Origin of the sequence: Micromonospora sp. NPDC000207, from assembly GCF_040300925.1 — a bacterium.
GTDB lineage: Bacteria > Actinomycetota > Actinomycetes > Mycobacteriales > Micromonosporaceae > Micromonospora.
In genome coordinates this window covers 1-56,143 of sequence record NZ_JBEPEQ010000004.1, presented here as the reverse complement: position 1 = coordinate 56,143, position 56,143 = coordinate 1, and the positions used below count along the sequence as shown (strand labels likewise).

Genomic DNA, 56,143 nt, shown 5'->3' with positions numbered 1-56,143 from the left:
ATGCGTTGCAGCTTCCCCCATAGATCGGGTCGACCTGGAGAAAACGACCCAGGGCCGGGTTGTACAGGCGCACACCCATCAGGATGATGTTGCCCAGCGCCTCGCTGGAACGCTGCTTACCTCCCAGCCACCCGTAGCGCTGATTGGATTGCGCCGCCGTCGGCATGCCGAACTCGTCGTAATCGAACAACTCCGGTTCGGCCATGGCCACATCTATGGTAACCGCCACATCGCCGTGCAGGTTCGTCAACTGGAGGATGACATCGCCGGTTGCTGATGTCGTCGCAGCGAGATCACCGTCCGGGCCGCACACGTTACGAGTGATGCTACCGGTTGAGCCATCGCCGACCCACGCCACCTCGTCTGAGTCATCACCGTAGTGGTTCACCTTGTTCATCGCGTCACCCCACTCGTCGTCCACCAGCATTTCCGTGGTTGACGACCGGAAGCGAAGCGCAGGGTCCAGAGTCCACGTTTGGCGCGAGTCACCGAACTGCTGCCGCTGCGCCAAGTCGTTGGCAAAGTAGGAGTTACTCAGCCCTCCTGGCACGCCTCTGGTACGGCCGAAGGCATCATAGACGTATCCAGAGTCGGTCACGCGGTCGGCAGTGTCGTAGTCGGCCTCCACGTGCTCGGCGGCGGTGTCCTCTTGGCACTCGCCGCCCTCACCCGGGGAGTAGGACCACACGTCGCTCCGGTTGTAGCGGTCGTCGTAGCGATAGGTGCGGGTGACGCATCCCTCGGTCAGGGCGGTGTCGTGTTGCGTGCGGGTCAGGCGACCCAGTCGGTCGTACCGATGGTGTTTACTACCGCCGGTGTACGTATGGTTCACCCACTGGCTTGCAGTGTTCTCCACCACCGATTCAGAGTAGATGACTTCGCCGTCGGAGTCGCGGGTGTAGGTCCGCTCCACCGGCTGCAGATTCGCATCCAACCGATCTCTACGGGTCAATCCGCCGGGGTAGGTCGCCTCGGTCAACTGTCCGTCTGGCGAGTACCTGGCGGTGAAGGCTCCAGCAACACTATCGGTGACGCTGGTCAGCAGGCCGCGCGGCTCGATCGCCCTGTCGTAGGCGTAGGTCTTGTGCCCGGTGGGGTCAGATACCTTCACCTGGTTGCCGAAGCGGTCGAACTCCGTCACCGTCGTCGCACCGTCTGCATCGGTGTACGACACTGACCGGCCGAGGTTGTCGTACTGCTGGCTGATGGTGCCGGTTCCCATGGTGGTGCTGTTGACCTGGCCGTTCTCCGGGTCGTAGGTGGTCGTGATCGCGCCGACCGCTGCTCCTTCGTCGGAGACGATCGCGTTGCTGGTCATCCGGCCGGCCGTGTCGTGGGCGGTGGTGGTGGTTCGGGTTTTGCCGGCCGCGGTTTCGGTCACGACGGCTTCCTGCGCGTAGCGGTTGTAGGCGGTGACCCGACGGACCGGCAACCGGGTGGCCATCCTGGCCGGATCGTGCCCGGTGACCGCCCCTGCTGCCTGAGTGAGGCATGGCTGCCCAGCCCACTCCGGCCGGTTGCCACAGGCACTGTCCGTACCGTTCGCCCCTGCCGTGTAGTAGATGGTCTCTCGTGCCTTCGCGTCGCTTCCCGTCGAGCCGACCTCCAGCAGCTTGATCACCCGCCCCGCGGCATCGTGCACAGTGTGGGAGGTGAGGTTCCCACCGCCGGTGACGGCGTCAACCGTCTGACTGGTGGCCTTCTTCAGCGTCCATCCGGACACTCCGCCGTACTCGGCGTCGTAGCCGGTCTTGTTGACCCGCACATCGGTGTCGGGGTAGCCATCTACCTGCACGCCCTTGGCCTCCCGGGTCAGCAGGTGGTAGGCGGCACCGTCGGGCTTGCCCTCATCGTAGGCCTTGACAGTTCGTGCTCGGCCGATGACCGTGGCGCCGGCGGGGACGGCTTCCAGCGGCCCGCTGTCGTCCGGATCGTCGAGGGGATTCTCCAGCACCAGGGTCGAGGTCGGCCCGACGGTTTCGAGTAGGTCGATGCCGTTGGTGCTGTAGGTGTTGACGGTGGACAGGGCAAGTGCCCGACTGGCTGTGTCGGATCCCGCCAGGCCCAGCTCGGCGAGATGGGTGTCGGCGTCGGGCAGGGTACCGAGCGCCAGTGCCCGGTCGGTCGCCTCCAGCCTACGAACGACGTTGCCGAAGCGGTCGTACTCCTGGGTGTCGATGTGGCCGCCGGCGGTGGCGGTGTTGACCTCCTTGCCACCGGCCGAAAGGTAGTGGACGGTGGCGTACCGGTAGCCGTTGGTGCCAGGTGCCGCCGGGGTGGCGCTGTTGCGGCCGGGGTCGTCCTCCGGGCCGAACACCGCCGTGGCATCGGTGGGCAGGTCGACCTGGCCCCAGGCGGATATGGCGGTGTGGTTGAGGTTGTAGGGGCCGCCGGTCAGCTGGGTGAGTGGGACGTTGTAGACGACGTTGGTGGCGACCTCCCCGTCGGTGTCGGTCTTGGAGCCCTGTTGCAGCGCAGCGCGGCGCACGCGGAGCAGCCGGCCGGCGTTCTCGTCGCCCGCGAGGTCGGTGACCTGGTCGTCGGTGAGGGCCTTGCCGTAGATACGGACGTCGTCGATCTCGCCGTCCCAGATGTTGGCGGCGGCACCGGCCCACTTACCGCGACCGATCACGTAGCCGCCGGTGGCGTTCCAGCCGCCGACCGCGGCGGTGGTGTTCTGCAGGACTCCGTCGACGTAGAGCTTCATCCGGCCACTGGCGGTGTCGTAGACGCCGGTCAGGTGAGTCCACCGGCCGGCCGTTGGTGCGGTGTTGGAGGTTGCCCGGATGGGGCTCGCGCTGTCGCTGTCGGCGCTGACACGGGAGAACGCCCACCGGTCGTCGGCGGCGATGTAGTTGAGGAAGAAGCCGCTGGTACGGGATCCGTCCTTGGACAGGACGGTGCGGTTGGCCGTCTTGGTCTTCAGGCGTACCCGGGCCGAGACGGTGTAGGAGGCGGTGTTGGACAGCGCAGAGCCGGCCACACCCACCTGCTGACCCGACCCGCCAGTGAAGACGGCGGCCCGGTCGGCGGAGTTGTCGGGGTCGTTGCCCTGACCCCAGGTCACGCCACCGGCCATCGTGCCGTTGCGGTCACTCCCGGAGGAGTCGGCCACGGCGGTCCCGGTGCCGGCGTCGAGGTCCCAGCGGAGAGCCGCCGAGTCGACGTCGGGGTTGCCATGGTCGGCGTGCCACGGCAGCTCACCCGCCGGGGTGATTTTGACGACGCGGCCCTCGACGTACTCGTAGGCCGTCTTCAACGCCGGTGCAACGCGCGGGTCCCAGACCTCACGGAGTTGGCCGAGTTCGTCGTAGGCGTAGCGGGCGATGTGGGTGGCGGTCATCGCGGAGGTGTCGGGGTCCCAGGCCCACAGTCTCACGCCGATGACCCGGTCGGTGTGGTCGCCGAAGACGGTCTGGCTCAGCCCCGGGGTGGTCGTGGTGGCGTACTCGTACTCCAACACCTCACAGCCGCGTTTCGGGGTGGCGGTGGCGCAGTTGTCGGTGTCGTCGACGCCAGGCTCGACCGGGTTGATCACCTTCTTGAGGAGCAGCCGGTCGTTGGCGGTGTCGTAGGTGTAGCGAGTCGTGGTGTGTGCTTCCGCCGTCCACGAGGAGCTGGCCGCCCACACGTCGCCCTGCTGGCTGAACTCGGTGATCGTGCCGTCAATGTCCGACAGTCGGTACGCGCTGCTGCCCACCCGACTCAGCACCATGCCCTCCGCACCGGGCTCCGGGGTGAAGGTGGTGCCGTCGGTGTTCTTGGCGAAGGTGATCCAACCGCCGTCCATGGTGTTGACCACGGCCATGGACGGTTCGGGCAGGTCGAGAGTGGTGTAGTCGACGTCCGCCGCTCCACCGGTCGCGCCGCCGGACCATGCCGGGCCGAAGGGAGCCACGATCTCGGTGAAGGACAGGTTGTCCCAGTGGACCCGGCGGCCGGAGCCACCCTGGGCGCCGTTGTACAGGCGGAAGAACGCCTCGGTGGCACCGGCCGGCACGGTCATGGCAACCGACAGTTCCTGCCACCCGTCGGTGTAGGCGGCCATCGGGGAGACGACCTCGGTGTAGGTGCCGCCGACCCGGTGGAAGCCGACGATCCGCAGGCCCCGGTGGGTGTTCTCGGGCACGAGCCCGGTGGTGGCGGGCACGTAGATCCAGCCGGTCATCCGGTACGTCCTGCCGGCGGTCATACCCAGCCGCATCGCCCCTCCGTCGCCGCCGACCGCCACGTAGGTGTCGTTGCTTCCGGTGGCGACCGGGATGATCTCCAGCGAATCGGTCGGCGTCGTCTCGCCCTGACCGCGCGTGGTGGAGCGGACAGCCGAGGAGGTGCCCGGCACGGTGAAGCCTGTCAGGTTGGTGGAGATCTGCTGCTGGTTCGGCGTCAGCCGCTGACCCATCGGAAGGTAGCCGCCGTTGCGGTCACGTGACGACGACGTGCGGGACACCGACAGGCCCAGATCGTCGGCGTCGGTGGCGGACAGCGAGTAATCGCCGTTGAGCAGGTTCACCGAACCGGGACCGACCTCGTCACTGGCAGCATCGGCCCCATTGGAGTCGACGCGCACCTGTACCCACGGGATGGTGTACGTCGGCGTGGTGCCGCTGGTGGTGTAAAGGCGGGCCCGTACTTCCACCACGCCGCCGGTCAGGCCGAGGGTGTCGGTGGCGTTCCAGATCGCGTACCCGTCCAACGACGAAAGGGTGACCGGAGTGGCCGCGGTGGCGGTGACCGGGGCCCCGGTGGCGGAGGTCAGGTTCGCCGACGGGATCGGCAGCACCGCGCCGCCCGGTCCACGCCGATACTCGAAGTACGTCCGGGTGTAGCCGGCTACCGGGGTGGTGATCTCCAGCTTGGTGCGCTTGACGACGGTGGCGCCGGGCAGTGGTTGTGCCAACGCCGCGTTACCGGCGCTGAAAACGTAGAGGTTCGGGTCGGACAGGTTGCCCGCGGAGTCCTTCGCCTGCACAGTCAGCGTCCGTTGGCCGTCGCGCGGGCGCAGCGTCACCGACTTTGCGGCGGTGGCAGCGACCGTCGTCGCGCTCGCCTCGTAGTCGAGCTTGTACACGAAGGCGGAGAGGTCGTTCGTGCCACTCGCCGGGGTGAAGGTGAAGGTGTCCGGCTGTTCCGCACCGCCGTGCGGCTGTCCGTCGTTGAGGTAGATCGCCGCCGACACGAACGGCACGCCCGGCTTGGTGGTGTCCACGGTCAGCGTGGTCCACCCGGTCCAGGCCCCATAGGTGTGCGGGTCCTTGCCGCGGACCCGCCACTCGTACGCCGTGCCGTTGGCAAGGTTGACCGGCACCTGCCAGGAGGCGGTAGATCCATTGGTCCACGCCGGGCTACCCGACCGGAGGCCCGAGGTGGAGACAATCGCCTGGGTGCTCTTGTTGCGCACCTCGAACTCGGCCTGCAACGTCTGTCCCGCGTTGGCGTCGGTCAGTTTCGCCGACAGCGTCGGACGCAACGACGCGGTCCGTGCCCCCGCCGTACACGCGGTGTAGCAGGGGGCGACGGCTAGTGCGGACGGCGTCGCCGGGGTGCTGTTGTAGGTGATCGTCACCAGCGGCGGACGGCCGCCCTCGGCCGAGTCGAACTTCTTCCATCCCGCCGTGGCCGACTCGGAGGTGGCGCGCAGCATCACGCTCGCGCTGGACAGGTTGTTGTCGGCGCTGTGCTGCAGCGCTCCGCCGACCTCGATGTAGACGTAGCCGTCGTTGCAGCCCGAGTTGTAACCCTTGGTCTCGGTCGATGTACCGACCCTTGCCCGTGCAGTCGGCTGGTTCGTCCACCGCACCGTCGAGGTCACGGAGTCGGTGCGCCACGCCTCCCACGAGGCAGCCGTGCAGGACCAGGAATGAAAGTTCCACAGCCGCAACTTCGCCGTGATGATCCGGCTTCCGGCGAAACCGGTGGTGTTGAACCGCAGGTACGAGCGGGCGGTGAACGAGCCGCCGTCGTTGGAGTGACCAAGCCGCAGCTCGCTGGCTCCGGACTGGTCGCTGGAGAAGCTGTTTTGCACGAACGCGTCGAATGCCGGCGACAGCGAGGTCGGCGGGTCGATCGTCACCGGGAACGCCAGGTCCTCGCGGGCCAGGAAATCCGCGTCGGGCGTCAGCTCCAGGAGCGTGCGCCCCTTACCCCCGGGCTTCGTCCGTAGTGCGACCGGCGCGAGATTGAGATGCTGACCGGAGTTCGGAGACAGCTTCGCGTCCCACATCATCGGCGTTTGCGCCTGACCGACCCGCCGGCCGCGGGAGTTCTTGAGGACCAGACCACCCATACCGTCGCCTGTCGCGGTGAGCTTGCCGGTGTTCATCCGCAACGTCAGCTTGCGCACCTGCGCCAAGCCGGCGCGGTCCTTCACCACGAAGTGCTGTTCGAAGCCGCTCGCATGTGCGTGAAACACCAGGTCGACGCCGGGACGCACGTCGGGATAGGTAATCGTCCGTCCGTCGAGGACCGGCTCCGGCAGCGGACCGGACCAGGCAAGTCCGGTCTGCTCGGCACCCCGACCCAGCGAGACGACCTCGTGCTCGCCCTGGGCTTGGGCGGCACCGGCGAAACTCAGGTCACGGGCGTGCGCCTTCGGTACCACCGTCCCGTCGGTGCGACGCCTTAAGGTCAGGTCCACCGGCACCCAGGTGTTGTCACCGCGTTGCACCCGGACCGGGGCGAGGGCCTGCTCCTGGGTGAGGGTGCCGTCCGGGTTCGCGAACACCTGCACGGTCTCCGACCGCCGGTTCGCCACCTCGACCCGTTCACCGCACAAGCGCGCCGCCACCGCCGCCGACACCTCGTCCGAGCGATCCACCGGACACGACGGCGTGACCTCGGGGACCGTGACCGGCTTCGGCGCAGCCGCAGCCGGGCGACCAATTCGATCCGGGACATCCGACAGGGTAACGGCCAACGACACCGTCACCGTCAGCACTACGGCCCGTCTTAACCATCGAACGATCCCGTCGCCTGTCAACGTGACGAACACGCCACCCCGTATCCACGGTTCCTGCACGGTCAGCCTCCCTCAAGCCGGTACACACCAAAATTCAGCGCAGCCTAGAAGGATCATGAGAAAGTGATCAACGTCTTGACGAGCGACGTTGCAGCCGATAAATCCGCTGCCCATATGGGGTTCCTGACCGGCATAAGGTCGCTGACTAAACAAATGGGACGGAAGCCGCCCTCGCCGCCGACAAGATCACCCTCGGCAACGGGATCCCATCCCTCCCGCCAGCCGAGACACGGAGTTCTCCGCAGAGGATCAGGGCTGCTCACGGGGCGCGGCGGCACCGCCTGCGGGCAGCCGGACAGGATCCCCCCGACCGACCTCGCTCGTTACACTAAGCATCCGCACAGTCGCCTTAGGTGCATGGAGTTCATTTTCGGTCAAGGTTTGACAGGCATGAAAATGATCACCCGGCAGCCTGCGATCACAGGTACGTGCCGATACCGCCTCCGCCACCCCCGACGCCCGCCCAGTTGCCCACACACTGCCGGGGCAGGCCGTTCGATCCCGACCGGACTTCGACTCCTTCTGGCGCAAGGGACTGCACGCGCTGTCGCACCTCGACCAGCAGCAGCCCGCAGAGTGGATCACCGAGCAGTCGGACTCGCCATGACCGCTTACGATCAGCAGGGAGTGCTGTCCGCAGGTCAGCGCGGACCACCTCCTCCACGTCCACCCTGACTTGTGTGCCGATGGTCCCGGCGTCCGCTCTGCTGCCGTGGCCGGCGCACTCGCGTGCCACCCCGCACCCGGACGAGCCCGTGGAGATGCATGGATCTTGTGGAAGCCCCGACCGGTCTATCTCTGGCGGAATGGACGGACCGATGTCACGGATATCGGACACATCGTTCCCCACCCTGGGGGGAGGTCAGGTCAGTTCTCCAGCTGATCCGGCGCGCCAGCAGTGCGACCTACAGTCAATGCTCGCTCGCACCGTCATCACAAAGGAACGCGCATGACGTCACAAGTGGACACCGCCGCTACTGAGCAGTCCGTACCGATCGATTACGTGCCTGGGTGCCGCGGTCACGGTGTCCTCGCCGTAGGCCGTGACAACGACGGTGTCGAAGCCCTGGCGATCTGGCGGCTCAGTCCAACTGGGCTCGCCGGTGGCGCGTGGGTCGTACGCTTCAAAGATCTTGAGGGCGACCCCGATCAGCTGCGGCGAATCATGTGGACGCTGAAGGACAGATGCCTGGTCGACTGGACCGATGATGCGCCGACAAACCTTCTCGACAGGATCAGTGACCTGCTACCCACCCCCCTGGTCGCCGCGCTGCGGAACAACATTCTCACGATTCCTGAACTTCTGAACGAGATCAGCGAGCACCGGAACAGCTACGCCGAGGCGGTTGAACGGCACCGCACGGTGACGAAGACGAAGCTCGCCCCGCTCGTCTGGGCGACGGAGATGCCGGACCCGGAGGTACTCAGACAGCGGGCAGACGAACGCACTGTGGCCGCGTCGCCGGTCACTGCGGCCGCCCTGGCGCTGACCTCGGCTGTCGCCACGACGGCGCAGCTATGGCAAGACACCGAGCAGGCGCGATTTCGCCGCACCTATCTCCGGTCGCTGGGTGAGCTGCAACCGCTGCCACCGCGATGGCTGGCGCGACTGCGTGCTTGCGTCGGCAGCGTCGACATGGCACAGGTGTAGGGGGCGTCATGTACGCAGTCATCGACCTCGAAACCACCGGTCTGCGTACCAGCTGGCACGACCGCATCGTCGAGGTTGCCGTCGTGCACGTCGACGAGGCCGGTGAGATCACCGACGAATGGTGCAGCCTCGTCAACCCGGACCGAGACCTCGGCCCGCAGGTCATCCATGGCATTTCCGCCACCGAGGCGAGACGGGCGCCCCGGTTCGAGCAGCTTGCCGGCCACCTTGCCGGGTTGCTTCGCGGCCGGGTTTTGACCGCACACAACCTGCACTTCGATGTCTCTTTCCTACTCTCCGAGTACCAACGCGTAGGGATCCAGGTGCCGCTCGACCCAACGAACGGCCTGTGCACCATGCGGCTGGCTTCGCACTTCTTGCCGTCGGTCGGGCGAAGCCTGTATGACTGTTGCCGCATCGCCGGTCTGCCGCCATATCAGGCGCACTCCGCTTTGCATGACGCCCGCGCTGCCGCCCAACTGCTCGGCCACTACCTCACCGCAACCGGGAACCCACCTCCCTGGGCCCCCGCGCTCGCGGCGGCCACAACGCTCACGTGGCCACCCATACCCGTAGGGCAGGTGGCCCCGGTTCACCGTCGCGCTCCGGGAAGCCGGGAACAGCACTTCCTGGCTCGACTTGTCGATCGGCTACCTCGGCTGAACGAGCCCCAGGGCGATGCGTACCTGGACCTGCTCGACCGAGCCCTACTCGACCGGCACATCTCGGCCACCGAGGCCGACGCTCTCGTCGCCACGGCGGAGACGATCGGGCTCGCTCGCGCCGATGTCGAGCATCTGCACCGCGCTTACCTCGCCGGACTGGCACAGGTCGCCGTCGAAGACGGCATCGTGACCGCCTCCGAGCGCCACGACCTCGACCAGGTAGCCGAGCTGCTCGGTCTACAACGTTGCGACGTCGACAATGCCCTGGCGGCCGCATGCACAGGCGGCATCCCCCAGCAACGCCGCCGAGTCGACACATGGAAATTTCAGCCCGGGGACACTGTCGTCTTCACCGGCGCGATGCAGCCACCACGGTGGGAATGGGAAGAGGAAGCCAGAGCAGCAGGGCTACAGGTCGGTGACAACATCACGAAGAAGACCCGCCTCCTCGTGGCCGCCGACCCCGACACCATGTCGGGAAAAGCCAAGAAGGCTCACCAGTACGGCATTCCGATCGTGCACCCTGCCGCCTACAAACGGATGCTTTTCAACCTCGGGACACCCACCACAGCCTCATGATGGCTGGATCCTGTAGAGCGCTCGATCTCGCCAGGGTGCCGGTGCCGGTGGGCTGACCGGCGCCGGCCGAGTCAGCTCACCGGCTCGACACGCAGGTCGACCGAAAGTGCCGTACGCCGTAGAGACCGGTGGTGTAGTAGCCGGGGCGGCGGACGAACGTACTGCTGGTCGAGGGTCCCCTGCGGAGTTCGGTGAACGTGCTCTCGCTCAGACGGCGCAGTGCGGCGACCCGTGCGTCGCGCCGGGCTCCGGGGATCCCGACCGGGGACTGCGGGACGTGCATGTGCAGCCGTGGCGAGGAGTCCTGCTTGCGTCGGGGCGAGACCGGGGCCGTGGAGGCCCCCCAGGCGTTGCGGGCCTGCGTCCTCTCGTGCCGTAGTCCCATCGGTCGGCGGTACGGTTCGACAGGGATCGACGACAGGGTGTCCTGGAAGGAGACGCGGATGCGGTTGCTCGCGGGACTCTCCGCCCATCTGCTTGACGTGCCGGACGCGGTGCGGGTCGGCGACGAGACGCTGTCCGGGGAACGGCTGCTGGCCTGCGCCCGCGCCGTCGCCGACGACGTCTCCGGCACCGGGGTGGTGGCCGTGCACGCCGCTCCCACAGCGGAGACCATGGTGGCGATGGTCGGGGCGCTGCTCGCGGGCGTCGCGGTCGTGCCGCTGCCCCCCGACTCCGGCAACGCCGAGGTCGCGCACATTCTCGGCGACTCCCGGGCGTCGGTGGTCCTCGCGGCGCGCGGGACGGCGCTGCCGACGACGGTGCCGGTCGTGCCCGTCGACCTCCTCCGCCGGTCGGACACCGGACACCCCGCTCCGGCACCCGACGACCCCGCGCTGATCATGTACACGAGCGGCACGACCGGCGCGCCGAAGGGCGTACTGCTGTCGCACGCGGCGGTCGAGGCGGGCCTGGACGGCCTGGTCGACGCCTGGCAGTGGAGCCCGGACGACCATCTCGTGCAGGGGCTGCCGCTGTTCCACGTACACGGTCTGGTCCTCGGGGTGCTGGGCGTCCTGCGGGTCGGCTGCCGCCTGACCCACACCGTCCGTCCCCGGCCCGAGGCGTACGCGGCGGCCGGGGGAAGCATGTACTTCGGGGTACCGACGGTCTGGTCGCGGATCTGCGCCGACCCTGGATCAGCAGGCGCGCTGGCGGGCAGCCGCCTGCTGGTCTCCGGCAGCGCCGCGCTGCCGGTGCCGGTCTTCCACCGACTGCACGAGCTGACCGGTCACCGCCCGGTCGAGCGCTACGGGATGACGGAAACCCTGATCACGTTGAGCAGCCGCGCCGACGGCGACCGCCGACCCGGGCAGGTCGGCCTGCCGCTGCCCGGGGTCGACACCCGGGTTCTCGACGACGATGGCCGGCAGGTCACCGCCGACGGCGAGGCGGTCGGCGACCTGTGGGTACGCGGCCCGATGCTCTTCGACGGCTACCTGCACCGGCCGCAGGACACCGCCGCCCAGCGCGACGGCGACTGGTTCCGTACCGGCGATCTGGCAGCGGTCTACCCGGACGGCTGGCATCGCATCGCCGGGCGCCGCTCCACCGACCTGATCAAGAGCGGCGGTTACCGCATCGGCGCCGGCGAGGTGGAGAACGCCCTGCTCGCGCACCCTGCGGTCCGGGAGGCCGCGGTGGTCGGCACCCCGCACGACGACCTCGGTCAACAGATCACGGCGTACGTGGTGGCGGACACCGTCGACGCCGCCGATCTGATCGACTTCGTGGCACGGACCCTGTCGGCCCACAAACGTCCCCGGGAGGTCCGCTTCGTGACCGAACTCCCTCGCAATGCCATGGGAAAGGTCCAGAAGGCGCTGCTCCACTGAACCCACAGCGCGTACACCTGGTCGGGGTCACGGACCGAGCTGCCGTTCGCTGTCGATGGCGGCGGCGACCGCAGTGCCGATGCGGCGCAACGCGGCGAGTTCGTGGCCGTCGAGTTCGTCGATCAGGTACTCACGGACCGCGGTGACGTGCCCGGGTGCCGCCGCCACGACCACCCGGTGACCGGCCTCGGTCAGGATCGCGACGGTACGTCTGCCGGAGCCGGGGATCCGGGACCGCCGGAGCAGTTCACGTTTCTCCAGCCGTCCGACGACGTGCGAGAGCCGCGACAGTGACGCCGACGTCCGTGCGGCCAGTTCGCTCATCTGCAGCGTGCGTTCCGGCTCCTCGGACAGGACCGAGAGCACCATGTACTCGAAGAAGGTCAGGTCCGCCTCGCGCTGCATCCGCGCGTCCAGGGCGGCGGGCAGCCTGATCATGATCGCGGAGTTCGCCAGCCACGCTGCCAGCTCGTCGGGGTTCAGCCAGCGGGTTCCGGTATCCGGTCCGGCATCGCCCGCCGATGCGCTCGTCGTCATACCCCCACCCTAGCGCCAGTTGTTGACGTTTCAAGTTCAGGTGTGGTCAGATGTTGAAGCATCAAGTTCATGGCTTGTCGACGCCTCCCGGCCGGGCGACGCGGCGCAGGTAGTCGATCCAGGGAAGGACCACACATGAGAACCGCACGTCTGGGCAGCCTCACCGTCTCGCGCATCGGCCTCGGGGCCATGGGGATGTCGGCGTTCTACACCGGCGCGGGCCGCGACGAGGATGGATCGATACGCACCATCCAGCGCGCGTTGGACCTCGGTGCCACCCATCTGGACACCGCCGAGGTGTACGGGCCCCACGTCAACGAGGAGCTGGTGGGTAGGGCGATCCGGACCCGTCGGGACGAGGTGGTCCTGGCCACCAAGTTCGGCCTCGTCTCCCACACCGGCCGACCAGGCCCGGACAGCACACCCGCCACCGTCCGGGCAGCTGTCGACGGCTCCCTGCGGCGCCTCGGCACCGACCACATCGAGCTGTACTACCAGCACCGGGTCGACCCCGACACACCGATCGAGGAGACGGTGGGAGCACTGGGCGAACTGGTGGCCGCCGGCAAGGTACGCCACATCGGGCTGTCCGAGGCCTCCGCCACCACGATCCGCCGGGCCCACGCCGTCCACCCCCTGGCCGCCGTCCAGAGCGAGTACTCACTGTGGACCCGCGATCCCGAGGCCGAGGTCCTGCCCACCCTGCGGGAGCTGGGGATCGGCCTCGTCCCCTACTCACCGCTCGGGCACGGCTTCCTCACCGGTGACATCCGCTCGCTCGACGGCCTGGACGCCGACGACTGGCGTCGTGGCAACCCCCGGTTCACCGGCGGCAACCTCACCCGGAACCTGCGCATCGTCGACGAGGTCCGCGAGGTCGCCGACGAGGCCGGGGCGACACCCGGCCAGGTCGCGCTGGCCTGGCTCCTCGCCCAGGGCGACGACATCGCGCCCATCCCCGGCACCCGGCGCGTCCACCGGATCGAGGAGAACAGCGCCGCCGACCGCATCCGGCTCACCCCCGACCAGATCACCCGGCTGGACAACCTGACACCGGCGTCCGGCGACCGCCACGCCGAGGCCGACATGGCTGCCCTGAACCGCTGACCACGCGCCGGTCGACCCCGGCGCCCCGACCTCTTCGGCGCACAGTGGCGTAGCGAGGCACCACGATCACGGGGTTTCCAACCGAAGAGTCGGGTGGCGAACACGACTGGCTGTGACCCGTCTCCGGGTACACCGGCCCAGCGTCCCGGCCTGTTCGCGTACCGGCGGGTGGGGTGGAGGGTCAGCGGGCCCCGGCGGGGGCTCGCAGCAACCGCTCGACCACGTCGGTCAGGGTGGCCACCGCCGGGCCGTTCGCGGTGGAGACCACCACGAGGTGGTGGCGGGTGCTCCGCATGGTGGCCAGGGCCTCGTAGGCGAGCGTCGAGCCGTCGAGCACGAGGACGTCGCGCATCACCTCGTCGACTGTCTGGTCGTCAGGCTGGTCCATGGTGTCGCGGACGTGGACCACACCGACGGCCGCGCCGTCGTGCAGGACGACCACCCGCAGGTGACCGGTGTCGCGGGCCACCGCGCGGACCGTCAGCACCGTGTCGGCCGTCCCCACCGCGGTCAGCTCACGTTCCGGGCCGGTGAGGTCGGCCAGGGTGAGTTGGTCGAGGTCGAGGGCCTCGGTGAGTTGCGCGGAGTACGACGCGTCGAGCGCGCCGACGTTGGCCGAGTGTTCGACCAGGTGGCGCAGATCGGCGGCGTTCTGGCCGGTGGCGATGGTGTCCCGGGGTTCCACGCCGACCCGGCGCAGACACCAGTTGGCGCTAGAGTTGAGGACACGCAGCATCGGGCGGGTGAACCACATGAAGGCACGCATCGGCAGCGCCAGGGCGATTGCGGTCTTCTCCGGATGGGCGATGGCGTAAGACTTGGGAGCCATCTCCCCGATGACCAGGTGCAGGAAGGTCACGACCAGCAACGCCAGTGCGAAACCGGTCGCGTCGGCCGTCCAGCCGGGTGCGCCCCAGGACAGGAAGATCGGAGTCAACGCGTAATTGACTGCCGGTTTGGTCACCGCGCCGAGCCCGAGCGCACAGGCGGTGATACCGAGCTGACAGCCGGCCAGCAGCACCGTCAGCTCGTCGAAGCTGCGCACGGCGGCGCGGGCCGACCGGCTGTGCTCGGAACGCACGTCGAGGCGGTGCCGGCGGGCCGCCAGCAACGCGAACTCGGCGGCCACGAAGAAGGCGCTGAGCACGATCAGCACCACCGTGACAGTCACCACCACCCACGGGTTACCCATCAGCGGTTCTCCTCCGTCCGCAGCAGGACCAGCGACGGGACGTGCCGCTCCAACTCCACGACCTCGAGGGTCAGGGCGACCTCGTCGAGGGTCAGCCGGGCCACGGCGCCGAGGGCGGGCAACTCGCCGACCAGCTCGATGACCAGGCCGGCGAGGGTCTCGCTGTCCGATTCGGGCAGGTCATGCCCGATGGCGCGCTCGACCTCGTCCAGCGGCAGCGTGCCGGCCAGTTCCCAGGTGCCGTCCGTCGCGGCCAGCCCGGCCGGCGACGTGGGCGCGGTGGCGTCGTCGTGCTCATCCTCGATCTCCCCCACCAGTTCCTCGGCAAGGTCTTCCACTGTCACCACGCCGGCCAGCCCGCCGTGCTCGTCGAGCACACAGGCGAGCTGGTCTTTCCGCTCGGCGAGGGTCTGCACGACCCGGGGCAGTGGCATCGAGGTCGGGACCAGCACCGGCGGCCGCATGATGTCGGCCACCGTGCCGGCACTGTCGCGGTCGACGGCGAGGAGGTCGGTGAGGTGCACCACCCCGATCACGCCGTCGCGGTCGTCGAGCACCGGATAGCGCGAGTGACCGCCGGCGATCTTGGTCCAGAGTTCCTTGGTGGTCAGGCCGGGCTCCACGACATCCACCCGGGTCCGGGGGACCATCGCGTGGGCGGCGTCGCGGTCGGGGAAGTCGAGCACCCGGTCGAGCAGCACCCACAGCTCGGCGGGCAGGTCGCCGGAGTCGCGGGAGTCGCTGACGATGTATTCGAGGTCGTGACGGCTGGCGGCGTGTTCGACGTCGTGCACCGGTTCCAGGCCGAACAGGCGCAGCAGGGCGTTCGAGGACCTATCGAAGAAGGCGATCAGCCACCCGAACACCCGCAGGTAGACCTGGGTGGATCTGGCCAGCCAGATGGCCACCGGCTCGGGCCGCGAGATGGCGAGGTTCTTGGCGAACAGCTCGCCGAACAGCATCTGCACGAAGGTCGAGAGCAGCAGCGCGGCCACCGTCCCGACGGCGACGCCGACGGCGGTCGGGACGCCGACCCCGCCGAGGGCGGTGCCGACCGACTCACCGATCAGCGGTTCGGCGACGTAGCCGACCAACAGGGCGGTCACGGTGATCCCGAGCTGGGCGCCGGACAGCATGAACGAGGTCCGGCGGGTCACGTCCAGCGCTCGTCCGGCAGCGGCGTCACCCGCTGCGGCGCGGGCCTTGAGCCGCGACCGGTCGACGGCCATGTACGCGAATTCCTGCGCCACGAAGTAGCCGGTGGCCGCGGTGATCGCCAACACCACCAACAGCCCCAGGAGGAGACTCAACACCCACACGGTGCCACGCTCCTGACGCGGGTACCGCCGCATGAATCAGGCCCGCAGCAGCGGGCCGAGGGTCTCGGACGTTTACCGTCGCCCATCGGGTCGTACTCCTCCTCGTGTCAGCAGTGGTCGCAGCGTGGCACGGGTACCTGTTAGAAACCTGACAGTCCCGCGCCTGCTTGACTCCTGCCCTTGATGCAGCACCTGCACGCCCTTGTGCGCGCCGCGCTGAACCTGGCCGTCCGGGAGGGCGCGATCGCCGTCGTCGCCGGCGTGATCAGTTGCGTTCTCGGCTTCGTCCGCAGCGCCAGGGATCTCCATCGACTCAACGCCGACGTCGGAGACTGCGTGACCGGGGAGGCGAAAGCGGACGTACGCATCGTCGACTGCGGGGATCCGGCCGCCCTCAGGGCGGGTCGTGGACGTTACGACAGCACCGAGCCCTCGCCGAGTTGAAGACACTCACCGACCCCTGTCCCGAGCCGCTCGCCACAGCGCTCGTCGCCCAGTACGGATGGGAGTCGCAGTTCGCCCTCGACACCGCGGCCACCGCAGCCGGTCGAGGCGACGTCGCCGGCTACTCCTACCGGGCGGTCGCCTGCCTCAGCCAGGTGTTGTTCGCCGCCGCCGACCGCTACCCCTGTACGAGAAGGGCGCGGTGACGCAGGCGGCATCCCTCCCGTCGCCCCCTCCCGGGTTCCGCGCCGGCGTCGAGGAGGCGTTTGCCGCGTTGTCCACCGACCCAACCGACCTGAAACGCTCCCTGGCCCGGCTGGCCGCCGTGCGGGCGGACGTCATGACCGGCGTCCGAACCTGAGCACCCCTCCCGAGGGCTGGACGGCCCTGCTCGACGTGCGTGACCAGTGCCTCCCGGCACGGTCCTTCCTCGACCCGGGTCACCTCGACACCAGACCTCCACGCGTACGACGCCGCAGTGGCCGCCCGGCTCACCGCTGCCGGATGGCGACTCGGCCCGACCTTCTTTGCAGGCCACACCAACCTGCGAACAGTCGAGACCCTGACCGCCACGGAGGACGGCTGGATGTTGCCCTTCGACAACTCCTACCGCTCCCTGGAACCGGCCGACGGGGGATCGTTCGACGTCCCAGTACGCCGGCCCGGCGACCGGCGCCCGAGGTCATTGGCTTCGGCCCTTGGCCTGGGGCGCCGAGTGCGTGCTCGATCCAGACGCTGGGTGGTGACTGCCGGCTCCTGAACCGCTGTAGCTCGAATGCCGCAGCTGCGCGGCATCCACCCGGTCAGCCTCGGAAGTCTCCGCCCGCCGGGCGCCTGCAGCTGCCAGGCCGACGTGTCGGCTCAGCTGCTTCTCTGCTGCAGCCTTCAGAGCCTTCGCCTCATCGAGCGTCTCCTTGCTGGCCTTCCCGGCGACCACCAGCTCCCTCCACGCATGGTCGGCCTCGCCGGTCTTCTTCAGATGGTCACGGACCTCTCTGTTGTCGGCGACGCGGTCCCTCTGATCATCCGAGAGTGCGCCCCACACCGCGTACTGCCTGTCGGACAGGTAGGCAGCCATGGCATCATCCAACGCCTCCCCGGACATCCACTCTCCTCCAAATACTTGGTTCACGGGCTTGCCGCAGCACCGAGATACAGTGCTCGCCGACGCAGCCTCCTCGTGCTTGACGAGAGGAGTACCCGGCAGGTTCAGAACACCGGATGTGACGACTGCCGCAGCTCAACCGGCCGATGTCAGGAAGGTCGCGTTGTCTCTGGCGACCCGGCAGTGCTCACCACTGTCAACAGCGCCAATCCTCATCGATAGCCTCATCCCCCACCAGGCTGTGCGTGAGCCGCTGCGCTGCGATCTGCCGAGGTGAGTTCACTGGGCGATGCCCTACGTCTCCCCGACTCCGGCGACTCTGTACGTACGCTCGCCTGCCGCAACGGAGGAAGTTCCGTGGACACAGCATCCGCGGTACGAAACTGGTGCAGATGGTCGTCGGACTCCGGGGTCGACGTGCAGAACTCCAGCGCGCCTCGGCGGCCGCCGCAGTGGCCGGTCGGCGTACGGCAAAGGGTCTGAACTGCCCGGTTCGACAGTTCAGACCCCTTGCTCTGCTTGACGCCGGTCCTAGTTGGACAGGTTTTCCCGGAGATCCTGGACCTGGCTCTCCAGGCGGTTCACGGCGCTCTGGTTGTTGATGACCGTGGTGACGCCGGCAGCGGCTACCAGGGCCAGCACGACCGCCAGGACGCTGAGTACCAGGCCACCCACGGCGACACCGCGACCGGTGACGCCGGGGCGTCGGGTCATCCGCAGTCCGACGACGCCGAGGACGACGCCGACGATCCCGAGGACCAACCCGACGACGGACAGAACGGCGGTCAGCACGCAGATCAGCGCCGCCACTCCGAACACCAGGGCGAAGGTGGAGGCCGCGCTGGTCTTCGCAGCGGTGCCGGTTCGGGCACGACGGGCACGGACCGGATGATCCGGGGCACCCGCCGGCGGGTTCATCGAGCTCAGTTCTCTCCTTCCGCGCAGTCGCCTCAGTCCGACCCGGGGCATTCCCGTGTCGACCGGCGTTACGCCTTCGGTACCGGCGGAGGGCCGGGGTGGAAGACGAATGCTGCTGGGCGGCGCCGGGTAGCCGGGTGACGAAGGAGAGGAGAAGGAGATGAAGCTGACTACGGAGCAGGTCAACTCGTTGTACGGCAGGGACGTCCAGGACGACTCGGGTGGCCGGATCGGCAGCGTCGCCCAGGTGTGGGCCGACGCGGCGGGCACCCCGACCTGGGTCAGTGTTCAGGTCGACAAGCGGCGGGAGGCGATGGCCCCGCTCGGTGCCGCCAGCATGATGGACGGGAAGCTGAGGGTCGGCTACGACAAGGCGACGGTCAGCAGCGCCCCGAGCGTCCCGGCCGGTTCGGACGCCCCGCTGGACGCCGAGCAGACCACCCAGCTGTACCGGCACTACCGGATGCAGCCGGGGCAGGAGCCGCAGCGCGCGCCGCAGGGCCGCGAGGATCTGATCCGTTCCGAGGAACGGCTGCGGGTCGGCACCGAGAGCGAGCCGGCCGGCACGGCGGTGCTGCGCAAGTACGTGGTGACCGAGAACGTGCACACGACCGTGCCGGTCGAGCACGACGAGGTCCGCGTCGAGCGGGAGCCGGTCACCGCAGCCGACGCGGGTGACCTGCGTGCCGACATCGGCGAGGCGCAGCAGGAGATGCCGCTGCGGGCCGAGCGTCCGGTGGTGGCCAAGGACCGGGTACCTGTCGAGCGGGTCCACCTGGCCAAGGACGAGGTCGTCGAGGAGCGCCCGATCGACGAGCAGGTCCGCCACGAGGAGATGGAGTCGGACATCCCGGAGCCGGCCCGGCGCCGCCGGTGACGACCGGAGGTCGCTGAGCGACCGGGAGGCGGGGCGGACGGGTGCACACCACCCGTCCGCCCCCACCGGCCGCGACGGTCACCCCGGGAGTGGCAATGTAACTGCTGCTACATTCTTGCCTGTGACGGAGCAGGGCGGGACGCAGCGGTGGTTGCTGCTGGTGTTGAAGGTGCCGGCGGTGCCCTCGAAACACCGGGTGGCGGTCTGGCGGGAGCTGCGCCGCATCGGCGCGGTCCCGCTCGGCCAGGGGGTGTGGGCGGTACCGGACGTGCCGGTCTTCGACGAGGGCGTCGCCCGCGCCGTCGACCTCACCGAACGGGCCGGCGGTCAGGCCATCTCGCTGACCGCGACCGGGCGTGGCGCGCAGGACGCCGCCCGCTTCCAGGCGCTGTTCACCGCCGCCCGGTCGGCGGACTGGGTGGAGTTCCTGGCCGACTGCGGCAAGTTCGAGGCGGAGATCGCCAAGGAGGTCCGGAACGCCAAGTTCACCCTGGCCGAGCTGGAGGAGGAGGAACAGTCCCTGGAGCGGTTGCGGCGCTGGCACCGTGACCTCACCGCCCGGGACGTGTTCGGCGCACCCGAGGCCACCGAGGCGGCCCACCGCCTCCGGCAGTGCGCGCAGGTGTGCGAGGAGTACGCCGAGCGGGTCTTCGCCGTCCTGCACGAGGCCGTCGAGGATGGCCGGTGACCGCGACGGCGGCAGCGGCCCCGGCCCGGCAGATGTGGCCCCTCTACGCGGCCGGCTTCACCACAGCCTTCGGCGCCCACGGCATCGCCGCCAACCTCGGGGGCTTCTCCGACGACGCGGTCACCTCACTGCTGGTGCTCGGCGGGCTGCTGGCCCTCTACGACGGCGCGGAGGTCCTCCTCAAACCCCTGTTCGGTAGCCTCGCCGACCGGATCGGTGCCCGCCCGGTGCTGCTCGGCGGCCTGGTCGCCTTCGCGGCGGCCTCCCTGGTGTACGTCGTCGCCGACAGTCAGAGCTGGCTGTGGGCCGCCCGGCTCGGGCAGGGGGCCGCCGCCTCGGCCTTCTCACCCTCGGCCGCCGCGCTGGTCTCCCGGCTCAACCCGGCCACCCGGCAGGGCCGGGCCTTCGGGTCGTACGGCTTCTACAAGTCCATCGGCTACACCCTCGGCCCGCTGCTCGGCGGCCTGCTGGCCTGGGTCGGGGGCCTCCGACTGGTCTTCGTGGTGCTCGCGCTGCTCGGCGCGGCCGTCGCGATCTGGGCGCTGGTAGCCGTACCGGTGGTCGCGCCGCTGCCGAAGACCCGGCAGACGGTGCTGGACCTGGCCCGCCGACTGGCCGACCCCGCCTTCCTCGCCCCGACCGGGGCGCTGGCCGCCGCGACCGCAGCCCTCTCGGTCGGGGTCGGTTTCCTTCCCGTGACCGGCCGGGCGGTGGGGCTCGGCACGATCGCCACCGGCGCCGCCGTCTCCCTGCTCGCCGCCTGCGCCGCCGTCGTCCAACCCGTCACCGGGCGGGCCCTCGACGAGGGACGTCTGAGCACCAGGACCGGGCTGACCGTCGGGCTGGCGGTCACCGCCGCCGGACTCGCCGCCGCCGCCCTACCCGGACTCGCCGGGGTCCTCGCCGGTGCCGTGCTGATCGGCGTCGGCACCGGCCTGATCACCCCGCTGGGTTTCGCCGCCCTGGCCGCGAGCACCCCCACCGAACGCCTCGGCCAGACCATGGGCTCGGCCGAACTCGGCCGGGAACTCGGCGACGCCGGTGGTCCGCTGCTGGTCGCCGCCGTCGCCACCCTGGTCACACTCGCCTGGGGATTCGCCGCCCTGGCCGTCCTGGTCGCGGCGGGCGCGGCCCTGGCCCACCTGCACCGGCCGAGGACTGTCGGGACCCCACCGCCCTGACCCGGGGCAGGCACCGCAACCGTCAACGCCGTCACCCCGGTCGGTCGACAGTTCGGAGTCAGACCCGACGTCCGGGATCACCAGTCGACCGATTCGTACAAGACGAACCGGGGCGGACGTGCCACCGTGGGGGCATGAGCATCGACATCGGCCGGGCGGACTCGTTCCTGGCCGCCCACGGACGCCTCCTGGACCGACGCCGCTTCGCCCTGCTCACCGGCGAGACGACACCGGGGCAACGGGCCGCGGTCCTCGCCGCCGTGCGCGGCTACCGCAACGGCGACGGCGGCTACGGCTGGGGACTCGAACCCGACCTGCGGACGCCGGAGAGCCAGCCGGCCGCTGCCCTGCACGCGCTGGAGGCGATCACCGACGCCGGCCCCACGACCACCCCGGACACCCTCGCGCTCCTCGACTGGTTGGGCTCGGCCACCCGCCCCGACGGGGGCCTCCCCTTCGCGCTGCCCGTGCCGCAGCCCGTGGCCTGCGCGCCGTTCTGGGTCGAGGCCGACCCCGAGGAGTCCTCGTTGCAGATCACCGCAGGGGTGACGGCTCAGGCCCACCGGGTGGCCCGCTTCGACGACCGGGCGAGGGAACATCAGTGGCTGGCGCGGGCCACCCGGTACTGCTTCGAGGCGATCGCCGGGATCGACGAGACCCCCGCCGCCTACGTCCTGTCCTTCGCCCTCCGGTTCCTCGACGCCGCCGTCGACACCCACCCCGAGGCGCGCGAGCTGCTGCACCACCTGGGCCGGTTCGTACCCGCCGACGGCGCCGTACCGGTGCAGGGCGGAACCGAAGGGGAAACCCTCCACCTGCTCGACTTCGCCCCCGACCCCGGACGTCCGGTGCGCGACCTCGTCGACGACGACGCCGTCGCCCGGGACCTGGACCGGCTGGCCGCCGGACAGCGGGCCGACGGGGGCTGGGCCGTGGACTTCACCAGCTACTCCGAGGTCGCGGCGCTGGAATGGCGGGGCTACGCGACGGTCGCCGCTGTCGCGATCCTGCGGGCCAACGGCCGCTGACCGACGGTCGACATCCACCACTTCGGTGTCGGTCGACGACAGACCCTGCTCCCCCGCAGCCGTCACCAGGTCGGCGACGGCACCTCCGGGAGCGACGGGGTAGGCGATCAGAATCGGCCCGGCGCGCCCCGGGGGATCTTCGGCACGGGCCTCGACCCTCCATGTTGTACCTTCCGCCGATGACGAAGTCTTGGCGGTTGGCCGGGGCCGGGGTGTGGGCGGTCGCGGTCAGTGTGACGGCGCAGTGGCTCGCGTGGCAGGCCGGGCAGGACACGGTCAGGGCGGCCGGGGAGCAGCCCGGCGGCGGGACCGCCGTCGCCTACGGTGCGTTCGGCGCGGTACTGGCCGCGATGCCGTCCGTGCTGCTCGCGGTCTGCGGGCGGGGCGCGGTGGCCCGGGTATGGGTGTGGGCCGCGGCGGGTGGTCTGCTGCTCGGCACGGCCCGGTTCGTGCCGGTTGCCGAGCACGAGCTCTATCTGTCGGTCCTCGCCCTGCTGGCCGTGCTGGGCGCGCTCGTCGCGCGCCACCGCCGGTCGGCCGAACACCGGACCGTTGCGGCAGCGATCGTCGCCGGGGTGGGACTGCTGTTGCCCTGGCTGTGGGTGGGTGCGCTCGGCGGGCCCGTCGAGACGGTGCTGGCGGTGGGCGCGGCGGGCGCGGTCGGGTGGCTGGCCGCGGCGGTGCTCGCTCCGGCGTACCCCGGGAATGGTTTCGTTCTCGGTGTCGGTCTGATTCTGATCGCCGCCGGTGTGGGTCAGCCGGGTTCGAACCTGGCGGTGCTGGCGCTGGCGGCGGCCGGGTTCGCGGTCGCCCGGATGCGCGGCCGGGTGGCGGTCGGCGTGCTGACCGGGCTCGGTGTGCTCGGGCCGTTGGCGTTCGTCGGTCCGGAGGAGGTGACATTGATGCTGACCGGCCGCGACGTGCCGATCTGGACCACGATCGCCGGGGTGGGGACGGCCGCGATCGCGGTCACGGCTGGTCTACTCTTCCGCTTCACGATTCCCGGGCGAGGGTACGCGGCAGCGCTGCTCCTGGTCGGCACGGTGGTGTACGTCGGCGTCGGACAGCCGGGGTTCCACGGCGACCGGCTGTTCGTGATCCTCGCCGACCAGGCCGACCTGTCCGACATCGACACCTCGCGGACCGGCCGGTCCGGTCGGGACGCCCGGGCCGGCGAGGTACATGCCAGACTGGTGGCGCAGGCCGAGCGTACCCAGGCCGGTCTGCGCCGCGACCTGGACCGCCTCGGGATCGACTACACCCGGTACTACCTGATCAACGCGCTGGAGGTGGACGCCGGCCCGTGGCTGCGGCCCTGGCTGGAACGTCGAGCCGACGTCGGCAGGGTGCTGCTCAGCCCGCACCTGCGGCCCCTGCCTCTGCCGCGCGACACCGGCGACGGTCCGGTCGACCCGACGCCCGGCGACGGCTGGAACATCACGGCGGTCGGGGCCGACCGGGTCTGGTCCGAGCTGGGGGTCCGGGGCGCCGGCGTCGTCGTCGGCGCCTCCGACAGCGGGGTGGACGGCACCCATCCGGCGCTGGCCGCGAACTTCCGTGGCGGCGACGACTCCTGGCTGGACCCGTGGAACGGCACCCGAACGCCGGTCGACAACGACGGCCACGGCACCCACACGCTCGGCTCGGCGGTAGGCGGCGGCATCGGGGTGGCCCCGGACGCCCGATGGGTCGGCTGCGTGAACATGGACCGCAACCTGAGCAGCCCGGCCCGCTACCTGGACTGCCTACAGTTCATGATGGCACCGTTCCCGGTCGGCGGCGATCCGATCGCGGACGGGCGGCCCGGCCGTGGCCCGCAGGTGCTGACCAACTCGTGGAACTGCCCGGCGGTCGAAGGTTGCGACCTGGCCACGTTCGTTCCGGCCACCGCCGCGTTCACGGTCGCCGGAACGTTGGTGGTCGCCTCGGCCGGCAACAGCGGACCCGGCTGCGCGACGGTGAACCTGCCGCCGGGACCGTACCCGGACGTGGTCACCGTCGGCGCAACCGACCACGCGGGTACGGTGCCGGCGTTCTCCAGCCGGGGACCGGACGCCAAGCCGGACCTGGTCGCACCGGGCGCCCGGATCCGGTCGGCGTTGCCGGGCGGCGGGTACGGCGAGATGTCAGGCACGTCGATGGCGACGCCACACGTGGCGGGGGTGGTGGCGCTGATGTGGTCGGCGGCCCCCGCGCTGATCGGCGACCTGCCCCGGACCCGGGCGCTGCTGACCTCCACGGCGACACCCGTGACCGGACCTGCGGCCGGGTGTGGTGCGGCCGGTGCCGGCCTGGTGAACGCCCCTGCGGCGGTCCGCGCCGCCCTGGGGCTGGGCCTCGACGCGAGGCCTGATTGAAGTTGCCGGGTGGCGCAAGGACGGAGACGGACGTAGTCACTACCGGCGGGTGCCGTTCGCGCGGCCCACTCGACTCGGACAACCCACTCCCGTCAGGGTCGGGGAACTCCGGATGCCACATGGCCGTCACACGCGGATGGTCTCCGGCTCGCTGCTTTCCTCTCGAGTCCGAGCAGGGGGCGGATCCAGGAGACGACCAGCGCCGCCGGAACTCTGATTCTCGTCCCCGCAGTCGCCGCCCTGGAACGCCGTTTTCCCCTGACCCCGGGAAAAATGCTGCGCCGAGGTGCGGTGCTGACTGCCGCGAGCGTGCCCTTCTCCCTGGCCCACGTGGGAATCATGGTGGGCCTGCGTGCGATGGCGATGCCACTGCTCTTCGACACGGGGTACACGTTCTTCGTCGACCCACCGACCGACCTGCTGTACGAGTACCGGAAGGACCTGTTCGCCTATGCCGTCATCATCGGTCTGCTGACACTCTCCCGTCAGATCGAACTCGGGAACCAGGAAGCCGCAGAAGCACGGAAAGAGGCGCAGGAAAGCGGCCGGCTCACCCTGAAATCCGGGGGCCGCACCATCGTCAAGGGCTCCCGCCGGTACCGCGACCGACTCGCACCACCCCAGGACGCACCGCCACACACCGACGCCTAGCCTTCGACGACCGGCCGGCTGATGTTCGTCGTTTCCCGATCAGATGCGGGGAAGGGCATGGTCCTGCCCGAAGAACAGACACATCGCCTGCGGCTGGACGCCGGTAACGGCCACAGCTACTGAAAACGGCCGTGACCAGGATGTCCGAAGATCAGCCGCTTCGACGGTTGCCATACTGGCGAGGACTCTGCACCGTGCCGGAACGGCCGTGGACACGGCTCGTGGTACCCCCGATGTGGTTGGCGGTGGCTTTGCCCTTGGACCGGCGTGCCGCCCGGTTCTGGAAGGGCTGCGGCTGCTCCTCGGTTCCCGCTTCGCCGTCGGCGGTGGGATCGGCGTCGCTGGTGGCGTCGGCCATCGGTGTCTCCTCGTGCTGTTCAGGACTGGGCTGTTCGCTGCGGACCCGGAAGCATGGCCGCCGCGATACGCAGACGGTAGCGTGCAGGCCGACTCGGGTCGGGACCGACTGCCCGGGTGGACATCCAGTCACGCCAGCGCCCTCGACAGGGTGGTCCAACCCGACACCGTCCGCACACCCGAATTGCCGCATAACGGGCGTCACGACACGTGGCAGGTGCCGGGGTAGGTTGAATCGTCGGTGTGCTGACGAACAGACGTTGCCGCCGACCGTCCGCGAGGACCACATCCTCGAACAACTCGACCCATGCTGGCCATAGCCTTCTCCCCCGGCCGACCCACCGACACAGTCCGAGCCAGGGCCGACGCCCAACACGACGACACCGACCACCAGGCCATCACGGCAGCGGACCGGCCACTCCTCGACGCCTGCGCCAAGCAGGCCATCCGCACCCAACCCGTCCAGGACGCCCTCCGCGCCCACGACCAGGCCGCGTTCACCACCGCCCTGACCACCACCATCGCCGCCCTGAACGACCCCGCCGACACGACCGCCTCACCGATATCCACGACGACCCGGCGTTCCGTACCGGCATGACCGACCTCGCCTGGAATTGCCTCGCTCACCAGGTGGAGGCCCACCAGCAGCACCAGACCGACTCGCACCCGGCCGATCCCACGTCGATCACCGCCAAGGCATTCGTCCCCACCGCCCGCGAACCCGACCGCCTGCCACCACCCACCCCGTCGAGGCCCACCCACCCAACTCGGTAGGCCCAGTCAGGACCACGCCCGATGACACCCCAGCCATACAAGCCCCAGACCTGCAAACGACCGTCGAGCCTCCCCGACGCCGTCCACGGATCGACACCCGCCAGGCGTTGATCAGCAGCGATGAACCGCTGCTGGCCTACTGATCAAGAGTCTCAAGCGGCTGCATCGCTCCGCTCCCGATCGGCCGCCCAGCCCGATCCACCAGTCCAGAGAGCACCAGTACGCTAGGCCGACCGACCTCCAGCAGTCATCCACATGCGACGTGGGAAGTTCGTGATGACCTTCAGAACCAAAGTGAACGAAAACCGGAAAATAGATCTTTAGCGCCCCAGGTCAAGAAGTCTGCTCCCCGCGTACGCGGGGGTGATCCGCGATGACAGTCGATACATCATCACGTAGGACACTGCTCCCCGCGTACGCGGGGGTGATCCGATGCCGAGGGGCTTCTTGTTGCCGTCGCCGGCCTGCTCCCCGCGTACGCGGGGGTGATCCCTAGGAGTTGCCCCGCCGCTTCTGGTCCTGGTCCTCGCGCCGCAGCGGCGCACCGGTCCGGGTGGATCTCACATCTGTCTCGCGGGCCGACCTGAGTGGCAGTCCTATCGGCTGGGGGAGTCGAGCCCCGCTGCCGGGGCTTTCACCGCAGGAGCCTTCCCACTTGGGTTGGTGCCGGTCTGGGGCGCGGCCATGGCGTTTCGGGTCGAGGCGGGAAAGGCCCGAGCGGCCCTCGTTGCCGGTTCGCTGCCGGTGGCGGAACTGTCCGCTCGGGTCAGGATTCCCGTCCGGTCTGTCGGCTGCTCTCCGCCGAAGAAGCGCATGGTGTCCCTCGGGTCGCGGTAGGCAGCAAGTCGGTTTTCCGCGTACGTGACCTGCCCGATCGTCTCGGGCGAGGTGGACTCGCCGTCGATCTTCTCCGCCGCCGACTTCCGGTCGGTCCAGTAGGCGAGCGCCGCCGCCCGGAGGCGTTCACCCTCGACACCGCCTGCGTACCGAATCCCCGCCTGCTCCGCGGCTGCCGGAACCGCCCGACCGGACGGCTCGGTGTGGGCCGCCTGTACCTGAACGGTGCCCTGACCTCGGTGCCTGGCGCCGGGATCGTTGCGCCCGTCGAGCTGGTCCTGCACCACCCGGCAGGCGAAAGCCGCCGGCATCCGGGCCCGGTCCACGAAGTCAGGCACACCACGTAGGAGGTTCTGCACGTCGTGACCGGCTCGCTGCGCCCTCTCCAACCTGGACGCCAAGGCATCCCACGCCCCGCACCCCAACACCTTGTCGGCTCGCTGCCCCGACGGCCACGCCCTGCGGACCTCAGCGGTCATCCGCTCCCGCCCGTCACGCACCGCCCCGGCGGACATCGTCGGCCGGTCCGTAGCCTCATGCGCCGCCCGGTCGACGGCGTCGGACAGCACCTCGACACCATCCGGCTCCTGCGCTGATTCCCGCTTCCCAGGAACCCGGCCGGTCCTCTTGGCGAGCTGGTCAACAACCATCTGCCGAGCCTGCTGCGCCCCAGGGTCGACGTGCTGCCACGTCGACGCGGCACGCCACACCCGGACGACGTCCTCCGTGCCCGCAGTACGCCACCACTCCGGCCGCATCGCACGCCGCCACACCGCCGCGTCGGCCTGCTGCGCCGCACGAGCCTGCGCACGGAGCTGCCGAGACTGCTCCTCGCCGGCCTTCGCAGCGCGGCGAAGTTGCGCGATGCGGGCGTCGATCAGCAGCCCGGCCAGTTGCCCGGCGACCTGGATCGCACCGGTGACCGTCGCCGTGGCCCGCTGGTGAATCTCGGCCATCTCACTGTCGGGCACTACCCCGTCCTCCTCAACGATCCACAACCGGGGCCGGAGCCGCGACGGTGTGGACCGGCCCCTGCGGCGGGCTGCTCTTGGGTTGCACGTGAACGTGGTCGACGAGCTGCGCGCCTCACCGCGCCGACAACTCGGCGCTCGTCCTCGCCACGGCTGGCCACTGCGGCGAGGCACCGCCGCGCCCGGCGCTAGAAGACCCCCGCCGAACAGCAAAACCTGCGGCCGACGAGCTGGCCGGGGAGGATCGGGCAGCGCAACGACACCGCTTCGGTCCTCTCGTCGTATCGAGGGGGACCGACAGTCCGTCGAAAATCACGGCCTCGCTCCCAGCGGAGCGCCGCGCTCCCGCATCCACGGAACCGGGTCGATCGCGTTGCTGCTGTTGGCGTTGTACGGGCCCTTCGGAACATTCACGTGCACCTCGAAGTGCAGGTGCGGCCCCGACGAGCCCCCACTGTTACCGACGAAACCGATCACCGTTCCGGCGGCCACCCGCTGACCGACCGACACCTCCGGGCGGCGGATCAGGTGGCAGTACCGGGTCACCACGTCCCCGGCATGCCGGATGTCGAGGTACCACCCGCAGCCCCGCGACCGGGTGTGCCCGTCGCGGTCGCACGTGGTGTACCAGTCGCATGTGACCTGCTCCACCACGCCCGCCGACGCCGCACGGATCGGGTCGCCCCGCACGTTCGGCGTCGACATGTCCACCCCGGCGTGCAACCGACCGTTACGTGGCCCAAACGGGCTCCCGACGAACGCCTTCACCGGCTGCACCCATCCGCCGGGTCCGACCGGAACCGGCCCCAGCTCACCGGTCCCACACGGTGCCAACGGCGCGCCCCCACCGACCTCCTCGATGCTGGACAGCCCCAGTACGTGCGCAGCGAGCCGCTCGGCGTCGTCCTCCCACTTCTGGTACTCCTCCGGGTACGCCGAGCGCTGCACCGCCTGCGCCGCGTCGGTCAGCCGCATCCGCTCCCACCCGTCGACCCGGACGAGGGCCTCGTAGAACTTCCCGGCGGCGTACGACGGCATCATCCGTTCCCGCACGCTGCCCCACCCCGGCCGCTGCTGGAACAGCCCCACCGAGTCGTGGTCGGTGCCCGTCCCGTCGTGCGGCAGGGACAGCGACTCCGGCACCGTCGAGTTGGCCAGATTGCGCAACGTGGACTCCTGCATCGCCGTGGCCAACGCGATCACGTAGCCGCGCGGTGGAACCTCACGCTGACGGCCGACCGACGCGATCACCGTCGCGTGCCCGATCTGTGTCGACGTCCACTGGTCGAAGGCGGGAACCGGCGACGCTCCGGGTGCCGGGGGCACCTCACATGCTGCCGCCTCCGCCGCCGACTGGCCGAACATCAGCAGCGGAAGCCCGACCATCCCGCCGCAGAGCAACATCACCACCGCTGCCACCGCCACGACCAGCGACACCGCCTGGCGGTTCACCGGACAGTCCGAACGAAGTCGTTACCGGTGACTCGCCACCGGCCGTCCACTGCGGCGACTCGCACGGTCAGGGTGCCGCTGTCGGTCGGCACGTCGTACGCCGCTCGGCCGTCGGTCGGCTTGGTTCGTGCGACCGGACGACCGGTCACCCGGGTCGCCGGCACCTGTTCCGGATCGACAGTACGCAGTGTCTGCGCGAAGTCCGGATCGCAGCTGTCCGCGACCCCCTCCCACCACTGTCCGGCTGACAGGTCCGAGCGCACCCACGCGGCGGCGAACGCGGCCGCCACCCGGGGCGCCTCACCGGCCGGTGGTGTCCGTTCCGGATCGACCCGATGGTCGTCTCCGCCGGGCTGCTCGCGTGACGGCTCGTTGCTCGGAACCCCTACCGAGGGCGTCGGATACACCGGCCCGCTCACGCTCGGTCCTCGCACCCCGTCACCCGGCTCGGCACCACAAGCTGTGGTCGCCACGACCACGAAGGTGAGCGTCACCACAGTCGACCATCGACGACGTTCGCCGTGCGCGCGGGCTTCTGCCCTGCGTGCCATTCCCCGCACCCCCGTGCCGTCGATCGTGCCCCGCTGGAGCAGAGCAATCACCATAGATCTTGAATGGAACACGGTGCTACTGTCTGGTGCTCGTCGGTGACCTGCAGCACGGGGGAGGGATCGCATGACGGGTAGTAGTCACGCACGCCACCACACTCTCGCCACGTGAAGGGTGGTGGCGCCGCGGCGATCCGCACGCGCCCCCGCCCCGCACCCGGCCTCCCCCTCACCGCGATTCCAGAGAATCACCTCAGCAGGGGGTGGCCATCGTTGTGGTGGGTCGGCTGCCACGGCGGTGCCGGCACGAGCACGCTCGCCGCACTCGCCGGCTTCGGCGCGGACTTCGGTGCCTCCTGGCCGGCGCTGACCCCCGACATGCCGTCCGCCCAGGTGGTCCTCGTCTGTCGGGCGACCGCCACGGGAACGTGGGCCGCCACCGGCGTCATCGAACAGTGGAAGCGACGTCACGGGGTCTCCCGCCTGACCGACGTCGTCGGCGTCGTCGCCGTCGCCGCGTCAGCCCGCCGACAACCGAAGATCGTGACCGACCGCCTGCGACTCCTCGGCGGATGGACACCGAACCTGTGGCGCATCGGCTGGGTCGAAGCCCTTCTGGCCGCCGACGACCCCCGGGACGTCGGCGTCCCCCCGGACGTCGAGGCCCTCCGCCACGCCATCTGGCACCGAACACGAAAGCAGGAAGGGACACGATGACCACCCTCACGGCAGCCCTCGACCTGGTGCTCACCGCGCTGCCGGACCCCGGCGGCGGCGAAGCACCACCCGGAGTCGACGGAAAGATCCTCACCCTCCTCAAGTGGGTCGCATACCTCGCCAGCGCAGCCTGCGTCGGCGGCATGCTCTACACCGCCGCCCGGATGGCCATCTCCCACCGTCGCGGCGACGACACCAACGTCGCAGCCCTCGGCTGGGTCTTCGCCGCCTGCATCATCATCGGCAGCGCCTCCGGCATCGTCGGCGTCCTCATCGCATAGGCGGCAATCATGACCACGACACCACCCGCCCCGGACTTCGCCAACCGTCCGCCGTGGACCCGGCCCGGGTTCATCGCCGCCGCCGCACTGGTGGCCGCCATCATCGTCGCGGGCCTGCTCATCGCCGTACTGCCGAACGGCGAGGAGGAACCCGGCACCTCTGCACCACCAGCCGGGCCGACGCGGGCCGGCGGAGATCCGAGTCAGGCACTCCCCACCGAGGAGTCGCCCGCTGAGGTACCGACGACCGCGCCGAACGGCGTGACGTGGGAGTTGGTCGGCCCGCTTGCTGCACCGGTCAGCACCTCGGCCGGCCCGAAGCAGGTCACGGAGACATCGGCCGTCGGTTTCGCACACACCCCAGAAGGTGCCCTGATAGCCGCCACTCAGATCCTGGTGAGGTCCACCTTCACCCTCGGGCGCAAGCACTGGGAGCCCACGATCGAACGGCAGTTCGTTCCCAGCGACGACCGGGATCGTCTGTTGGCCGAGCTACGCGCGTTGGACAGCAGCCAGGTCGATCCTGGCGCCTTCAGTCAGATCGCCGGTTTCAGCTACCAGTCCTACACCCCCGACACCGCAGTGATCGGACTCGTGCTTCGCGCACCTTCCACTGGCGCCCCGCAGTACCACGTTCTGTCACTGACGTTGCTCTGGCGAGACGGCGACTGGCGGATGCAGGCTCCACCTGGAGGGTCATGGGGCTCGGTCAACCGCCGGACCGATGACCTCACCGGTGTCGTTGCCTGGGGGCCCCGGTAGTGACCGCTTGCCCGCCGGCTATCCCCTGGTGTGTTCCTGGCCAGATCATCCGCAACGTGGCTGGCGGCTTCTTCGAGGATCTGGCCGAGCAGTCGACCAAGGCCGCTGCGGGCATGATGGAGGCGCTGCTCACCGGCTGGTTGAGCATCCAGTCCCCTGACGTCTCCACAGGCACCTGTTGGACTCCCGCGGGAACCCAGGACCTTCTGTGTGACAAGCCCGTCGACTACCTGCGCGCGTACACCCACTGGGCGGTCGCCGCCATCGCAGTCGGAGCCGTGCTGGTCGCTGCACTTCGGCTGGCCTGGGAACGCAACGGCCAGGCAGCCGGCTCCTTCACCAAAGGGCTGGTGACGATGGTGGTACTGGCTGGTGCGGGCGTGCCGGCCGTGCAACTGCTCATCGAGATCGGCGACGCCTACTCCACATGGATCGTCGATGCCGCCGCCGACGAAGATCTCGGCAAGCGTCTTCAACTGTTCGCTCCGGCCGCCTTGACGCCCAACCCCTCCTGGCTGATGGTCATCGGCATCTCGCTGATGATGTTCCTGACGACGATGGTGCAGCTACTGCTCCTCCTCGCTCGTAGCGCCGGGCTGATCTTGCTCGCCGGGCTGCTTCCACTGGCCGCCGCAGCCGGCATCTCCGGATCAGGCCGTGCGATCCGGGACCGGTACCTGACGTGGCTGCTTGCGCTGGTGCTCTACAAGCCTGCCGCAGCCACGATCTATGCAGCCGTGTTCTGGCTGCTCGGCAAGGGCAACGACCTCACCACGCTTCTGACCGGGCTAGCCATGTTCTGCATGGCCATCGTTGCGCTACCCGCGTTGCTGCGGCTGATCGCTCCCGCAGTGTCGACGCTGTCGAGCGGTGGCTCCGGTGGTGCCGGAATGGCCGCCGCATCGAGTGTCGGTCAGGTCGCGTCGGGGGCGCTCCGGCTCAGCGGCAGCAGCGGATCCGGGCGAGGCGGAGGTGGCGGCGGGTCCACCAGCCAACGCCCTGAGGGCTCGACCTCGACGACACCCGTACCCGCTTCCCGTCCGTCCGGTGGAGGCCCCGGCCAAGGCGGAGGCGGGGGCGGCTCGACCGGCATGGGTGCCGGCGGGGGAACGTCGGCTGGCAGCGGCGGCGCGGCTACCAAGGCGGGGACGGGCGCAGCCATGTCGGCTGGGGGCGGTGCTGCGACAGCGGGCGCAGGCGCCGGGGCTGGAGCAGGCTCGGCCGCTGCGGCGGGCGCGGGACCCTGGGGTGTTGCCGCCGCGGGCGCATGGATGGCGGTCAAGGCCGGTCCGGCGGCCGTGGGCAAGGGCGGCGGTACGGCGTCGGGAGCGGTGGATGGTGAGGGTTCGTGAGCACCGGAGTACGGGATCAGGGCGCTGAGCCGCAGCGTACGTACGGCAACTGGCGGTTGGGGCGGGGTGCGGGGCTGTTCGGGCTCGGGCCGGCGGGCAGCATCGGTGGACTGCTGGTCATGGCGCTCGCCGCGGCGATGATGCCGTTCTCCACCCTCGCTGCGGCGATCACCGCGCTGGTCGCGGTGATGGTGCTCGTGCCGTTGGCGATCCGGGTCAACGGCCGCACCGGCTTCCAGGTCGTCTCGGCTCGGGTGGCGTGGTGGATGGCCCGGGCCCGCCGCCATCACGTCTACGTCTCCGGGGTCGCCTCCCGGGTCTCGTCTGCCCACCAACTGCCCGGGGTGCTGGCCCGGTCGGAGATGTACGAGGTGGAGACCGGACGGTCCGGGCTGGTCGCGGTGGTGGTGGTGCCGCAGAGTCGGCACTACACCGTCACGCTGCGGTGCGCGCCAGAGGGCATGGACCTGGTCGACCAGGCGGTCGTCGACGCCCGGGTCGGTCACCTCGCCGGTTGGCTGTCGGTCCTGTCGCGGGAGCCGCAGCTCGTGCAGGCGCAGGTGACGATCGAGACGACCCCGGATCCGGGTACCCGGCTCGCCGCCGAGGTCGCCGCGACGTCCCGGCCGGACGCCCCGACCCTGGCGCTGCAGGTGCTCGACGACGTGGTCCGCTCGTATCCGGCCGGGTCGGCGACGGTGGACACCCTGGTGTCGTTGACCTACTCCGCCCCGCCCGGGCGGGCGATGTCGCACGAGGACGTCTGCCGTGAGGTGGCCGCCCGACTGCCGCACCTGCACGCCGGGCTGACCGGTGCCACCGGGGCCGGCATCGTGCCCATGTCCGCGAGCGGCCTCGCGAAGGTGGTCCGGGCGGCGTACGACCCGGCCGCCGCCCTGGACCTCGCCCGCGACCCGCAGCTCGCCCCGGACTGGCCGCAGGCCGGGCCGGTCGCCACCCGGGAGAGCTGGGACTTCTACCGGCACGACTCCGGGGTCTCCCGGACCTGGTGCATGGTCGAGGCACCGCGCGGGGTGGTCTACAGCCGGTTGTTCTCCCGGCTGACCGACCCCGATCCCCAGTTGCTGCGCAAGCGCGTGTCGCTGGTCTACCGGCCGTACTCGCCCGGGGAGGCGGCCCGGCTGGTCGAGGCCGACAAGCGTGACGCCCGGTTCCTCGCCGGTAAGAAGCACCGGCCCAGCGCCCGGGACCTCACCGACCTGGCCGCCGCCGAGCAGGCCGCCGAGGAGGAGGCCACCGGGGCGGGGGTCGTCCGGTTCACCGTGCTGGTCACCGCCACCGTCGCCGACGAGGAATCACTCGACGAGGCCACCGGCATCATCCGGGCCCGCGCCGGTGAGGCCCGGCTGGTGATGCGACCGATGTACGGCTGCCAGGCCGCCGGGTTCGCCGCCGGTCTGCCAGCCGGCGTGGTCCTGCCCGTTCACGCCACGATCCCCTTCTAGGCGGTGCCATGACGATCACCACCAACAGTTCCACCCCGTCACCGCCTCAGCGGCCCGCCGGTCGCCGCGCCGGACGGCTCGGGCATGCCGGGCCCGGCGGAGGCCGATGGTCGTGGATCGAGCCACCCACCGAGTACCGGGGCACCACCGTCCAGGTGTGTGGCCTGTACCCGTTCGGTACCGGCTCGTCGACCCCGATGGTCGGCGTACCGGTGGGGCGGCACCTCTACACGGGCAGCGCGGTCTGCTTCGACCCGATCTCCTGGTACACCCGGGCCCGACTGATCAACAACCCGTCCGTCTGGATCCAGGGCGAGCCGGGCTCCGGCAAGTCCACCAGTGTCAGGCGGATGGTTCTCGGGCTCACCGCCCAGGGCGTCACCCCGCTGATCCTCGGCGACCTCAAGCCCGACTACGCCGCCCTCGTCCACGCCCTGGGCGGGCAGGTGCTGCGGATCGGCTCCGGCCTCGACCGGATCAACCCCCTCGACGCCGGACCCTGGCGGCAGGTCCTCGACCGTGTCGACCACCGCACCGGCGCCGTCGTCCGGGCGGCGGTCACCGACCGGCGGTTGAACATGCTCGTCGCCCTGGCCACCCTGATCCGGCGTGGGCCGGTCAGCTCCGACGAGACCACCGTCCTCGCCGCCGCCCTGCGGTACCTCGCCGAACGGGAGACCGACACCCAGCCGGTCATCTCCGACGTCCTGGCCGTCATCCGTGACGCCCCGCACGAGGTCCGTGCGGTCACCCTGTGGCAGGAGGACGAGGACCTCCCCCGGTTCCGGGAGGACACCGCCGGGTTGCACCGCACCCTCCTCGCGTTGCTGCACGGGCCGCTCGGCAGCACCTTCGAGGGGCAGACCACCACCGCGATCCGCCTCGACACCCCGGCCGTGTGCGTCGACATCTCCGGCATCGACGACACCGACGAACTGCGTACCGCCGCGACCCTGCTGGCCACCTGGTCGTACGGGTTCGCGCAGGTCGAGGCGGCACACCTGATGGCCGACCTCGGCCTCGCCCCCGCCCGCACGTTCTTCACCGTCCTCGACGAGCTGTGGCGGGCGCTGCGCGTCGGCCACGGCCTGGTCGACCGGGCCGACGGGCTCACCCGCCTCAACCGGCAGAAGGGCACCGGTACGGCCTTCATCACCCACTCCCTGGCCGACCTGGAGGCACTGCCCACCGCCCACGACCGGGCCAAGGCCCGCGGGTTCGCCGAACGCTCCGCCGTCCTGATGATCGGCCCCTGCTCCGACCAGGAGCTGGACGCCATCGCCCGGGTACGGCCCCTGTCCCAGGCGGAACGACGGGAGGTGCTCTCCTGGTCGGCTCCCCCCTCGTGGAGCACCGCCGAGGGCGGCGAGACCGTCGGACGGGGAAACTTCCTGATCAAGGTCGGTTCCCGCCCGGGGATCCCCGTGCACCTGGAACCCACCGACGTGGAGAAACAGCTCGGCAACACCGACTTCCGCTGGACGATGACATGAGCCGCCCCGCTGGCCCCCGCAGCGGCCACGACGACGCCGGACTGATCGTCGGGGGCCTCGCCGCACTCGCCGTCGTCGTCACCGGCGGGGTGTGGCTGCCCGTTGCCCTCACCGACCCGCCCGGCCACACCGGCGGCGGCCCGATCGCCACCGTCGCCGCCGTCCTGCACGGGCAGGTCACCTGGACCGTCGGCTGCACCCTCGTCGCCCTGGCCGAGGTGGTCGTCCTGGGCCTGCTGACCGCCGGCATCCTCGGGGTACGGAAGGTGGTCGGGCGACGCCGTACCCGGGTCGACTCGGCCGCCCGGCGGATGGCCAACCGGAACGACCTCGCCCACCTCGGACCCAAGGGCATCGCCGACAGCGGCCGGCGACTACGTCCGAGCCTCGCCGACGTCGACCGACCCGACCCCGACCAGCTCGGCGTCATGATCGGCACCACCGTCGCCGGCGGGATGCCGCTACGCCAGTCCTGGGAGGACATGGCCATCGACATCTGGGGACCCCGCACCGGCAAGACCACCAGCCGGGCGATCCCCGCCATCGTCGCCGCCCCCGGCCCCACCCTGGTCACCAGCGTCAAGGGCGACATCGTCGACGCCACCCGCGACGTCCGTACCGCCCGGGGTGACACCGTATGGGCGTTCGACCCGCAGCACCTCCTCGGCCCCGACCAGGGCCTGTGGTGGAACCCCCTGCGCGCCGTGAGCACCATCAGCGACGCCCGCCGCCTCGCCGAACACTTCGCCGCCGCCGAACGCGAACCCGGCGTCAGCCGCGACGCCTTCTTCGACCCCAGCGCCGAGGAGTTGGTGGCGAACCTCCTGCTCGCCGCCGCCGTCGGCGGCCGGGACATCCTCGCCGCATACCGGTGGGCCGTCAGCCCCCGCGACGACGAACCCGCCCTCCTGCTACGCGACAACGGCCTCCCCATGCCCGCCGACGCCGTCTCCGGCGTGGTCAACATGCCCGACAAGACCCGAGGCGGCATCTACGCCGGCGCCCAGAAGATGCTCATGTGCCTCACCGAACCGTCGGTCACCGCCTGGGTCACCCCACCCACCCGAGGCGGGATCCCCGAGTTCACCCCGGACACCCACGTCACCAGCACCGACGTGCTCTACCTGCTCTCCCAGGGCGGCCCCGGCTCCCCCGCCCCCCTGGTCGCCGCCCTCACCGACGCCGTCCTGCGCGCCGGAGAACTCCGCGCCCGCACCTCGCCCGGCCGACGCCTCGACCCGCCGCTGCTGGCCGTCCTCGACGAGGCCGCGAACATCTGCCGCCTCCGGCAGCTACCCAACCTGTACTCCTACTACGGCTCCCACGGGCTGCCCATCATCACCATCCTCCAGTCGTACCCGCAGGGCGTCGACGTGTGGGGCCGCGAAGGCATGCGCAAACTGTGGTCCGCCGCGAACATCCGCACCTACGGCGGCGGCGTCGCCGACCCCGACTGGCTGGAGGAACTCTCCAAACTCATCGGCGAACACGACGTCACCACCCGGTCGACCAGCAGCAGCGGCTCCGGGTGGGGCCAACGCTCCGTCTCCCACGCCACCCGCCGACAACGCATCCTCGACGTCTCCGACCTGCACGCCCTCCCCCGCGGACGGCTGGTCGTCTACGCCTCCGGCGCACCACCGGCACTGGCCCGCACCGCCCCCTGGCAGGACGGCCCGTACGCCGCCGCGATCCGCGCCTCCATCGCGCACTGGGACCCCCACGGCCGTACCGACTGGACCCTCACCCCCGACGCCCCGCCGGAGCCGACCCCATGACCACGCCCTCCCCCGGACCGGTCGACGACCCGGTCGCCGACCTCACCGCCCTGCTCGACCAACTCACCAGCAGCCCCGACCCCGACACGGCCAGCCAGGACCCCGACACCCCCGAGCCGGCCTTCAACAACGTCAACGAGTTCGTCGCCGGCTACCTCGCCCACGTCCTGGAGCGGCGGGTCGCCACCGGACCCACCCCCGGCATCAACTGGTGCCCCCGCTGGTGGGCGCACCCCGAAGCGCTCTCCCGCCTCTACGCGCTGTGGCGAGCCTGGGAAGCTCTACGCGTTAGCGACCCTCAGACCGGCATGAGCATCTGGTGGCGCGACCATCTCGACCCGCACCTGACGGTCTTGACTAGCGATGCCGGCCCCTTCACTCGCTGCGCGTCGGGCCGACACCGAGATCCGGAGCCTCTGTCCATGGAACCCGCTCCGGCCGAAGTGCTGGCCCAGTTTCCCGACATCTGACGCTTGGGCATCCGGAAGAAAGGCGAGGATGACCGAGATGACAGTTGAACCGACATCGTGGCCGGTGTGCCCGTGGGTCACCACGCTGAACAGACTGCCCAGCTCACATGTGATCCATAGAAGGGATATCAGAGTGACCAGCAACTTGCCGGCAGTTCGCCAGCCCGACGGTCATCTCAATGCCATGGTGACCTGGCAGCACCGCCGCGGCGGCCAGGCCCACTGTCTGGTGCGTCTCTATCCGTCCGACGGTCGAGTCGTGGCAGTTGCATCGGAGATCAGCTCCAACGACGACCGCTACGGCATTGCCGACGATATGTCTGGTGTCGCCGCGAAGGCGCTGCATTTGGTCCAGGAGCAATTCAACGCAGACCCGCACAGCATCACTTGGCTGACCCACCACGGCGCCTTCTCGTACTACGACGCGTTTGACCCTGACACCTTCACCCTTATCCCTCTGTCCTGGGACGGACGATGTTTCCAGGACAACCTCGAAGCCCACCGTCTACTGACCGAGGGCGAGGTACGCGGCCTGCTCGGCGGCCGGAATCTAGAACCGGTACCCAGAGTGCTCGCCAACCTCGGCTGGCCCTTCTGAGGCCGCCGAAATGGCCACTGCATCGGAGAATCACATCTCGGGTCGGCAGATCCTGCGGGCCGTCCATGACCTATACGCTGGTTACCGCGACCCCATGGCGGCCCTAGTTAAAAAGGTTACAATAATCCGAGTTGAGGCTGCAGCAAACCATCCGGTGGACTGGCAGGCCCGCACGAATGCCTCACGGATCTCCGCTGAGCAAAAGGTCGTGAACTTCACCAAGATCGGCCTGGACGTCGACCACCTGGTACTGCCGGCGCGCGTCGCCCCGGCACAGTTCGCGGCCACCATCAAGCGGGCGAATGTCGACCCGACCGTCACCGCCATCATCGTGCAACAACCGGTTCCCGCACGGCTGCGCCAGTTCGTCCAGGACATCGCCCCGCACAAGGACATCGACGCACTGACCGAGAATTCGCACCAGCAGGTGTGCGCCACCGCCGAAGGGATCTGGCGAGTAGTGCAACCCTTCGTCCGGGACGCGCCAGCCGTCGCGGTGGTGGGAGCCCGCGGGTTCGTCGGACGCGGTGTGGTCCACCGCCTCGTCGAACACGGTCACGATCCGCTGCTCCTCGACCTGGGCAACGACCTGGCCGCCGTGCGCGACGCCGACATCGTCATCTCTGTCACCGGCAGCCCGGGGTTACTCGGTTTAGAGCACATACGCCCGGAGCACCGGCTCGTGGTGGATTCTGGCTTCGTTCCGCTTCTCGACGGCGGGGTGGCAGGCGACGTCTCTCCCCTGGCCGCCGGTGTTCCCCAGTACATCACCCCGGTACCTGGCGGAATCGGACCCGTCGAGATGGCGGTCCTGGTTGAGCGGGCTGTCCGCAAAGAGCTAGCTCCCGACCTGCCGCCCTGGCACTACCAAGGACGTCCGTACCAGGCCAGCCTCAGCGGCCCCGCTGCGGCTGCCCAAACTGCAGCAATCGCTTTTCCACGCTCCACCCAGGTACCTCGTCAGAGCAGGCCGTCGGCCTCGGACCAGCCGCCCCCGCTCCCGGGTAGATCCGAGCCCTGCAGCGATCGGGATCACCACCGATGACGCCGCCAGTCGCCAACTGGCCGACCCTGGACGCCGTCACCACCGCGAAGCTGGTCAACCGAAGGAAGCTCTGCCCCGCCGATGTCGTCGAGGCCACCTTGACGCGCATCGCGACCGTGGACGCCGAGCTACGAGCCTTTCGTGAGGTCTGGCCGGACCGGGCACGCCGCACGGCATACGAGTTGCGAGACGCTATTCGCGCCAATATTCTTTTACCGCTTGCGGGTGTCCCGCTGGCTGTCAAAGCGAGCGAGGGTCTCGAATCGCCACAGGCGCGTCGGCTGCTCGACGCCGGATGTATTCCGATTGGCGCCACCTCAGTGCCGCGAGGCACCACCTGGCAGACTTGGGGGCACACCGACCGTGGCCCCACCATTAATCCCTGGCGTGCAGATCGCTCTCCGGGAGGATCATCCGCCGGTTCCGCAGCCGCAGTCGCAGCAGGTCTCGTACCACTGGCCACGGGTAATGATGGTGCTGGGTCGCTACGGATTCCGGCAGCCTGGTGCGGCGTCGTCGGCATCAAGACCACCAACGGACGCCTACCATCCGTCAACACTCTTAACGCACCCGGCCCCCTGGCCCGCACCGTCGCGGACGCCGCCGCCTACCTCGATGCCGTTCTCGGTACGAATCTCCTTGCCCACACCAGGGACCCCCTCCAAGGAGCGCCGATCCGGGTGGTATGGTCATCCACCCTGGGCTACGCGGACGTCGATCCGCAGGTGATGGCACCTGCTCGTGACGCCGCCGACCGACTCGCTACCAGCGGCCTGCTCCAGTGGGTTCGGCACGATCTGCTTCTCGAAGACCCTGCGCCCGCCTGGCGGGCTCGCCGGACGGTCTCACCCACGGGCCATGCCGCCGACGTGCCGCACACCGTCAACGTGCACCGGCTGGCTGAGCTGTTCGCAGCCGCCGACGTGCTGTTGACACCCACGACTCCCCACGAGGCGCACGGTCACACGGGGCCAGGAAGCCGCATGAACGTTGCACTGACCTGGGCCTTCAACCTGAGCGGTCACCCGGCCGCAAGCGTTCCCGCCGGCTTCGCCCCCGACGGCACACCAGTGGGCCTCCAGATCGTCGCCCGCCATCACCGCGAGGACCTACTCGTGCGTGCAGCCGTAGCTCTGCAGATCCTGAAACCGTGGTCTAACCTGGCGTACCCGCTACTACAGACAGGATCGATACCGTGAACGACGGTCCAGGTCCGGCATACCTCAGCCGACTCCCGGGTTCCTCGAGAGCCGCCGTCATCCGACCGTAAGGTAGCCGGCGAGGGTGTAGGCGGGAGCGCGGTCGAGTCGGCCGCCGCGTGGTCGTAGCGGCGGGTGGCGCGGGCGTCGGCATGGCCGAGTTGCTCTTGGACGTCTTCGAGGTTCGCGCCGGCGTCGCGGGCGAGGGTGGCGCAGGTGTGCCGCAGGGCGTGCGGGGACACCTTGACCGGGATCCCCGCCGTCATCGGGAGGCGGGCGAGCAGTCGGGTGACCGTCCGAATCACCCGCACCCGCACCACCACCAGCGGCAAGACCAGCCGCGAGACCACCTACCTGATCACATCCCTACACGCCACCGACGCCCAACCCGCCGACCTACAGCACTGGGCCAGAGCAGAATGGCTGATCGAGAACCAGCTACACCACGTCAGAGATGTCACGTTCCGTGAAGACCACCATCAGGCCCGCACCGGCACCGGCCCCGCCGTCATGGCCACCCTCCGCAACACCGCAATCGGCTGGCACCGGATCAACGGCGAACCCGACATCGCCCGCGCCACCCGACACGCCAACCGACGACCACACGACCTCCAGGGCTATTGCCTAGTCGTGTCGCCCCCGCTCGCGGTCGGTTTTCAGGTGGTCACGGCGTCGATCAGTTCGTGCGGGCGGTGGTTGGCGCGTCGAGGAGCTTCGGCGATGTTGGCAGCCCCGGCGATGCGGTGGAATCCGATTGCGGTGTTACGGAGCGTGGCGAAGACGGCGGGTCCGTTGGCGGTCCGGGCCTGATGAGCATCCTCACCTAGCATGACATCCCGCACGTAGTGGAGGCGATTCTCGATGTGCCATTCGGATCGCGCCCAGGTGCCCAGATCGGCGGGCTGGGCCTGGCCGGCGGGCGGCGAGACGGTCAGGTACGCCGTTTCGCGGCTGGTCTTGGTCTTGACCGTGCGGGTCCGGGTAATCCGGACGGCATGTTCGGCGTGAGGGAAACCCAGCCCGCCCGGAGTCTTGACGGTGCGGGTCTCCCGACGACCGTGACCGCTCTCGCGGGTCTGGGCCCTGACCGGAACCTGCGCCCAGGGCAGGTCCTTGAGGTGGCGAACAGCCCTGGCTGGTGGGCCTTGACCGCGACCAGGCGCAGCAGCGGAGTGAACGCCGGGATCTCATTCGACTTCGCCGCAACCTGCACCTGGGCGAGCACGATCCCGGTGCTCACCTCGTACGCCGACAGCAGATGCAACTGCCGCCCGCCGGACAGCCGAGCACCGCGGACGACCTTCCGGTCGACGGCGACGAGTAGACGCCACCGACGCCCGGCGATCACGACCGGACCAGCCCGACCCCGTAGCCAGCGGGCCAGGACCTGCGACAACACCTCGGCGTCGAGCCGGATCAGCAGCGCTGACCAGCGGATACCGCCGGCCTCGTGGATCCCTCGGATCGTCGTTGGCCTTTAACGCCACGAACAAGCTGCGGTGGTCATCATCGGTGACCACCGCTGGTTACGGCATCGCGGGGGTCGGTGCGGCAGCACGATCTCGGTCAGTGATGATGACATCAGCGGGTGCGGTCCTGTTCTGGGTCATGGTCTTCGCAAATCCATGATCACCAGCGGGCCGCGGCCAGGGTGGACGTCTGGCTCCAGCTCGGAAATCTCGCCACCTCGATTCGCCCCGGCCTCACCTGCGGCAAACGCCGAATGGCCGACCCGCAGTAGCCTAACGGATCCACCCCACCGAAGATGCCGCACGGACCGGCCCCCGCCATGTCGTATGGAAACGCCACGGTCGCTCTCATGACTGGGGGGAGCGTACTCGCCGTACCCGATAAGCGGGTGATCCGCGACAAGCTGCCACAGTTGTTCGTCGCCGACCAGCTCGGGCCGCTCGCCGGGCCGGCCGAGAAGTTCTCCGCCAGGGAGAATCCGCTGGACCGCTCCGTGCTCGGGCGGCTCGCCGCCAACGGCGAACCATCCGATCCAGCCACTGAGGACACCTTCGCCGAGGCCACGACGTCGGACGCGTTGGAGGGCGGCCCCGATCCGACCGCGCCGAACGTGCCCAGCCTGGCACCCTCCGCGCTCGGCTTCACCACCAGCGTGACACCGTCGATCCCCGAGCTGCAGGTCTCCGCCGCCTGGGGCAGCTACGACATCGGGGTCGACGAGCGGGCTGAGCACGCCACTGGCTGGGCGTGGCGGCGGCACCAGCGCAGCGGCAGACCCGAATTCACACTTCAGACGCCTGCGCCGACACGACGGCCGGCCGCGGCTACCGGGTCCACCAGAACCCGACCAGGCGGGAGATCGCCGCAGCCCGGCAGAACACCGGAGACATCGGCAAGCCCGACAAGGACCCGAACCCTGCGCGGCTGGGTCAACGCCGCGAAGCGGACTGGCCAGCGTCCCGGGCGTGACCCGGACGGTGTCGAGGTGAGTGCGCCCGAAGTGCCCCGGCCACCGCCGGCGGCGGAGCAGACAGGTCTCTCGCCGCCGACCTCGACCACGACCCACTCCGCGAACAGCGATCACCTCGGTCAGGACAGGTACCTCGCCAACCAGTCGAGCATGGGTTGGGGGCGGCGTTGGAACTCCAGGTAGCCGTCCCAGCGCGCGGTCGTCCCGACGATCCAGTGCAGCTCCTTCTGGGCGACGGGGATATTGTCGTACATCGTCTGGACGTCGCCGGGGTCGGTGAGCACGTCGTCGCGTACCTGGTACAGGAAGGTGGGGACGCGGACGTCGCGGGCCCATTCCTGGGGGCTGCGGCGGGCGAAGCCGATGCCGGTGTCGCGCAGGATGAGCTGTTCCAGGTCGTCGAGCCGCCCCGCCGCGCCGAGCAACGCCAGTCGGCGGGCCATGATGACCCGCGCGGTCACCGGCTGGGCCGCGACGAGGCAGCGTACGCCCTCGAACTCCGCCGGGAACCGGGTCATGGCGGCGAAGGTGGCGCTGGCGCCGAGGCAGCGGCTGAACAGGCCGACGGCCGCGTCCCGGGTCTCCGGGCGGCGGCGGGCGTAGGTGAGTGCGCCGACGACGTCCCGGGCCTCGAAGATCCCGCTGGAGGTGATGCCGCCGTTGGCGGCGCCGCTGAGGCCGTGGTTACGCAGGTCGTAGGCGAGGACGTGGTGACCGGCGTCGTGCAGGATCCGGTAGTCGGGGACGAAGTCGACCTCGAACCCGTTGCCGCTGGCTGCCCAGGCCGAGTGCCAGGGCTCCAGATGGGTGGGCAGACCGGCGCGGGTGAAACCCATCGGGTGGTTCGCGATGACCAGCTTGGTCGAGCCGGGCGCGGGGAGGAACCAACCTTCCAGGGGCACCCCGTCGTGGGAGGGGAAGGTGACCTCCTCGAAGTCCAGCCCGAGCTCGCCCGGCGAGCGAAGCACCGGTGAGCGGGGTGGGTGGCTGAATCCAGCCGCGATCCGCTCCAGCAACTGCGACGTCTGGTCGTTCATCGGGTCAGTTCCTCTCGGTCGGGTCGTCCTCGGCGAGCCGGTCACGCACGGCGGCGAGGGCTCTGGCCATGGTTCCGGGTGGACGGGCGAAGGTGGTCGTGGCCGCCGGGGCGGGGCCGGTCCTGACGGTGACGGCGTGCGGGTAGGCGAATTCGCGGAGTCCTTCGTCGCCGTGCTTGCGGCCGTGGCCGCTGTCGCCGCGTCCACCGAACGGCAGCCCGGGGTGCTGCGAGAAGGCGAGCGCGTCGTTGACGCTGGTCATGCCGACGCGCAGGCGGCGGGCGATGTCCTCGCCCCGGTCGCGGCTGAAGACGGCGCTGCCCAGGCCGTACGGGCCGGCGTTGATCCGGGTGATCGCCTCCTCGACGTCCCGGACCCGGACGATCGACAGCACCGGCCCGAAGGTCTCCTCGGTGGCGGCCAGGGCGTCCGGCGGGACGTCGACGAGGATCGTGGGTTGGACGTACCTGTCGTCGGTGGTCCCGTCGGCCGGTGCACCGACCACGGCGGTCGCGCCCCGCTGCAGGGCGTCGGCGATGTGGTGGCGGATGACCGGGATCTGGGCCGGGAGCGGGACCGGGCCGATCAGGTCGTCGTCGCCGCTGCCGGCGTGCACCCGCCCGGCGTGTGCGGCGATCTTCGCCACCAGGGCGTCGTGCACGGCGTCCACGACGTAGGCCACTTCGAGGCTGATGCAGCCCAGGCCGGCGTTCTGGAGCGCACCCCAGGTGATGTGGGCGGCGGCGGAGTCCAGGTCGGCGTCGTCGGCCACCACGACGGCGTCGTTGCCGCCGAGTTCCAGCAGCATCGGGGTCAGGCGCGAGGCACAGGCCGCAGCCACCGCCCGGCCCGAGCGGGCGCTGCCGGTGAACGCGATCTTGTCCACGCCGGTGGTGAGGTGCTGGCCGGTGGCGGCGAAGCCGACGACGGTCTGCAAGGCGGCGGGCAGGTCGGGTACGGCCCGACGCCAGGACCGGGCCAGCCACACGCCGACACCGGGGGTGATCGGGCTGGGCTTGAGTATGACGGCGTTTCCGGCGGCCAGGGCGTGGACGACGATCGCTCCCGGGGTGCCGAGGGGAAAGTTCCACGGCCCGATCACGCCCACCACGCCGTACGGAAGGTGTTCCACCCACGCCCGTTGGTGCGGGGTCGCGGCCGCAGCGGGAACCTCGCGCCGGCCGAGGACCCGTTCGACGTTGTCGAGCACGAAGGTCAGGTGCCCGACGACGGAGAGCACCTCGGCCCGGCCGTCCTCCAGGGACTTGCCGTTCTCTGCGTGGATCAGCGCCGCCAGGTCCTCCCCGTCGCGGGCGATCTCCCGGCGCCACGCACGCAGTCGCGCCGCCCGTCCCTCGAATCCGAGGTCCCACCACGGCCCCGCGGCCGTCCGCGCGACCTGGATCGCCGCACTCACCTGCTCGGGACCCGCCGCCGGGTAGCGGGCCAGTTCCAGGCCGGTGCTCTGGTCGAGGGTGATCACCTCGACGCCGGTGGCGTCCGGGTCGCCGTCCCGGGTCGCCGTGCTGCTCGCGATCTGCGTGCTCATCGTCGTTCCCCTGTCGTCGAATGGTGGTCGGGTGTCGACGCCGAGCCGTCGAGGGCGGTGCGCCGGATCAACGTCAGTACGTGTGCGCGCAGCTCCGCGAATCGGGGCGAGCGCTTGGTGGTCACCTGGTCACGTGGGCGGGGAAGGTCGACCTCCACCGTTTCGAGCACGACGCTCGGGCGGGCGGACAACACCACCACCCGATCCGCCAGGTAGACCGCCTCGTCGATGTCGTGCGTGACGAGCAGCATGGTGACGCCGGTGTCGTCGCGTACCCGCAGGATCAGGTCTTCGAGGTCCGAGCGGGTCTGGGCGTCCACCGAGGCGAACGGCTCGTCCAACAGCAGGATCTCCGGCGCGTACGCGAGACCTCGGGCGATCGCCACGCGCTGCTGCATGCCGCCGGAGAGCTGCCACGGGTAGCGGTCGCCGAACCCGCTCAGGCCGACAGCGTCCAGGGCCGTGGCGACCCGTTCGGCGCGGTCGGCCGTCGACCGGTACCGGTTGTAGAGCGGCAGGCCGACGTTGCGGTGCACGGTGAACCAGGGCATCAGCGATCGGCTGTAGTCCTGGAAGACGGAGGCGATCTCCTTCGGCGGCCCGGTGACCGGGGCGCCGGCGAGGGTGACAGTGCCCGACGACGGTTTCGTGAGGCCACAGAGGGACTTCAGCAGTGTCGTCTTGCCGGCGCCGGACGGCCCGACGACGCAGACGAACTCCCCCCTGTCGACCGTCAGGGTCAGGTCGCGGATCGCCTCGACGGCCTGGACACCGGAGCCGTACGTCTTGCGGAGGTTCGTCACCGAGAGCATGTCAGGTCCTTTCGGTCATGCCGATGTGCCAGCGCAGGACGCGTCGTTGCAGGGCGAGGAAGAGGGCGCTCAGCGCCACCCCGAGCAGGCCGAGTAGCACGGTGCCCGCCCACATCTGCGGTACGTCGAAGGAGTTGCGGGCGCTGAGGGTGACGAAGCCGACGCCGTTGGTCGCGGCGTAGAGCTCGGTGACGACCATCATGATGAAGGCGATCCCCAGCGCCGTGCGGATGCCGGCGAAGATCTGCGGTGCCGCCGCCGGCAGCAGCACGAAGGCCAGCCGCTGCGCCGGGGTGAGCCGGTACGAACGGGCCACGTCCTCCAGCTGCGGATCGATCCCACGTACCGCGTCGACGGTGTTCAACAGCACCGGGAACAGGCACACGAACGCGATGACCAGGATCTTCGAGCCGTCGCCGATGCCGAAGAGGACGACGCTGACCGGGATCAGGGCGGCACCGGGTAGCGAACGGCAGAACTGCACCGCCGGGTTCAGGGCCTGCCGGAGCAGCCGGTTGCGGCCGAGTGCGGTGCCGACGGCGATCCCGACGGTCGTCGCGATCAGTAGGCCGGCCAGGAGTCGGGTGAGGCTCGGGACCAGGTCCGAGCCGACTCGCGCGAACAGCCAGGACTCCCCGAAGGCGGCCAGCACCTCCCGCAACGGCGGGTAGAAGGGTGAGGTGCTGCCGGCCGACGTGGTCCACCAGAGCAGCACGAGCAGGACGGGTACGAGCAGCCGAAGGCCGGTTCTCGGCACGATTGACCTCCTCATGCGTACTGCGTCCGGTAGGCGGAGTGCCAGCGCAGCGCCCGCCGTTCCAGCCGCTCGAAGACGGCGTTGAGGCCGACACCGAGCAGGCCGGCGATGACGATGACCCCGTAGGTCGCGTCGTACAGGCCGTTGCCCGCGTATGCGGCCAGGGTGTTGCCGAGGCCGGGTACGGCGCCGATGAGTTCGATCGCGATCGCCACCAGCAGCGTGACCGTCGACGCGATCCGCAGGCCGGTGAAGAAGTACGGCAGCACGTTCGGGGCCGTCACCCAGACCAGGCGCTGCGGTGTGGTCAGTCCGAACACCCGTGCCGTGTCGGTGGTGACCGGGTCGACGTCCCGCACACCGTAGAGCGTCTGGAGCAGCATCGGCCACAGGGCCGCCACCGCCGCCAGCACGACCACCACCACCGGCCTGGCCCCGAGCAGCAGCAACATGATGGGCAGATAGACCACGACCGGGATCGGTCGGAGGAACTCGACAATGCCGAGCAGTAGTTCGTGGACCACGGGGGCGCTCGCCATGGTGGCACCGACGAACGCGCCGACCGTGACCCCGACGACCAGGGCGAGTGCCCAGTGTGCCAGCGTCTGCGCCACGGCCGCCCAGAGGACGGCGGTGCCGATGTTGGCCCAGAGCCAGGCGGCGACGGCGGAGACCGGCGGGATCTCGGGCGGGAGAGTGCCCGTCCCGGACAGCGCCTCCCAGCTGGCGAGTAGCGCCGCGGTGGTGAGTACGGGTAGCAGCAGGGCGGGTCTCATCGTCTACTCCGAGACCCGGAGCCCGCGCGGGGGCGTTGCGAGGTCGGACGCGTCCGGCGACTCCGACCAGGTGAACTCGGCCAGCGCCGGTGCGGTGTCGATCCGGTCGTGGTCGACCATCAGCCGGGCGACGAGTTCCGCCGAGCGTCGGTCGATCCCGCTGACGTACCAGGGCAGTGGCAGTTCCGCCACCGCCTCGGCGGGCGCGCCGGTGGTCCGGACGATCGTCGCCCGGACCGCCTCCGGGTTGTCGTTGGCGTACGCGGTCGCCTCGCCCCACGCCCGGAGGAAGCGTTGCATCACCTCCGGATTCCGGTCGATGAATTGCTGGGAGCCCATCAGGATGCTCGGCACACTGCGCGGGCCGAGCGCACTGGTGGCGGGGTTACCGAGAGAACGGAACCCGTCGCCCGTCAGCAGTTGACCCGCGAACGGCTCCAGGGTGCTGATCGCGTCGACCCGGCCCTGCCGCAGCGCGGCGACCTGGTCCTCGAACGGCACGCCGAGGATCCGGACTGCGCCGGGGTCGCCGCCCGCCCGGCGCACCGCTTCGAGGACGGTCAGGTCGAAGAAGCTCTCCAGACCGTTGACGGCGACGGTCCGGCCGGTCAGGTCCGCGAACGACCGGATGTCGCTGGACTCCGGCACGATCAGGGAGAAGGCGTCTCCTTCCGGCGACTCGTAGTCGGTGACCAGCGAGGTGACGATCTGCACCGGGAAACCGGCGGCGACGGCGGCCGGCACGGCGGTGATCTCGCTGACGGCCAGGTGGATCTGTCCGTTCAGGAGCAGCGCCACGCTGTTGGCGCTGGCTCCGGAGCCCGGCACCTGGTCGATCTCGAACCCGTGTCGTTCGAAGATCCCCTGGTCGATGCCGAGCGAGAGCTGCGCGTTGTTGGCGGTCGGACTGAAGTCGATGACGAGTCGGGTCAGGCCCGATTCGGTCGTCTCGGCCGGTTCGCCGTCGGTGCCGCAGGCACCCGTGACGGTGAGCAGGCCGAGGGCGAGGCTGGTGGCGATGGGGGTGTAGCGGGGTCTCCGTGTCGGGTCCGGTCCCTGTGCCCAGTTCATGATCATGATCCCCTTCCGTGCTCAGCTCGCTTGAGTGGATGGATCGCCGGCGGGATTGGTGACATCGATCCGCATGAAGAGAGTATCAAGACTTTGATACGACACAAGACATGAAGGCAAATCAAGATGCCGTAAGCTCAGTGACCGTGACCGACGAAACGGCAGCGACCTTCGACCGCGAGGAGATGCTCGGCCGCGTCGCGTCGACACTGCGCCGGGCCGACCTCGCCCTACTCGCCGCCAAGGAGCCGCCGCTGCGCAGGATCGGCGTCTCAGGCTCGCTCTACGCCGTCCTGGCCAACCTGGGAGTGACGCCCGGCCTGACCGGCGCCGAGCTGGCCCGCGTGGTCGGGGTGACGCCGCAGGCGATCACGCCGCTGGTCGTGAAGCTCGTCGAACGCGGCCTGATCGAACGTCGAACCCATCCGCGCCACGCCAACATCCAGGAGCTGCACCTCACCGACAGCGGACGACGCGAGACGGCCAGAGCCGACCGGATCATGCTGCACCTGGACAACCACATCCGCGACTCGCTCGGCGACGAGGACTACCAGCGACTACGCGTCCTGCTCGACACGGTCATCAAGAGCACCCCCTCGTGGACTCCCCCGCCGGACGAATCGTCCTGACGTTCGAAACACGCGCACGACGGGGAACCGAACGTCGTGACCACCGTCGCTCGCGTGCTCGCCGCCCGCCCCGAGGACGCCGCGGGCGAACATCGCACTCGGTCCGACCACCACCGACCACTGTCGAACGCGACCTGAAGATGCTCGCGGCGACCGCCGTGCAGCACCTGTTCGCGGCGCTGGACGACCGACGGCAGCAGGGCGTCGTCCGCCGACCGGTCCGACTGGTGATCCGGGAGTCGACCGGCCGCTCCCCCGCCGCCGAGCCGGCCCGTGATCCCGGCGGCCGCTCCGAGGACCATCTCGGCCACCGGACGTGCCACTGACCGTGCCACCAGGCCCATCGACGAGGGGGCGGCCTGCGCGACACGCCCACCGACGCCCGTGCCCCTGCCGGGAGAACGCCCCGGATCCAGACAGGCCTGACCCTGAAGGCCGGCTCGGTCAGGCGGCGGTCACCCGGTCCAGGCCCAACTGGCGGGCGTACCTGTCGTAGGCCCTCGGCCCGAGGCGGGAGAACACGAACCAGACCGGACCGGGTACCACGGCCCTGAAACTCTCGATGTGCTCGGGCCTGGCATCGCGTAGCAACATCCCGAAGACCAACGGCAACTGGCTCTTGCGCACGGCGGACATCCCGTGCTTGCCCGCCTCGGCCCACTCCTCGTCTGTCAGGTGTTCGTCGATCAACGGCAGCACGTGGGTCTCCTCAGCGACCAGGTGCTCAGACATCGGCTCGATCATGGCGTCGATGGTCGTGGCGAGCGCATCCCGGTCAGCCGACGCCGCCGAACGCCGCCACACGGTGGCCCGCTCCTCCACCTCGGCCACCGCTGCGTGCAGACCCTCGTGCTGGCTCTCCATGGTCTCGACCAAGGGCGCGGTCTCGTCCGGAACGCGCAGCAGCAACGTCGGCCAGACGTACTTGTCCTCACCGCTGTGATGCAGGGTCAGCGCACCGGTCAGCAGGAGCACATGGTCGGCGACTCGGGCGGCGGCCCCGGCGTCGTCCGCGACCACGGTCCGGACCAGGGCCGCAGCAGCCGGAAACTCACGCCTGAAGAGGCTGTGGACGATGTACATGTCACGGCTGTCGGCCATCTCTTGTCTCTCTGCCTGGTCGATCGAACAACGGCCACCACTGGGAAGCACACCCGTCGCCGGACGCCTGGTCCGGTGACACGAAGACCCGCACTACCCACAAGGGACATTGCAGAAACGCGCCCGTCGGCGGGAACTCCGCCTAAGGCGCCCTGACCTGCGGCCTCACCGCATCCACGGTCGTGCCCTCGGCCGCCCGCCGGGCAGCGGCAGCGGCAGCGGCAGCGGCAGCGGCAGCGGCAGCGGCAGCGGCAGCGGCAGCGGCAGCGAGGCGGCTCTACCAACGCCGGTGGCCACTACCTACTCCTGGATTCCGACAGCCGGACGGCGACCTGTACGGGCAGTACCGGCCGGCGGCCGACAGGTGCACGGTTGAGCAGCCGGGGAGCTGGATGGACCGGGAACGCCGCTCCGCCCCCGCCTTCGCCGACCAACCCGGAGGGGGTTCGGATCGCCTACTCCAGCAGCGCCGAGTTCGCCCGCGCCGACGCAGACCAGGCCACCTGCAAACGTGGGGCCTTCAGCGAGACCATCGCCACCTACGGCACCGGCTGACCGGCCGGTCCACGGCCGTGGTCAGGGTGTCGGCGGTAGCGGCGAGCAGGGCGACTACTTCCTGTACGTAGCTCCAGGCGGTGGCGCCGCCGACGGTGAATCCGACGGCGAGGCGGGTGTAGGTGCCGCCGTTGCGCAGGTGCGCCAGCACCAGCAGCGCCTGCCGGCCGGGGTCGAGGCGTCTCCACCGGGATCGGTGCTGCCGGCGGATGCGGTCGGCGAGGTGGTTCAGGGTCCGGGCGGACAACGAGATCCTGAAGGGGTAAGACAGCACAGGCGAGGCTCCCGGTCGGAGCATCGGGCCGCGCCGCACCCGCCTGGTCGACCTCGCCCGCATCGCCGGAGCCCGGTGGGCGGTCGAGGAGTGCTTCCAGCAGGCCAAGAACGACGCTGGCCTCGATGAGTACCAGGTCCGCGACTGGCGAGCCTGGTACGCCCACATCACCCTCGCGATGACCGCCCACGCCGGGCTGTCCGTCACCCGATCCCTGACCGCAGAAGGACTGCCTCGTCCGCACGGGACGCGAAGTCAGCGAGGTCGCCACGCACGACAGCATCGAGATCCTTAGACGTGCGCGACGCAGACAGCCCGAGACGGAACTCGAGCGCAGTTCCGCCTTTGACTAGCAGTGGTGGGCCGCTGATCGACTGCTCGACCCGGGAGAGCATCTCGGTGACAACCAGGGCACTGAGCTGACGCTGCAGCCGCCCTACGAGCGCTCCCTGGTTCCGGGCGGCATTGCTTAACCGGTCCCGCAGAGAGCGCAGGTTGCTCGGCGGTGATGCGGCACGGCGGGCTGCGGGGAATGGGCGACCTACAGGGGTCTTCTGACTTGTCACCGGCCGGTCCTGCGGTGCAGCTTCGCGGCTAGCTGGCGCCGAAGATGGGTTGCCTGCGCTGCAGTGAGCAGCCCTTCTCGGCGCGCCGTGGTGATCGCTTGGGTCAGCATCTGTGGGTCGATCCCCGAGGCAATACCGTCACGAACCGCACGCTCAGCAGTGACAACAGGGATCCCGTCAACCGTAGTTACGTCGCCAGGATCGAGTCTGCGTCGCCACACCCGGTACAGCTCGCCCCCTGTTCGCCGAGGCGCGTACGCCGGGGGGACGGTGAGATGCAGCCGCGAGGGGTTGATATCGCACAGTTGATGGAGCGCCAGCGCAGAGCCATGAGAGATGATCCCCCGCCCCTCAGCCCACAAGACCGCTTCGGCGTACTCGTCATGCTCGTCGCGAGGGAGGAACGGGACGCGGTACAACCCTCGGCCAACCCTCTCCAGACGCCCTCGGGCAGCCATCTTGCGCAGATTAGCGCCGTCGATGCCACGCGCGATGGCGTCTCGTGTGCGCACATAGCCATGCTGATCGACGGCCACGTCGACGAGTTCATCCAGCAGCGAGCGGGCCATGTGCACTAGCGTACTTCAGCGGCACGCTAACGCACACCCTCCCAGCAAGAGCATGCGCAGAAGCGAACCACTGAGGTACGTTACTGCACATCCACGAGTAGCCACGTAGCGCGGATCACTGGCCCGAGCAGAGCCATCCCGCCAAGCCTGCTACAGGCTTGGCGGAGCTGATGACGCACAAGGGTGATGCGATGCCGCAGGCGCGCGACGAAAAAGGGTATATGCGGCATAATGGGTGAGTCTGCCGTCCCGCGTAGGTCACTCTACGCCGACGAACGGATCCCCCATCGCCGCCCACGACGAGACCGTCGAGGCGACCAAACGCCTGGGCGTCCCCATCATGATCGACATGCCAGAGGGCCGGCTGATCCAAGGCTGGGTCCAGGACATGAAACGCCCAGGAAGCGACGGCTTCGCTATCACCACCAACATCGACCTGGGCGTAGCCGGTTCCCACCCGCTCGAACAGGCGCTACTCATCAGGTCGTGGATCAAGCTACCGGTAGCAGTCTCCGGCGGCTTCGAACCGTCCGACGTCGAAGCCAGCCGACGACGCTCATGGGACATCCTCATCGTCGGTCGCGGAGTCACCGACTCCCTGGACCCCGCCCGCACCGCACGGAACCTCGCCGCGTCGATCGAACTTGCCGAAGGACACCGCTCATGAACATCGCTCCGCTCACGGTCAACCGCATCCCCGACCTCGAGAAGCTGCTGGCGCTGGGTGAGCCGTACATCAGGCTGCGGGGGTCATCGGACTACTGGCTGTACGCCACGCTGTTCGCCAACACCTGCCCGCTCGCCGTCATCGACGGGCAGGTCGTCGGCAGCGTGATCGCCTTCCGAGGCCAGGTCGAGCCGTCGGAAATCTACCTGCAGGATGTGATGACGCACCCGAGCCACCGCCGCCAAGGAGTCACGCGGGCACTCGTGGAAGAAGTCCACCGCCAAGGCTCCCTGTGGGGATGCCGCCGCCTGCTCCTCACCTCGGAACCAGAAAACCACGCTGCCCACAGCGCGTGGCTCGGCATGGGCTTCAACAATGTTCCGGGCGACACCACAGAGGCGGGCGTATCCGTGATCTACGACTACAAGGGGCCAGGGAAGCACCGCGCCGTATACGAGCGATTGATCGGCTCCTAGCCTCGGCCCTTCGGTAAGGGCTGTCCACGGACTGGGCTGAGAACGAAGAAGTGCCTTCTGATCTGGGAAAATAGGGCTTGTCGAGAGTCCCATGTTCCTGTCACGGAAGGCACTTGCTGGGTGAAGGCTACCGCAACACGTCCGAAGATCATGGTGACCGGGGGCGGGCGGGGCGTGGTGGGTCACGTCGGTGCCCGGCTGCTCGCTGACCTGGCCGATGCGACCGGGCTGACCGGCGCGTTCGGTGAGGCCCGCCGACGCACGTCAGTGCGTGTGGAAGCCGTTCTCCAGGTCGAACATCGTGCCCTCGGCCTTGGCCCGCAGCGCAGCGACGACCCGGCGTGCCAACAGCTCCGACATCCGCACCCGGATCTGGTCCTCGGCGCACCACGCCCAGCTGCTCAGCTCGTCCGGCGGCAGGTGGATGTCGGCCGTGCCCACATCATCGAGGGCGCCGCCGTCGTAGACGAACATCACACCCTCGGTGCGGCCCGGCCGCGGCGGCACCCAGTCGGTCACCAGCAGCCGGCCGAGCACGATCGACTTGCCCAACTCCTCCTTCACCTCGCGGACCGCCGCCTGCCGAGGGGACTCGTCAGCGTCGACGCACCCGCCGACGATCTCCCAGTAGTCCTTGTAGACGGGCTCGACCAGCAATGCCCGCCCGGCAGCGTCGGTGAACAGAACTGCCGCGCCCATGCGCTTGCGTGGAAGCGTTGCCGTGTAGTCGCCGGATGGTGTGCTCACCTCCGCAGGCTACCCGCGCCAGCGACCCCGGCACGTCGCCTCCGGCGGTCTCGGACGGCTGACGAGTCGCCGACAGTCATCGCAGGAAACCACCTATTTCCCGCGACAACCGTGATCATGGTGTTTCGCGAACCGCTGGCAGTACGCGGATGTCGTCCCCATCGGGCACACTCCACTCGTACGCACTTCTTGCGGTAACCGGCGGAGGTCGGCAATGGGCGACGTCGTCAAGATCGACGCCAAGCGGAAGGCGAAGCCTCCAGCACTGACCTTCAGCCACGCCACCGAGGCGTACCTGACCGCGCACAAGGCCGCCGAGGCGTGGAGCGACGGCACCGAGACCAAGTACCGGCAGACCCTGACCTCGCTGGGCAAGCAACTGGAAGGCACCCCGGTGGCGCACTCACTCGCCGCGCTCGACACCGAAGCCGGCGCCGAACGGCTGGGCATCGCGTTCGCAGCGGCGTTCGGCTCCCTCGCACCGGCGACCCGGACCAGGCACCTATCGACGGCTGCGCTCGGCGATCACCTGGTGGCGTACCTGCGGCTGGCTCCCGCACCGATGCCGCTGCTCACGCCGGTGACCAGAACAACCTTCTTTGGTGGCTTCCACGCGGTCCACCTTCCAGGTTCCGGCGGCCTCACGGCGGGGTGCGTCACACCCGGGTGGGCCCCTCCCGGTGACCGTGGGGAGTCAGGTCGGCGAGGAGCTCGTCGAGGACCAGTTCCTCCTCCACCGGCACCCCGGCCGCGCGCAGTGCCGCGCCGAGCTGCGGGTCCCAGGCCGCCTCCGTCGGCGTGTCCGGCAGCCGCCGCCCGGTGCGGGCTGCCGGCTGGCGGCCCGCGATCACCGCCCGGTAGTCCT

57 protein-coding genes and 3 pseudogenes (1 of these 60 cut by a window edge) are annotated in these 56,143 nt (G+C 69.8%); 35 read left to right on the top strand and 25 right to left on the bottom strand.

Features of this window, described 5'->3' with window-relative positions; genetic code table 11:
• Nucleotides 1–7,018, bottom strand: the 5' portion of a protein-coding gene (locus ABT336_RS02550) for a LamG-like jellyroll fold domain-containing protein (RefSeq protein ID WP_350894708.1). It extends 419 nt beyond the left edge of the window; only the first 7,018 of its 7,437 coding nucleotides appear in the window; it begins with the start codon at nt 7,016–7,018; its stop codon lies beyond the left edge, outside the window.
• A gap of 949 nt (nt 7,019–7,967) precedes the next feature.
• On the opposite strand from ABT336_RS02550, the gene ABT336_RS02545 reads away from it, so the two are divergent.
• Complete coding sequence (locus ABT336_RS02545) at nt 7,968–8,669, top strand: DUF6218 family protein (protein WP_350894707.1); 702 nt, start codon at nt 7,968–7,970, stop codon at nt 8,667–8,669.
• A gap of 8 nt (nt 8,670–8,677) precedes the next feature.
• Nucleotides 8,678–9,913 carry an exonuclease domain-containing protein gene (locus ABT336_RS02540; protein WP_350894706.1) on the top strand — a complete coding sequence of 412 codons (1,236 nt, stop codon included), beginning with the start codon at nt 8,678–8,680 and terminating at the stop codon, nt 9,911–9,913.
• A gap of 76 nt (nt 9,914–9,989) precedes the next feature.
• On the opposite strand, the gene ABT336_RS02535 is transcribed toward ABT336_RS02540, so the two are convergent.
• A complete protein-coding gene (locus tag ABT336_RS02535) occupies nt 9,990–10,298 on the bottom strand; it encodes a hypothetical protein (RefSeq protein ID WP_350894705.1) in 309 nt (102 codons plus the stop codon).
• A gap of 58 nt (nt 10,299–10,356) precedes the next feature.
• Between ABT336_RS02535 and ABT336_RS02530 the strand changes: the two genes are divergently transcribed.
• Nucleotides 10,357–11,748 carry an acyl-CoA synthetase gene (locus ABT336_RS02530; RefSeq protein WP_350894704.1) on the top strand — a complete coding sequence of 464 codons (1,392 nt, stop codon included), beginning with the start codon at nt 10,357–10,359 and terminating at the stop codon, nt 11,746–11,748.
• Between the two features lie 27 nt (nt 11,749–11,775).
• Here the strand turns inward: ABT336_RS02530 and ABT336_RS02525 are convergent, their stop codons facing one another.
• Nucleotides 11,776–12,285 (bottom strand): MarR family winged helix-turn-helix transcriptional regulator, encoded by a 510-nt coding sequence (locus ABT336_RS02525; RefSeq protein WP_350894703.1) that lies wholly within the window; start codon nt 12,283–12,285, stop codon nt 11,776–11,778.
• A gap of 135 nt (nt 12,286–12,420) precedes the next feature.
• On the opposite strand from ABT336_RS02525, the gene ABT336_RS02520 reads away from it, so the two are divergent.
• Nucleotides 12,421–13,392: an aldo/keto reductase gene (locus ABT336_RS02520; protein WP_350894702.1), complete on the top strand. Its 972-nt coding sequence runs from the start codon at nt 12,421–12,423 to the stop codon at nt 13,390–13,392.
• Nucleotides 13,393–13,573: 181 nt separating this feature from the next.
• Here ABT336_RS02520 and ABT336_RS02515 read toward each other — a convergent pair whose 3' ends face one another.
• Both ABT336_RS02515 and ABT336_RS02510 read right to left on the bottom strand, forming a co-directional pair.
• Nucleotides 13,574–14,584 carry a hemolysin family protein gene (locus ABT336_RS02515; protein ID WP_350894701.1) on the bottom strand — a complete coding sequence of 337 codons (1,011 nt, stop codon included), beginning with the start codon at nt 14,582–14,584 and terminating at the stop codon, nt 13,574–13,576.
• The gene (locus ABT336_RS02510; protein WP_350894700.1) at nt 14,584–15,897 is read right to left on the bottom strand and encodes a hemolysin family protein; all 1,314 of its coding nucleotides are present in this window, start codon (nt 15,895–15,897) and stop codon (nt 14,584–14,586) included. Before ABT336_RS02510 ends, ABT336_RS02515 begins: the two co-directional genes overlap by 1 nt.
• 189 nt (nt 15,898–16,086) lie before the next feature.
• Here ABT336_RS02510 and ABT336_RS02505 point away from each other — a divergent pair, with 189 nt between their 5' ends.
• From ABT336_RS02505 to ABT336_RS02495, 3 genes are read left to right on the top strand one after another with little or no spacing between them, the layout of a single operon-like run.
• Entirely contained in the window at nt 16,087–16,347 is a 261-nt protein-coding gene (locus ABT336_RS02505; protein ID WP_350894699.1) for a hypothetical protein, read from the top strand.
• A complete protein-coding gene (locus ABT336_RS02500) occupies nt 16,344–16,553 on the top strand; it encodes a hypothetical protein (RefSeq protein WP_350894698.1) in 210 nt (69 codons plus the stop codon). The genes ABT336_RS02505 and ABT336_RS02500 overlap by 4 nt, the downstream gene beginning before the upstream one ends.
• Nucleotides 16,550–16,708, top strand: coding sequence for a hypothetical protein (locus ABT336_RS02495; protein ID WP_350894697.1), 159 nt, complete (start codon nt 16,550–16,552; stop codon nt 16,706–16,708). Before ABT336_RS02500 ends, ABT336_RS02495 begins: the two co-directional genes overlap by 4 nt.
• A 321-nt stretch (nt 16,709–17,029) precedes the next feature.
• On the opposite strand, the gene ABT336_RS02490 is transcribed toward ABT336_RS02495, so the two are convergent.
• Both ABT336_RS02490 and ABT336_RS02485 read right to left on the bottom strand, forming a co-directional pair.
• Complete coding sequence (locus ABT336_RS02490) at nt 17,030–17,452, bottom strand: hypothetical protein (protein WP_350894696.1); 423 nt, start codon at nt 17,450–17,452, stop codon at nt 17,030–17,032.
• A 531-nt stretch (nt 17,453–17,983) separates the two neighbouring features.
• Complete coding sequence (locus ABT336_RS02485) at nt 17,984–18,370, bottom strand: DUF4190 domain-containing protein (RefSeq protein ID WP_350894695.1); 387 nt, start codon at nt 18,368–18,370, stop codon at nt 17,984–17,986.
• Between the two features lie 160 nt (nt 18,371–18,530).
• Here ABT336_RS02485 and ABT336_RS02480 point away from each other — a divergent pair, with 160 nt between their 5' ends.
• From ABT336_RS02480 to ABT336_RS02455, 6 genes are all read left to right on the top strand, one after another.
• Entirely contained in the window at nt 18,531–19,247 is a 717-nt protein-coding gene (locus tag ABT336_RS02480) for a YsnF/AvaK domain-containing protein (RefSeq protein WP_350894694.1), read from the top strand.
• A gap of 121 nt (nt 19,248–19,368) precedes the next feature.
• The gene (locus ABT336_RS02475) at nt 19,369–19,935 is read left to right on the top strand and encodes a Chromate resistance protein ChrB (RefSeq protein WP_350894693.1); all 567 of its coding nucleotides are present in this window, start codon (nt 19,369–19,371) and stop codon (nt 19,933–19,935) included.
• Nucleotides 19,932–21,116 carry an MFS transporter gene (locus ABT336_RS02470; protein WP_350894692.1) on the top strand — a complete coding sequence of 395 codons (1,185 nt, stop codon included), beginning with the start codon at nt 19,932–19,934 and terminating at the stop codon, nt 21,114–21,116. The genes ABT336_RS02475 and ABT336_RS02470 overlap by 4 nt, the downstream gene beginning before the upstream one ends.
• Nucleotides 21,117–21,250: 134 nt before the next feature.
• Nucleotides 21,251–22,144, top strand: coding sequence for a hypothetical protein (locus tag ABT336_RS02465; RefSeq protein WP_350894691.1), 894 nt, complete (start codon nt 21,251–21,253; stop codon nt 22,142–22,144).
• 179 nt (nt 22,145–22,323) lie between these two features.
• A complete protein-coding gene (locus tag ABT336_RS02460) occupies nt 22,324–24,501 on the top strand; it encodes a S8 family serine peptidase (RefSeq protein ID WP_350894690.1) in 2,178 nt (725 codons plus the stop codon).
• Nucleotides 24,502–24,792: 291 nt separating this feature from the next.
• Nucleotides 24,793–25,152 carry a hypothetical protein gene (locus tag ABT336_RS02455; RefSeq protein ID WP_350894689.1) on the top strand — a complete coding sequence of 120 codons (360 nt, stop codon included), beginning with the start codon at nt 24,793–24,795 and terminating at the stop codon, nt 25,150–25,152.
• Between the two features lie 151 nt (nt 25,153–25,303).
• Here ABT336_RS02455 and ABT336_RS02450 read toward each other — a convergent pair whose 3' ends face one another.
• The gene (locus tag ABT336_RS02450) at nt 25,304–25,510 is read right to left on the bottom strand and encodes a hypothetical protein (RefSeq protein WP_350894688.1); all 207 of its coding nucleotides are present in this window, start codon (nt 25,508–25,510) and stop codon (nt 25,304–25,306) included.
• A gap of 306 nt (nt 25,511–25,816) precedes the next feature.
• Between ABT336_RS02450 and ABT336_RS02445 the strand changes: the two genes are divergently transcribed.
• Entirely contained in the window at nt 25,817–26,107 is a 291-nt protein-coding gene (locus ABT336_RS02445; protein ID WP_350894687.1) for a hypothetical protein, read from the top strand.
• Nucleotides 26,104–26,283: a hypothetical protein gene (locus ABT336_RS02440; protein WP_350894686.1), complete on the top strand. Its 180-nt coding sequence runs from the start codon at nt 26,104–26,106 to the stop codon at nt 26,281–26,283. Before ABT336_RS02445 ends, ABT336_RS02440 begins: the two co-directional genes overlap by 4 nt.
• A gap of 596 nt (nt 26,284–26,879) precedes the next feature.
• Here ABT336_RS02440 and ABT336_RS02435 read toward each other — a convergent pair.
• From ABT336_RS02435 to ABT336_RS02425, 3 genes are all read right to left on the bottom strand, one after another.
• A complete protein-coding gene (locus tag ABT336_RS02435) occupies nt 26,880–28,091 on the bottom strand; it encodes a hypothetical protein (RefSeq protein WP_350894685.1) in 1,212 nt (403 codons plus the stop codon).
• Between the two features lie 312 nt (nt 28,092–28,403).
• Nucleotides 28,404–29,495 (bottom strand): M23 family metallopeptidase, encoded by a 1,092-nt coding sequence (locus ABT336_RS02430; RefSeq protein ID WP_502891088.1) that lies wholly within the window; start codon nt 29,493–29,495, stop codon nt 28,404–28,406.
• Between the two features lie 44 nt (nt 29,496–29,539).
• A complete protein-coding gene (locus ABT336_RS02425) occupies nt 29,540–29,962 on the bottom strand; it encodes a hypothetical protein (protein WP_350894683.1) in 423 nt (140 codons plus the stop codon).
• Nucleotides 29,963–30,364: 402 nt separating this feature from the next.
• Here ABT336_RS02425 and ABT336_RS02420 point away from each other — a divergent pair, with 402 nt between their 5' ends.
• From ABT336_RS02420 to ABT336_RS02370, 11 genes are all read left to right on the top strand, one after another.
• Nucleotides 30,365–30,808: a hypothetical protein gene (locus tag ABT336_RS02420; RefSeq protein ID WP_350894682.1), complete on the top strand. Its 444-nt coding sequence runs from the start codon at nt 30,365–30,367 to the stop codon at nt 30,806–30,808.
• Nucleotides 30,805–31,089 (top strand): hypothetical protein, encoded by a 285-nt coding sequence (locus ABT336_RS02415; protein ID WP_350894681.1) that lies wholly within the window; start codon nt 30,805–30,807, stop codon nt 31,087–31,089. Before ABT336_RS02420 ends, ABT336_RS02415 begins: the two co-directional genes overlap by 4 nt.
• Nucleotides 31,090–31,179: 90 nt before the next feature.
• Nucleotides 31,180–31,851, top strand: a complete 672-nt coding sequence (locus ABT336_RS02410) for a DUF8175 domain-containg protein (protein ID WP_350894680.1) — start codon at nt 31,180–31,182, stop codon at nt 31,849–31,851.
• Nucleotides 31,851–33,203, top strand: coding sequence for a TrbL/VirB6 family protein (locus ABT336_RS02405; RefSeq protein ID WP_502891083.1), 1,353 nt, complete (start codon nt 31,851–31,853; stop codon nt 33,201–33,203). Before ABT336_RS02410 ends, ABT336_RS02405 begins: the two co-directional genes overlap by 1 nt.
• Nucleotides 33,200–34,669, top strand: coding sequence for an SCO6880 family protein (locus ABT336_RS02400; protein ID WP_350894678.1), 1,470 nt, complete (start codon nt 33,200–33,202; stop codon nt 34,667–34,669). Before ABT336_RS02405 ends, ABT336_RS02400 begins: the two co-directional genes overlap by 4 nt.
• Nucleotides 34,670–34,677: 8 nt before the next feature.
• Nucleotides 34,678–36,162, top strand: a complete 1,485-nt coding sequence (locus ABT336_RS02395; protein WP_350894677.1) for a putative type IV secretion/conjugal transfer ATPase — start codon at nt 34,678–34,680, stop codon at nt 36,160–36,162.
• Complete coding sequence (locus ABT336_RS02390) at nt 36,159–37,940, top strand: type IV secretory system conjugative DNA transfer family protein (RefSeq protein WP_350894676.1); 1,782 nt, start codon at nt 36,159–36,161, stop codon at nt 37,938–37,940. Before ABT336_RS02395 ends, ABT336_RS02390 begins: the two co-directional genes overlap by 4 nt.
• On the top strand, nt 37,937–38,410 hold the full coding sequence (locus ABT336_RS02385; RefSeq protein WP_350894675.1) for a DUF4913 domain-containing protein: 474 nt from the start codon (nt 37,937–37,939) through the stop codon (nt 38,408–38,410). Before ABT336_RS02390 ends, ABT336_RS02385 begins: the two co-directional genes overlap by 4 nt.
• 133 nt (nt 38,411–38,543) lie before the next feature.
• The gene (locus tag ABT336_RS02380) at nt 38,544–39,008 is read left to right on the top strand and encodes a hypothetical protein (RefSeq protein ID WP_350894674.1); all 465 of its coding nucleotides are present in this window, start codon (nt 38,544–38,546) and stop codon (nt 39,006–39,008) included.
• A 154-nt stretch (nt 39,009–39,162) separates the two neighbouring features.
• Nucleotides 39,163–40,053 (top strand): tetrahydrofolate dehydrogenase/cyclohydrolase catalytic domain-containing protein, encoded by an 891-nt coding sequence (locus tag ABT336_RS02375; protein WP_350894673.1) that lies wholly within the window; start codon nt 39,163–39,165, stop codon nt 40,051–40,053.
• Nucleotides 40,050–41,252, top strand: a complete 1,203-nt coding sequence (locus ABT336_RS02370; protein ID WP_350894672.1) for an amidase — start codon at nt 40,050–40,052, stop codon at nt 41,250–41,252. The genes ABT336_RS02375 and ABT336_RS02370 overlap by 4 nt, the downstream gene beginning before the upstream one ends.
• Here ABT336_RS02370 and ABT336_RS02365 read toward each other — a convergent pair.
• Nucleotides 41,150–41,518, bottom strand: a complete 369-nt coding sequence (locus ABT336_RS02365) for a tyrosine-type recombinase/integrase (RefSeq protein WP_350894753.1) — start codon at nt 41,516–41,518, stop codon at nt 41,150–41,152. The two genes, ABT336_RS02370 and ABT336_RS02365, sit on opposite strands and share 103 nt — an antisense overlap.
• A gap of 22 nt (nt 41,519–41,540) precedes the next feature.
• On the opposite strand from ABT336_RS02365, the gene ABT336_RS02360 reads away from it, so the two are divergent.
• From ABT336_RS02360 to ABT336_RS27475, 3 genes and pseudogenes are all read left to right on the top strand, one after another.
• Nucleotides 41,541–42,062, top strand: a complete 522-nt coding sequence (locus tag ABT336_RS02360; RefSeq protein WP_350894671.1) for a hypothetical protein — start codon at nt 41,541–41,543, stop codon at nt 42,060–42,062.
• Between the two features lie 328 nt (nt 42,063–42,390).
• Nucleotides 42,391–42,576, top strand: coding sequence for a hypothetical protein (locus ABT336_RS02355; RefSeq protein ID WP_350894670.1), 186 nt, complete (start codon nt 42,391–42,393; stop codon nt 42,574–42,576).
• 926 nt (nt 42,577–43,502) lie between these two features.
• A pseudogene (locus tag ABT336_RS27475) lies at nt 43,503–43,637 on the top strand (CdiA C-terminal domain-containing protein); the annotation flags it as partial.
• Between the two features lie 174 nt (nt 43,638–43,811).
• Here ABT336_RS27475 and ABT336_RS02345 read toward each other — a convergent pair.
• Genes ABT336_RS02345 through ABT336_RS02320 form a run of 6 tightly spaced genes read right to left on the bottom strand, consistent with a single transcriptional unit; the run spans nt 43,812 to nt 49,694 of the window.
• Nucleotides 43,812–44,729, bottom strand: coding sequence for an alpha/beta hydrolase (locus ABT336_RS02345; protein WP_350894669.1), 918 nt, complete (start codon nt 44,727–44,729; stop codon nt 43,812–43,814).
• A gap of 4 nt (nt 44,730–44,733) precedes the next feature.
• On the bottom strand, nt 44,734–46,278 hold the full coding sequence (locus ABT336_RS02340) for an aldehyde dehydrogenase family protein (RefSeq protein WP_350894668.1): 1,545 nt from the start codon (nt 46,276–46,278) through the stop codon (nt 44,734–44,736).
• Complete coding sequence (locus ABT336_RS02335; protein WP_350894667.1) at nt 46,275–47,090, bottom strand: ABC transporter ATP-binding protein; 816 nt, start codon at nt 47,088–47,090, stop codon at nt 46,275–46,277. The genes ABT336_RS02340 and ABT336_RS02335 overlap by 4 nt, the downstream gene beginning before the upstream one ends.
• Nucleotide 47,091: 1 nt before the next feature.
• Nucleotides 47,092–47,847: an ABC transporter permease gene (locus ABT336_RS02330; RefSeq protein WP_350894666.1), complete on the bottom strand. Its 756-nt coding sequence runs from the start codon at nt 47,845–47,847 to the stop codon at nt 47,092–47,094.
• A gap of 11 nt (nt 47,848–47,858) precedes the next feature.
• Entirely contained in the window at nt 47,859–48,623 is a 765-nt protein-coding gene (locus ABT336_RS02325; RefSeq protein WP_350894665.1) for an ABC transporter permease, read from the bottom strand.
• A 3-nt stretch (nt 48,624–48,626) separates the two neighbouring features.
• Nucleotides 48,627–49,694 (bottom strand): ABC transporter substrate-binding protein, encoded by a 1,068-nt coding sequence (locus ABT336_RS02320; RefSeq protein WP_350894664.1) that lies wholly within the window; start codon nt 49,692–49,694, stop codon nt 48,627–48,629.
• Between the two features lie 146 nt (nt 49,695–49,840).
• Here ABT336_RS02320 and ABT336_RS02315 point away from each other — a divergent pair, with 146 nt between their 5' ends.
• Both ABT336_RS02315 and ABT336_RS02310 read left to right on the top strand, forming a co-directional pair.
• On the top strand, nt 49,841–50,323 hold the full coding sequence (locus tag ABT336_RS02315; protein ID WP_350894663.1) for a MarR family winged helix-turn-helix transcriptional regulator: 483 nt from the start codon (nt 49,841–49,843) through the stop codon (nt 50,321–50,323).
• Nucleotides 50,324–50,463: 140 nt separating this feature from the next.
• A complete protein-coding gene (locus ABT336_RS02310; RefSeq protein ID WP_350894662.1) occupies nt 50,464–50,649 on the top strand; it encodes a hypothetical protein in 186 nt (61 codons plus the stop codon).
• A 118-nt stretch (nt 50,650–50,767) separates the two neighbouring features.
• Here the strand turns inward: ABT336_RS02310 and ABT336_RS02305 are convergent, their stop codons facing one another.
• Together ABT336_RS02305 and ABT336_RS02300 are read right to left on the bottom strand one after the other, a co-directional pair.
• Nucleotides 50,768–51,424 carry a hemerythrin domain-containing protein gene (locus tag ABT336_RS02305; RefSeq protein WP_350894661.1) on the bottom strand — a complete coding sequence of 219 codons (657 nt, stop codon included), beginning with the start codon at nt 51,422–51,424 and terminating at the stop codon, nt 50,768–50,770.
• A gap of 165 nt (nt 51,425–51,589) precedes the next feature.
• Nucleotides 51,590–51,721, bottom strand: coding sequence for a hypothetical protein (locus tag ABT336_RS02300; protein WP_350894660.1), 132 nt, complete (start codon nt 51,719–51,721; stop codon nt 51,590–51,592).
• A 75-nt stretch (nt 51,722–51,796) separates the two neighbouring features.
• On the opposite strand from ABT336_RS02300, the gene ABT336_RS02295 reads away from it, so the two are divergent.
• The gene (locus tag ABT336_RS02295) at nt 51,797–51,979 is read left to right on the top strand and encodes a hypothetical protein (protein WP_350894659.1); all 183 of its coding nucleotides are present in this window, start codon (nt 51,797–51,799) and stop codon (nt 51,977–51,979) included.
• A gap of 4 nt (nt 51,980–51,983) precedes the next feature.
• Here the strand turns inward: ABT336_RS02295 and ABT336_RS02290 are convergent.
• Nucleotides 51,984–52,253: pseudogene (locus ABT336_RS02290) on the bottom strand (transposase family protein); the annotation flags it as partial.
• Between the two features lie 25 nt (nt 52,254–52,278).
• Here ABT336_RS02290 and ABT336_RS02285 point away from each other — a divergent pair.
• Nucleotides 52,279–52,548, top strand: a pseudogene (locus ABT336_RS02285) (IS701 family transposase); the annotation flags it as partial.
• Here the strand turns inward: ABT336_RS02285 and ABT336_RS02280 are convergent.
• A complete protein-coding gene (locus tag ABT336_RS02280; protein WP_350894658.1) occupies nt 52,457–52,648 on the bottom strand; it encodes a nucleotidyl transferase AbiEii/AbiGii toxin family protein in 192 nt (63 codons plus the stop codon). The pseudogene ABT336_RS02285 and the gene ABT336_RS02280 sit on opposite strands and share 92 nt — an antisense overlap.
• Before the next feature lie 167 nt (nt 52,649–52,815).
• Nucleotides 52,816–53,388, bottom strand: a complete 573-nt coding sequence (locus tag ABT336_RS02275) for a type IV toxin-antitoxin system AbiEi family antitoxin domain-containing protein (protein WP_350894657.1) — start codon at nt 53,386–53,388, stop codon at nt 52,816–52,818.
• Nucleotides 53,389–53,623: 235 nt separating this feature from the next.
• On the opposite strand from ABT336_RS02275, the gene ABT336_RS02270 reads away from it, so the two are divergent.
• Together ABT336_RS02270 and ABT336_RS02265 are read left to right on the top strand one after the other, a co-directional pair.
• On the top strand, nt 53,624–54,055 hold the full coding sequence (locus ABT336_RS02270) for a beta/alpha barrel domain-containing protein (RefSeq protein ID WP_350894656.1): 432 nt from the start codon (nt 53,624–53,626) through the stop codon (nt 54,053–54,055).
• Nucleotides 54,052–54,531, top strand: a complete 480-nt coding sequence (locus ABT336_RS02265) for a GNAT family N-acetyltransferase (protein WP_350894655.1) — start codon at nt 54,052–54,054, stop codon at nt 54,529–54,531. The genes ABT336_RS02270 and ABT336_RS02265 overlap by 4 nt, the downstream gene beginning before the upstream one ends.
• Before the next feature lie 264 nt (nt 54,532–54,795).
• Here the strand turns inward: ABT336_RS02265 and ABT336_RS02260 are convergent, their stop codons facing one another.
• Nucleotides 54,796–55,278, bottom strand: coding sequence for an NUDIX domain-containing protein (locus tag ABT336_RS02260; RefSeq protein WP_350894654.1), 483 nt, complete (start codon nt 55,276–55,278; stop codon nt 54,796–54,798).
• 656 nt (nt 55,279–55,934) lie between these two features.
• The coding region (locus ABT336_RS02255; RefSeq protein WP_350894653.1) for a DUF2399 domain-containing protein at nt 55,935–56,143 on the bottom strand (209 nt) is incomplete at its 5' end.

Coding starts and splice junctions, on each gene's coding strand:
- ABT336_RS02535 (WP_350894705.1), bottom strand. CDS start 10,298: ATGGGACTACGGCACGAGAGGACGCAGGCCCGCAACGCCTGGGGGGCC.
- ABT336_RS02520 (WP_350894702.1), top strand. CDS start 12,421: ATGAGAACCGCACGTCTGGGCAGCCTCACCGTCTCGCGCATCGGCCTC.
- ABT336_RS02280 (WP_350894658.1), bottom strand. CDS start 52,648: ATGCTCTCCCGGGTCGAGCAGTCGATCAGCGGCCCACCACTGCTAGTC.
- ABT336_RS02540 (WP_350894706.1), top strand. CDS start 8,678: ATGTACGCAGTCATCGACCTCGAAACCACCGGTCTGCGTACCAGCTGG.
- ABT336_RS02530 (WP_350894704.1), top strand. CDS start 10,357: ATGCGGTTGCTCGCGGGACTCTCCGCCCATCTGCTTGACGTGCCGGAC.
- ABT336_RS02485 (WP_350894695.1), bottom strand. CDS start 18,370: ATGAACCCGCCGGCGGGTGCCCCGGATCATCCGGTCCGTGCCCGTCGT.
- ABT336_RS02365 (WP_350894753.1), bottom strand. CDS start 41,518: ATGACGGCGGGGATCCCGGTCAAGGTGTCCCCGCACGCCCTGCGGCAC.
- ABT336_RS02345 (WP_350894669.1), bottom strand. CDS start 44,729: ATGAACGACCAGACGTCGCAGTTGCTGGAGCGGATCGCGGCTGGATTC.
- ABT336_RS02430 (WP_502891088.1), bottom strand. CDS start 29,495: ATGTTGCTCTGCGGCGGGATGGTCGGGCTTCCGCTGCTGATGTTCGGC.
- ABT336_RS02525 (WP_350894703.1), bottom strand. CDS start 12,285: ATGACGACGAGCGCATCGGCGGGCGATGCCGGACCGGATACCGGAACC.
- ABT336_RS02460 (WP_350894690.1), top strand. CDS start 22,324: ATGACGAAGTCTTGGCGGTTGGCCGGGGCCGGGGTGTGGGCGGTCGCG.
- ABT336_RS02335 (WP_350894667.1), bottom strand. CDS start 47,090: ATGCTCTCGGTGACGAACCTCCGCAAGACGTACGGCTCCGGTGTCCAG.
- ABT336_RS02340 (WP_350894668.1), bottom strand. CDS start 46,278: ATGAGCACGCAGATCGCGAGCAGCACGGCGACCCGGGACGGCGACCCG.
- ABT336_RS02490 (WP_350894696.1), bottom strand. CDS start 17,452: ATGTCCGGGGAGGCGTTGGATGATGCCATGGCTGCCTACCTGTCCGAC.
- ABT336_RS02390 (WP_350894676.1), top strand. CDS start 36,159: ATGAGCCGCCCCGCTGGCCCCCGCAGCGGCCACGACGACGCCGGACTG.
- ABT336_RS02275 (WP_350894657.1), bottom strand. CDS start 53,388: ATGGCCCGCTCGCTGCTGGATGAACTCGTCGACGTGGCCGTCGATCAG.
- ABT336_RS02440 (WP_350894686.1), top strand. CDS start 26,104: ATGACCGACCTCGCCTGGAATTGCCTCGCTCACCAGGTGGAGGCCCAC.
- ABT336_RS02370 (WP_350894672.1), top strand. CDS start 40,050: ATGACGCCGCCAGTCGCCAACTGGCCGACCCTGGACGCCGTCACCACC.
- ABT336_RS02310 (WP_350894662.1), top strand. CDS start 50,464: ATGCTCGCGGCGACCGCCGTGCAGCACCTGTTCGCGGCGCTGGACGAC.
- ABT336_RS02395 (WP_350894677.1), top strand. CDS start 34,678: ATGACGATCACCACCAACAGTTCCACCCCGTCACCGCCTCAGCGGCCC.
- ABT336_RS02545 (WP_350894707.1), top strand. CDS start 7,968: ATGACGTCACAAGTGGACACCGCCGCTACTGAGCAGTCCGTACCGATC.
- ABT336_RS02445 (WP_350894687.1), top strand. CDS start 25,817: ATGCTGGCCATAGCCTTCTCCCCCGGCCGACCCACCGACACAGTCCGA.
- ABT336_RS02415 (WP_350894681.1), top strand. CDS start 30,805: ATGACCACCCTCACGGCAGCCCTCGACCTGGTGCTCACCGCGCTGCCG.
- ABT336_RS02480 (WP_350894694.1), top strand. CDS start 18,531: ATGAAGCTGACTACGGAGCAGGTCAACTCGTTGTACGGCAGGGACGTC.
- ABT336_RS02320 (WP_350894664.1), bottom strand. CDS start 49,694: ATGAACTGGGCACAGGGACCGGACCCGACACGGAGACCCCGCTACACC.
- ABT336_RS02450 (WP_350894688.1), bottom strand. CDS start 25,510: ATGGCCGACGCCACCAGCGACGCCGATCCCACCGCCGACGGCGAAGCG.
- ABT336_RS02265 (WP_350894655.1), top strand. CDS start 54,052: ATGAACATCGCTCCGCTCACGGTCAACCGCATCCCCGACCTCGAGAAG.
- ABT336_RS02465 (WP_350894691.1), top strand. CDS start 21,251: ATGAGCATCGACATCGGCCGGGCGGACTCGTTCCTGGCCGCCCACGGA.
- ABT336_RS02385 (WP_350894675.1), top strand. CDS start 37,937: ATGACCACGCCCTCCCCCGGACCGGTCGACGACCCGGTCGCCGACCTC.
- ABT336_RS02325 (WP_350894665.1), bottom strand. CDS start 48,623: ATGAGACCCGCCCTGCTGCTACCCGTACTCACCACCGCGGCGCTACTC.
- ABT336_RS02305 (WP_350894661.1), bottom strand. CDS start 51,424: ATGGCCGACAGCCGTGACATGTACATCGTCCACAGCCTCTTCAGGCGT.
- ABT336_RS02515 (WP_350894701.1), bottom strand. CDS start 14,584: ATGGGTAACCCGTGGGTGGTGGTGACTGTCACGGTGGTGCTGATCGTG.
- ABT336_RS02505 (WP_350894699.1), top strand. CDS start 16,087: ATGCAGCACCTGCACGCCCTTGTGCGCGCCGCGCTGAACCTGGCCGTC.